Genomic DNA, 55,216 nt, shown 5'->3' with positions numbered 1-55,216 from the left:
TCGCTCTGACGGGCGCGGATGCGGCCGGCTTCCTCCTCGATCTGCGACTTGGCGATCGACAGGCGCTGAAAGGCGGCGGCCGCGGCGGCTTCCGCGTCACGCAGATCCGGCAGGCGGTGAGCGCCGATGCCTTGCTCCCTGGCGGCAGCCATCTGGGCGGCGGCACGGTCGCCGACAAGTGCCGTGGCAACGGCAAGCGCCGAACGCGCCTCGCCTTCCTGCGTCTTGGCCAGCGTCCAGCGCAGATGCAAGAGCGTTGCTTCGGCCTTGCGGATATCGGCGGACAGGTTCTTGAAGCGGGAGGCCTGGCGCGCCTGGCGCTTCAGGCTTTCGATCTGGCTTTCCAGCTCGCCGACGACATCGTCCAGCCGTTCAAGGTTCTGTTCGGCCGCCTTCAGCCGCAGTTCGGCTTCGTGACGGCGGGTGTGCAGGCCGGAAATGCCAGCCGCCTCTTCGAGCAGCGCGCGGCGCGCCTGCGGCTTGGCCTGGATCAGTTCGCCTATACGGCCCTGGCCGACCATCGACGGCGAGCGCGCGCCGGTCGACTGGTCGGCGAACAGAAGCTGCACGTCCTTGGCGCGCGCTTCCTTGCCGTTGATGCGGTAGAGCGAGCCCGCCTCGCGCTCGATGCGGCGCGACACCTGCAGTTCGTCGGCATCGTTGAAGGCAGCGGGCGCCGAGCGGTCACTGTTGTCGAGGAAAAGCGTGACTTCGGCGGTGTTGCGTGCCGGGCGCGTGCCCGAACCGGAAAAGATGACGTCGTCCATGCCGGACGCGCGCATGTTCTTGTAGGAGCTTTCGCCCATCACCCAGCGCAGCGCCTCGACAAGGTTCGACTTGCCGCAGCCATTCGGCCCGACAATGCCGGTCAGTCCGCGTTCGATGACGAACTCGCCGGGCTCGACGAAGGACTTGAAACCGAGGAGGCGAAGGCGCGAAAACTTCATTCGCGCCGCCCATTAAGCGGATGTCGGTGATTTTGCGATGAGAATTCGCGGCACGACAAGAAGCCGCGCACGCCGAAGCGCCGCCGCCTCAGTGCTGACTGGACATCAGAGCAGAGGGTCGATGATGGCCGACATTTCCTCAATCGACATCGCCCCTTTGTAGGTCTTACCGTTGATGAAGAAGGTCGGTGTCGAGTCGACCTTGAATTCATTGGCGCCACGCTTCTGGACCGATCTCACATCGTCCAGAAGTTTCTGGTCCGTCAAGCAGGCCTCGAAGGACTCCTGTGTAAAACCGGCGAGCTTCGAGATTTGCAGCAGCGCATCCTTGGTGTTCTGAACGCCAACCCAGTTCGCCTGCTGCCTGAACAGGACGTCGACCATAGGGTAATAGTTATCCTTGGCGCAGCGCGCCAGCATGAAACCGGCTTCGGCACTCGGATCGAACGGGAATTCGCGCAGGATGTAGCGGGCCTTGCCGGTGTCGATATACTTTGTCTTCAGATCCGGAAAGGTGGTCTCGGCGAAATGCGCGCAGTGCGGGCAGGTCATCGAGGCGTATTCGACGATGGTGACCTTGGCGTCATCCTTGCCCAGCTGCTTGTCGGGCAGTGCACCCGGCTTCAGCAATTCCGCCATATCCACAGTGCCCTGGGCTTCCGGCGCGGTAGCGGCGGCCGGCGTGGCCGCCGTCGCAGGCTTGGCGGGAGCGGCCGGGGCCGCTGGCTTCACATCCGCGGCCTTGGCCTCCTCGCTGGAGTCGCTGCAGGCGGCGAGCAGGGCAACCGCCGGAATGGCCGCCAGCGAAGACAGAACGTTTCTGCGAGACAGACTTTGGCCAAACGGGGGACGGTTCATACGAATCACCTGACAAGGGTTGGATTTTGCAATGCAAAGACACGAAAAGGCGAGAGTTGGCGCGAATTAAGGCATCTCGATCCCCAATCCAATCTCCAAACCTGACAAAGGCGATCACGAAAGCGAGATATTGACGACGAATCCATGGCGTTCTTCAAGGGGCTTATGGCTTCCTCTCCCCGATAATGGTGGCGCCAAGTCTTTCCAGCGAGGCGCGCAGTCCATCATTGTCGACCAAGCCGACAGTGCCGGACAATTTCGTCTTCTCGGCTGCTGTCAGCGGCCTGAGGGCCGGTTTGCGCCGCCCTTTGTCGGCCGTCACCGGCTTCTGCAGGATCCTGATGCGGTTGATGGCGGTGAAGCCGAGGAAGGCGTTGACCCGGTTGATGATCTCGCCGGTCTCGTGCTGCAAGTGCAGCGCCGCCATGCCTTCGCAGGCGATGACCAGCACCGCCGGCTCGAACGGATCGTCCTCATGCATGCGGCGCGGCCACTGGATTTTTTCGGGACGCGAATGGCTGGCCAGCCGTGGCCCAGCGATTTCTTCCCATGACTGGACGAGGCCGATCGAAATGCCGGCACGCTTGCGCAGCACCGGATCGAGGATCTTGGTCGCAAGATCGCTGACCGGGACGGGATTGCCGTAGGGCGTTCTCCCTGCCATGTACGTTCTCCAGCCACGACGTTCATCCGTATCGGCCAAGGCCAATTCCCGATCAATGGCACCAGCAGACCAGACCCGCAAGACCGCATCCCGAGATAGCCCAGTCGCATCTGGAGATAGCGACGATATCGCATCCCGCCTGCTTGGCTGGTACGACGTGCATCACCGTGAGTTGCCGTGGCGCATCACGCCAATTGAGCATGCGCGCGGCGTGAGGCCTGATCCCTACCGCATCTGGCTGTCCGAAGTCATGCTGCAGCAGACCACGGTCGAGGCGGTGAAGGCCTATTTCCGGGTTTTCGTCGAGAAATGGCCTGATGTCGAGGCATTGGCCGCGGCACCGACCGAAGACGTGATGAAGGCCTGGGCCGGGCTCGGCTACTACTCCCGCGCCCGCAATCTCAAGGCCTGCGCCGATCTGGTGGCCCAGCGTGGCGGCCGGTTTCCCGACACGCAGACGGCTTTGAGAGAGCTGCCCGGCATCGGCGCCTATACGTCGGCGGCGATTACGGCGATCGCCTTCGACCGCCCCGCCGCCGTCGTCGACGGCAATGTCGAACGCGTCATCTCCCGGCTGTTTTCGATCACGACGCCGCTGAGCGAGGCCAAGCCCGAGATACGCGCCCATGTCGAGCGCATGGTGCCAGGGACAAGACCAGGTGACTTCGCCCAGGCGATGATGGATCTCGGCGCCACTGTCTGCACGCCGCGCCGGCCGCGCTGCATGCTGTGCCCGCTGCGCGAAGACTGCAGCGCCGTCATTTCAGGCGATCCCGAACATTTTCCGGTGCGCCTGCCCAAGGCCGACAAGCCCCTGCGACGCGGCGCGGCCTTCGTCGCCGTGCGGGGCGACGGTGCCATCCTTCTGCGCAAACGGGCGGAGAAGGGCTTGCTTGGCGGCATGACCGAGGTGCCGACGACGAGCTGGACCGCACGGATCGATGGGGGGACCACGGAAGCGGCTGCGCCTTTCTCTGCCAACTGGCGGCGTGCCGGCCAGATTGCCCATGTCTTCACGCATTTCGCTCTCGAACTCGAAGTCTTTCACGCCCTCATCAAAGGTGATGCGCCGGAAGGGCATTTCTGGTCGCCCGCCCACGAGATTTCCGGCGAGGCGCTGCCCACCGTCATGAAAAAGGCAATCGAGACTGCGATACCCGGCGCGACGAAAAAGCCGTCGCCACACAGTGCAAAGAGGCCCCATGACTGAAATACGCCACATCGTTTTCGACATCGGCAGAGTGCTGATCCACTACGATCCCAACATTCCGTTCAGCCGCCTCATTCCGGATGCCGAGGAGAGAAAGTGGTTTTTCGACAATGTCTGCACGCATGACTGGAACATCGAGCAGGATCGCGGCCGGACCTGGGAAGAGGCCGAGGCGCTGCTGATAGCGGACCATCCCGATCAAGCGGAAAACATCCGCGGTTTCCGCCGCCACTGGCACGAAATGGTGCCGCATGCCTATGACGACAGCGTTGCCATCATGGTCGGCCTGATCGAGAGCGGCCACGACGTCACCATGCTGACCAACTTTGCCAGCGACACGCTGGCCGAGGCCCGCGAGCGCTTCGATTTTCTCGAGCGGCCACGCGGCGTCACCATCTCGGGCGAGATCGGCATGATCAAGCCGGATCGCGGCATTTACGACCATCACGTCGCCGCGTTCGGCCTCGAACCGGCCGCGACGCTGTTCATCGACGACAGCCAGAAGAATGTCGACGGCGCCAAGGCGGCCGGCTGGCAGTCGGTGCTGTTCACCGATGCGAAGACGCTTCAAGCAGACCTTGAACGTCTCGGAATCAAGGCGTGATTTGAATCGCTTCCAGCGATCCGTTGAGCTTTTGAATCAACAAAATTCGAAGCAATTGGCAGGGGCTCAGGCCCCTGCCCGCTCCATGCCAAGCCGTGCAATGCGGCGAAGCTCGTCGATTGGGGTCAGGCCGCCGCTGCGCTCATAATGCCAGAAGGTCCAGCCGTTGCAGGCATCCAGCCCCTGCACTTCGGCGCCGATCTTGTGGATCGAGCCGGCGCTGTCGCCGATCGCCACCGTGCCGTCGGCACGCACCTTGGCCGCCCAGCGCTTCTTGGCGTCGTAGAGCGTCGCACCCGGCATCATCAGGCCGGTGTCGATCAGGCTGACGAAGGCAACGCGCGGCTCGGCACGCTTGCCGGTCAGCACGGTGAGGTCCGCGCCATCCAGCGGCCGCACCGCGTCGATGCGCTCGTTGGCGGCGTCGATATAGGCCATCTCGCGTTCGATACCGACGAAATGGCGGCCGAGGCGTTTTGCGACCGCGCCGGTGGTGCCGGAGCCGAAAAAGGGATCGAGCACGATGTCGCCCGGTTTGGTCGAGGCCATCATGATGCGGGCGAGCAGCGCTTCCGGCTTCTGCGTCGGATGCAGCTTGTCGCCATTGTCGTTCTTCAGCCGCTCGCCGCCGGTGCAGATCGGAAACAGCCAGTCGGAGCGCATCTGTATGTCGTCGTTGGACGCCTTCATCGCTTCATAATTGAAGGTATAGCCCTTGCTTTTCTGGTCGCGCGACGCCCAGATCATCGTCTCATGCGCGTTCTGGAAGCGGCGGCCACGGAAATTCGGCATCGGGTTGGTCTTGCGCCAGACCACATCGTTGAGGATCCAGAAGCCGAGATCCTGCATCTTGGCGCCGACCCGGAAGATGTTGTGATAGGAGCCGATGACCCAGATGGTGCCGTTCGGCTTCAGCACCCGGCGCGCCGCCAGCAGCCAGGCACGGGTGAAGGCGTCATAGGCCTCGAAACTCTCGAACTGGTCCCAGTCGTCGTCGACGGCGTCGACCTTGGACTGATCCGGCCGGTGCAGGTCGCCGTCGAGCTGCAGATTGTAGGGTGGATCGGCGAAGATGACGTCGATCGACTTTTCGGGCAGCCGGTCGAGTGCCGCGACGCAATCGCCCTTGAGGATCGTGTCCAGCCATTCGGATTGCTGGGGAGCGTGGGATAGCTCGTCGAGAAGACGCACGGCAGACATTCTGACACCCAAGGCACGCGTTACTGTTTACTCTCCGTTATGGTTACCGATCAGCGTAAATATTCGGTGAAGACTGCGGAGTTTGCGAACGCGGCCCTGTTGGTGTATGCCGCGCCGCCTGAGCCTCCCGAGGCCATTTCATCCTCCCATTGTCCGGATCACCATGCCCCAGCCAGACCTTGTCATCTTCGATTGCGACGGCGTTCTCGTCGATTCCGAAATCATCGCCGCCCGCGTCGAGGCGGAGCTGCTGACCTTGGCCGGGTACGAAATCTCTGCGGAAGAACTCGCCGAGACCTACGCTGGTCTGACGTTCAAGGACATCATGATGCGGGTCGAGGAGAAATCCAGCATCCCGTTCCAGGTCTCGCTGATCGACCGCGCAGAAGAGCTGGTCGACCGCAAACTGCGCAGCGACGTCCGCGCCATCGATGGCGTACGCGAGGCGGTCGCCGCGGTAACCGCGCCGCGCTGCGTCTGCTCGAATTCGCGCTCCGAGCGCATCGAATTCATGCTGGAGAAAGTGCACCTGCTGCCATTCTTCAAGGACCGCATTTTTTCCGCGATGGAAACACCGACAGGGAAAACCAAGCCGGCGCCCGACGTGTTCCTGTTCGCGGCGGAGAAACTCAACGCCACCCCGGCGAACACTTTCGTCATCGAGGATTCCGTGCATGGTGTCCACGGCGCCAGGGCGGCCGGCATGCGGGTGATCGGCTTCACCGGCGCCGCCCACAGCTATCCCGGCCATGCCGACGCGTTGACCGAGGCCGGCGCCGAGACGGTGATCCGCCGTTGGGCGGAGTTGAAAAGCGTGATCGCGGCGCTGTCGGAGTGGTCGGCGGACGCCTGAGGTATGATTGAATTCCGCCCTCGTGGCGGGACTTTTCTCGCCCGGTCGGCCTACCGTTCTCGTGCTTCAGAGTGGTAGGATGCGATGCTGCAATTTTGGGGGCTGGTTTTTCGTTTCAAAACCCTGATGGCTATGCGATAATTGCATCATGACGATTGAGCTTGAAATCACGCCAGAGCTACAGGCCCGCATCGATGCTATCGCGGCGCGGTCCAACCTGTCCGCGTCGGAAGTCATTGCGGATGCGCTTGAGAACGGCCACTCCCTTGAGTGGCAGGAGCGGTTTTTAGACAAGGTGAACGCAGGGATTGAAGCGGCCGACCGTGGTGAATTTGCCAGCCGTGCCGATATCGAACGGGTGTTGAACAAGTACCGCCCCACCTGATGCAGGTTTCATGGACGGGCGCGGCTCTCGATGACCTCGACCAGATTCAGGATTTTGTCGCGCAGGACAGTCCCATTGCGGCGTATCGGCTAACAGCCGATCTAATTGGCCGCACCGACGAACTCTTGGCGTCAAATCCCATGATCGGACGCAAGGGGCGAGCGGTCGGAACCCGCGAGCTTGTGATAGCGCGGACACCCTACATCGTTGTTTACCGGGTGCGCGGCAGCGACGTTGAAATCATCGCCGTTGTCCATGGGGCCAGAGAATGGCCGGAGGGCCTCACATAGGCCGCCCATGTCTTGTGTTCGCCGCTTAGTTCGTCGCGGCAGCTTTCTTCCTGCGGGTCTTCTTCGGCTTGTCCGTCGTCGCCTTCGGCGCGTTTTCATCATAGCCGGCAAAGGCCTGATAGTCCTGCGCCGTCGGCTCGGGCACGACGACATTGGAATCGGTGAAGACGAACTGGGTGGCGACCGACGGATCGGTGACCTGGACCTGATATTGATGAAGCTGCGAGTAGAGGACTTCGGTGCCGTGCATCACGGCGGTGCGGATCGGCATGGTGATGGTGCCGGGTGAGAACTTCGGTCCCGGCACGATCTTGCCTGCGACCGCGATCTTCATCGTCAGCTGGCCGTTGGCACGGCTGCAATCGCGTGTCACGTCACTGACCGATGCCTGGTAGATGATGTTCGCCGACTCGTCGGGTGGCGTAGCAGCGGCGGCGTCGGCCTCAGCCTGGGCCGCGGCATCCTGCGCTGCATCGCCGGTCTTCTTGAGCTTGGGCTTGGGCTTCTGGACGTCCTTGGAATAGGTGTTGAAGAATGCCGTGCCCTCTCGCACCGTCACCCTGGGACAATAGGCCTGCAACTGGCTGGCCAGTACCTTGGGATCTTGAGGCGGTGGTGGCGCGGTTGGATCCTTCTTGCCAAAGCCGAGGTTCAGGATGCCATTGTCGCCCGATTGGCAGCCGGCGGCGGCAAGCATAAAGCCGGTGAGCGCAAGACCCGCCAAAAAGCGACCACTGAATGTACGAAACGCCATGAAACTGCACTTCCCTCTCGCAAAGCTGGTGACGTATATCAACCGCGCGGCAAAAATGCGACTGAGCCAGCGCAGAAATTAACCACCTTGCGGTGGACGGAAAAGCCAAGCAGTAACGGATTTGTGACATGCAGTATGTGAGCACCCGCGGGGAAGCCCCCGTTCTTGGATTTTCCGACGCCGTGCTGGCTGGGCTGGCGCGCGACGGCGGGCTTTATGTGCCGCGGGAGTGGCCGCGGTTTTCCGCGGCCGAGATCCGCGCCATGCGCGGCCTTGCCTATCCCGATCTTGCCATCCGCGTGCTGTCGCCGTTCCTCGGCAACGAAATCCCGGCACCCGTTTTCGAACGGCTGGTGCGCGAAGCCTATGCCACCTTCCGCCACGAGGCCGTCTGCCCGCTGGTGCAAACCGGCCCCAACACCTTCATCCTGGAACTGTTCCACGGGCCAACGCTCGCCTTCAAGGACGTGGCGATGCAGCTTCTGGCCCGGCTGATGGACCACGTGCTAACTGAACGCGATCAGCACGCCACCATCGTCGGCGCCACTTCGGGCGATACCGGCGGGGCGGCAATCGATGCCTTTGCCGGGCGCAGCCGCACCGACATCTTCATCCTTTTCCCGCATGGCCGCGTCTCGCCGGTGCAGCAGCGGCAGATGACGACATCGACGGCTGAAAACGTCCATGCGCTGGCGATCGAAGGCAATTTCGACGATTGCCAGGGCCTGCTCAAGGACATGTTCAACGATCACGGCTTTCGCGACCGGGTTGCGCTTTCGGGCGTCAATTCGATCAACTGGGCCCGTATCATGGCCCAGATCGTCTATTATTTCTCCTCGGCGCTGTCGCTCGGCGCGCCGGACAAGCCGGTCTCCTTCACCGTGCCGACCGGCAATTTCGGCGATATCTTCGCCGGCTACGCCGCCAAGAAGATGGGCCTGCCCATCGAGCGGCTGGTCATCGCCACCAACGACAACGACATCCTGGCGCGGACCTTTTCGACCGGCGAATATCGAACCAAAGGCGTCTTTGCGACCACGTCGCCGTCGATGGACATCCAGGTGTCGTCCAATTTCGAACGCTTGCTGTTCGAGGCCTCCGGCCGTGACGCCGCGACGGTGCGGCGCTACATGGACGGCCTGAAGCAGTCCGGCGCTTTCACCATCGAAACCCAGCAAATCGCCAGCATGCGGTCCGAATTCGATGCCGGCCGCGCCGATATGGAGGAGGTCTCCGCCACGATCCGCTCGACGCTCGCGGCCAGCAACTATCTGCTCGATCCGCACACCGCGGCAGCCGTGCATGTCGCGGCAGGCAAGGCGTCGGGCGCCGTGCCGATGGTGGTGCTGGGCACCGCCCACCCGGCAAAGTTTCCGGCCGCCGTCGAAGCCGCCAGCGGCGTGTCGCCGGCACTGCCCGCATGGCTAGGTGGGTTGATGACAGCGGAGGAAAAATACACGGTACTTCCATCCGACCTGAAAATGGTGGAAGATTACGTCGGCCGCCGCGCGCGGGCGGCGCGTTAGGGAGTAGTAGCCATATGGGTGTTGAGGTAAGCCGTCTGTCGAACGGCCTGACAGTCGCCACCGAAACCCTTCAAAGCATCGAATCGGTAGCCCTTGGTGCCTGGGTCAAGTCGGGTGCCCGCAATGAACGTGACGAAGAGCATGGCATGGCCCATCTGCTCGAGCATATGGCGTTCAAGGGTACGAAAAGGCGAAGCGCCTTCGAAATCGCCTCGGAGATCGAGGACGTCGGCGGCGAGATCAACGCCGCCACCAGCGTCGAGACCACCTCCTATTATGCCAGGGTGCTCTCCGACGATGTGCCGCTGGCCGTCGACATTCTTGCCGACATCCTGCAGGAATCCGAATTCGACCCGCAGGAACTCGAACGCGAACAGCATGTGATCCTGCAGGAGATCGGCGCCGCGCACGACACGCCCGACGACATCGTCTTCGACCGGTTCACCGAGACGGCGTTTCGCCACCAGACAATCGGCCGCTCGATCCTGGGCACGCCGGAAACCGTCAAATCCTTCACCTCGAAGCAGCTGCACAATTTCATCGAACGGCAATATGGCGCCGAGCGCATGGTGATCGTCGCTGCCGGCGACATCAAGCACGACAATTTCGTGCGCGAGGTCGAAAAGCAGCTCGGCGGCTTCCGCAGCAAGGCCGACAGCACCATCCCGCAATATGCGCAATATGTCGGCGGCGACTTCCGCGAGGACCGCGACCTGATGGACGCGCAGATCGTGCTGGGGTTCGAAGGCCGCGCCTATCATGTGCGCGATTTCTATGCCTCGCAGGTGCTGTCGATGATCCTCGGCGGCGGCATGTCGTCGCGCCTGTTCCAGGAGGTCCGCGAAAAACGCGGCCTGTGTTATTCGGTCTATGCCTTCCATTGGGGGTTTTCCGACACCGGCGTCTTCGGCGTCCATGCCGCGACCGGCCAGAGCGACATCGCCGAACTGGTGCCTGTCATCATCGACGAACTGCAGAAGGCCGGCGAGAAGATCCTGCAGGAAGAACTCGATCGCGCGCGCGCCCAATATCGCGCCGGGCTGATCATGTCCGCCGAAAGCCCGGCCAGCCGGGCTTCGCAGATCGCACGGCAACTGCTTCTGTTCGGCCGGCCGATCGCCAAGGAGGAATTGATGGAACGGCTGTCGGCGCTGACAGTCGAGCGGCTGACCGATCTGTCGTCGCGATTGTTCTCGACCAAGCCGACGCTTACCGCTGTCGGGCCTGTGGGGACACTGGCGCCATACGAGACGATCCTCGAATCGCTCGCAGGCACGCAGACCACGGCCCGCAAGCTCGCCGTCTAAGCCCCTCAAAGCGCCATGTTCGCGCTCCCTTTCTTTCGCCGTGACCTGCCGGCGCTGAAGGGCGACCGCGTCACGCTGCGCGTACCATTCACCAATGACTACCGCGAGTGGGCGGCGGTGCGCGGCGAAAGCCGTGCGTTCCTCGAACCATGGGAGCCGCGCTGGACTCCCGACGAACTCGACCGCAACGCATGGCGGCTGCGCATCAGCCGCTACCGCGAAGACTATGCGCAAGGGACCGCGATCGCCTTCTTCATCTTCGAGAGGAGCAGCGGCAAGCTGGCGGGCGGCATCACGCTCGGCAACATACGCCATGGCGTCTCGCAAAGCGGCCATGTCGGCTACTGGATCGGCGAGCGCTTTGGCGGCCGCGGCCTGATGACCGACGCGGTCAAGGTGGTGACCCGCTTCGCCTTCGATACGCTGAGGTTGCACCGGATCGAAGCGGCCTGTATTCCCGACAACGCCCGGTCGATCCGCGTGCTTGAAAAAGCCGGATTCCGGCGCGAAGGACTTCTGCGATCCTATCTCAGGATCAACGGCATCTGGCAGGACCACTACCTCTACGCCCGGATCGCGGACGATCCGCCGGGCGTTGGAACGAAGGACTGATTTTTGACGAATTTCCTGCGAAACGGGCCGCTGTTCGCCTTTATCCTCGCGACAATCCTGACGCTGTGCGCGGCATCGTCGGCCTTCGCCGTCGAGCCGATCAAGATTGCCCGCGACGACGTCGCGCTCGACCTTTCGGGTGCCGTCGAGATCTACCGGAACCAGGGCGAGAATTTCCAGGTGTCGACCGCTCCGGGACCGGACGGCATCGTGCGGCGCATCGAGGTCGAGGCCAATGATGCGCGGTCGACCGGCGACTGGGCAGTATTCGCGCTCGCCAACACCACCGACCAGCAGCTCGACAGGCTGATCGTCGCACCGCATTTCCGCCTGGTGAATTCCGGCATCTTCTGGCCGGATCTCGGCTCGACCCGCATCGCCGCCATCACGCCCAGCGAAGGCTTCGCGCTCGACCGCCAGACCAGCCCCGACGCCGACGTGTTCCGGGTGACGCTGAACCCCGGCACGGTGATCACCTTCATCGCCGAGTTGGCCTCGCCCAAGCTGCCGCAGGTCTATCTGTGGGATCCGGAATCCTACAAGGACTCGGTCAATTCCTACACGCTGTTTCGCGGCATCGTCATCGGCATTGCAGGCCTGCTGGCGCTGTTTTTGACCATCCTTTTCGTGGTCAAGGGAACCTCGATGTTCCCGGCCACTGCCGCACTTGCCTGGGCTGTTCTGGCCTATATCTGCGTCGATTTCGGCTTCCTCAACAAGATCATCGAAATATCGCCCGGCAATGAGCAGATGTGGCGAGCGGGAACGGAGGTGGCGCTGGCGGGAACCTTCGTGGTGTTCCTGTTCGCCTATCTCAATCTCAACCGGTGGCACGGCCATTTCAGCTATGGCGCGCTGGTCTGGATCCTCGGGCTGGTGCTGATCGCCGGCGTCGCCATCGTCGATCCGGCGGTCGCCGCCGGCATCGCCAGACTGTCGTTCGCCGCCACCGCCCTGACCGGGCTCGGCCTGATCATCTTCCTTGGCATACGCGGCTACGACCGCGCCATCATGCTGGTGCCCAGTTGGGTCATGGTGCTGTTGTGGCTATGCGGATCGTGGATGGCGATCACAGGCATGCTCGACAACGACATCGCCCAGCCGGCGTTGGGCGGCGGGCTGATCCTGATCATCCTTCTGATCGGCTTCACCGTCATGCAGCATGCCTTCGCCGGCGGCGCGCTGCATCAAGGGCTGTTCTCCGACCTCGAGCGGCAGGCGCTGGCTGTCGCCGGATCGGGCGATACGGTGTGGGACTGGGACGTACTGCGCGACCGCGTCGTCACCAAACCCGATGTCAGCATCCAGCTCGGCCTGGCGCCCAACAGCCTCGGCGGTGCCGCGCGCAACTGGCTGCCGGTGCTGCATGCCGACGACCGCGACACGTTCCGCACGACGCTCGACGTCGTGCTCGAACACCGGCGCGGCCGGGTGTCGCAGAACTTCCGCCTGCGCGGTGCCGACGGCCACTATCACTGGTTTTCGCTGCGCGCGCGCCCGGTGATCGGATCGGACGGCGAGGTCATCCGCTGCGTCGGCACCATGGTCGACGTGACCGAGCAGAAGAAGTCCGAAGAGCGGCTGTTGCACGACGCCGTGCACGACAATCTGACCGGCCTGCCGAACCGCGAATTGTTGATGAACCGGCTGGAAGCGATCATCTCGATCGCGCGCACCGAGGAAAAAGTGCGCCCGACCGTCTTCGTTATCGATATCGACCGTTTCAAGCAGGTCAATGACGGGCTCGGCATCTCAGCCGGCGACACTATTTTGCTGACAATCGCGCGCCGGCTGCATCGGCTGCTCAAGCCGAAGGATTCGCTTTCGCGCTTTGCCGGCGACCAGTTCGCGCTGATGCTGCTTTCCGAACAGGATCCGGCCCGCATTGCGGCCGTGGCGGACGCCATCAAGCATGCCATCAACAACCCGATCACCTTCGCCAAGCGCGAAATCGTGCTGACCGCGTCGATCGGACTGATCACCTGGAATTCGCCGCAGATGTCGGCCGAGGACATGGTCAAGGATGCCGAGCTTGCCATGCATCAGGCCAAGCGCTTCGGCGGCGACAGGATCGAGCCGTTCCGCCCCGCCTTCCGCACCGTCGGCACCGACCGGCTGCAGTTCGAATCCGACCTGCGCCGCGCCATCGAACGGCGCGAATTCACGCTCGCCTATCAGCCGATCGTGAGGCTCGAGGATGGCAGCGTCGCCGGCTTCGAGGCCCTGCTGCGCTGGGACCATCCACGCCGCGGCATGATCCCGCCGGCGGATTTCATCCCGGTCGCCGAGAGCTGCGGGCTGATCGTACAGCTTGGCCTGTTCGCCATGCAGCAGGCGGCGGAAGACCTTGCCGGCTGGCAGAAGCAGATCGGCGACGCGCCGCTGTCGGTCTCGGTCAATTTGTCCAGCCGCCAGCTGATCCGCCGCGATCTGGTGAGCGATGTCCGCTCGGTCATCGCGCGGGCCAATCTGAAGCCGCGCTGCTTCCGCCTCGAGCTCACCGAATCGCTTGTCATGGACAATCCCGAGCAGACCGCCCATGTGCTGACCAAGCTGAAGCAGCTCGGCATCGGCCTGTCGCTGGACGATTTCGGCACTGGCTATTCCTCATTGGCCTATCTGACGCGTTTCCCCTTCGACACCATCAAGATCGACAAGAGCTTCGTCGACGACAACACGCCGAAGCGCGCGGTGCTGCTCAAATCGATGGTCAACATGGCACATGAACTCGGCCTGTCCGTCGTCGCCGAGGGCATTTCTGACGAAAGCGATGCGCTGGAACTGCGCCAGATGGGCTGCGAATATGTGCAGAGCTTCATGTTCGGCGCGCCGATGCCGGGCGACCAGGTGCTGAAGACGCTGAAGGAACAGTATCCGCTGACGCAAGCGTAAGAGGCTTAGGCGTGCCCGGCGGCGAGACTGAGATGGGCGAGATCGATGCCGATCGCGGCGAGGATCCGGTCGTATTTGCGCTCGATGTCGGTGTCGAACAGAAGCTCGGCATTGGCCGGGCAGGTCAGCCAACCATTCTCGGCGATCTCGGTCTCCAGCTGGCCGGCGCCCCAGCCGGAATAGCCGAGCGCCATCAGCGCGTGACGAGGCCCGCGCCCGGACGATATGGCGCGCAATATGTCGACGGTCGCGGTCAGGCAGATGTCGTCCGAAACGGTCAGCGACGATTCCACCCGGTAGTCGCCCGAATGCAGGACGAAGCCCCGGCTGCGGTCAACGGGCCCGCCATTGCGCACGACGAAGTCGCGGGCTTGCGCCGGCAAGCGGATCGCCTCCTGTTCGTTCATGATGCCCAGTTGCACCAGCAGGTCCGGAAACAACATCTGCTGCGTCTGGTTGATGATCAGGCCCATGGCGCCTTCATCCGAGTGCGCGCAGACATAGATGACCGAGCGCGTGAAACGGTCGTCCTTCATGCCGGGCATGGCAATCAGGAACTGATCGTCGAGAAAGCCGCGGCTGGCGACCGTCTTCTTGTGGCGCAACAAGTCCATGAAGGGGAGCGTAACGCGTTTCCAAAGCGTCGAAAAGATGCGCTGTGCGGGATTCGACCAAAGCCTGTGGCGTCGGATCGAGCATTTCTCCCCTCAAAGTCACGCAAATATGATACCGGCAAGGCCATGAGATCATTGCGCGGCCACGAACGGACGATCAAATCACCGCCATGCAAAGCTTGAAAATCCTGCTGCTCGGCGCTGCCATCGGATCTGCAACCGCTCTTCCCGCCGCCGCCTCTTCATCCGCATGGTACAACAGCGAAGGCGGCAAGGTCCGGCTGGTGACATCAGGCAAAGCCGATGACGCCGGCCGCATCCAGGGCGTTCTCGACATAGCGCTCAAGCCCGGCTGGAAGACATACTGGCGCGATCCGGGCGACGCGGGAGTGCCGCCGCAGCTCGACATCTCAGGCAGCACCAACATCGCCGACGCCGCTCTGTCGTTTCCTGCCCCCCAGCGCCATGATGACGGCTATGGCAAATGGGCTGGCTACAATTATCCGGTTTCCCTGCCGGTGACATTCACGCTGGCGACGCCGAACCAGCCGGCGGTGATCGATGCCGACATCTTTCTCGGCATCTGCGAAACGATCTGCATTCCGGTGCAGACGCGGCTGACCGTCGACCCTGCTTCCGATCCGGACAATGCCGAGGACGCGGCGCTGGTGAAGGCAAGTTTCACGGCACTGCCGGCGCCCGCGAGGTCCGATTTCGGCATCAATGTGCTGCCGGGCGACCATGAGACGCTGATTGTCGAGGCAAGCTTCCCCGGCGACCCGGAAGCAGCGGATTTCTTCGTTGCCGGCGAGCGGGACTACATGTTCGGCACTCCGGCGCGCAGCGAAAAGGACGGCAAGCTGATCTTCACAGTGCCGATCCTCGATCGCCCGTCGACGACGCCGACGGATGGCGGGCTTCACTATACGCTGACGAGTTCGGCAGGCGCGGTCGAAGGGGTTCTGCCTTTCCCTTGATCCAGCCTGCCCGAACGGTTGCAGGAAGCCGTTGAGTTCGCTACGCAATGACACATCCTTCCCAATTTTCCCAAGCGAGGAATTCATGACCATTTCCGTTGGCGACAAGCTGCCTGATGTGACCTTCAAGACGATGACCGCCGATGGCGCCAAGCCGATCACCGGGGCCGAGATCTTCTCGGGCAAGAAGGTCGTGCTGTTTGGGGTTCCCGGCGCCTTCACGCCGACCTGCAGCAACAACCATTTGCCCGGCTATCTAGAAAACCATGACGCCATCCTGGCGCGCGGTGTCGACACCATCGCTGTCGTTTCGGTCAACGATGTGCACGTCATGGGCGCCTGGGCGCGATTCACCGGCGGTGAGGGCAAGATCCTGTTCCTCGCCGACGGCAGTGGCGATTTCGCCAAGGCGGTGGGCCTCGACAATGACCTTTCCGCAGGCGGCATGGGGCTGCGCTCGAAGCGGTTTTCGATGATCGTCGACGACGGCAAGGTCACAGCACTCAATGTCGAGACCAAGCCCGGTGTCGACGAGTCCGGCGCGGCTCATATTCTGGGGCAGCTCTGAACTTCAGCGCGGCGTCGGGCGTGGGACCGCAACTACGATCGCGCCTGTAGTCCGGAGCTTGCCTTTGGGGGGACTTAGCGATGTTTGACATCTTCTGGCGCGCTATCGCGATCGGCATCGGCGCCACCGTGGCGATGGACCTGTGGGCCATCTTCCTGCACAAGGCGTTCGGCCAACCACGACCGAACTGGGGGCCGGTCGGTCGCTGGGTCTGGCATCTGCGCGACAAGATCTTTCACGACGATATCGGCGGTGCAGCGCCCTACGCGCATGAAAAAGCGCTGGGCTGGGCCTTTCATTATTTTGTCGGCATCGTCTACGGCGTCATCCTGGTGGTGCTGGCCGGCGCAGGCTGGCTTGCCGCGCCGACCTTCCTGCCGGCCTTCATCCTCGGCATCGTCACCGTCGGCGCCGGCTGGTTCCTGCTGGCGCCCGGCATGGGCGCCGGCTGGGCCGCATCGAAGCGACCCAATCCGATGCTGATCCGAGCGCTCAATTTGGTGTCGCACACGGTGTTCGCGCTCGGGCTTTGGGGCACAGCACTGCTGATACGTTAGACAGCTAGAACAAACGGTTCAGATCCCGCCGGGCCGTCCACCACACGGACGATTTCAACCCACTCAACAGGGCCGTCGTCGGTGTCCGGAATCGTTTCGTAGAGCAGTACAAACGGCGCCTCCACCAGCATTCGTGCGGAAGACCTGATGTCCGGTCGCCTAATACCCATGCGCGGCTGGTCTACCAGCTGCATGGCGCGCGCTTCTATCTGATCATAATAGCGATCGGCGGCCCGTATGTTTTCGCTGCCTATCATCACGTAGATGTCGATGAGGTCCGCCCTGGCCGCAGGTGACCAGACTAGCCTAACGGCCATTCGGCGGGGCTTCCGTCAGCTTTCGCCGAGCTTCCCTTCGCAACGCATCGAAATCCGCAGGTTCCGGTCTCCCGCTTGCCTTGCCTTCATCCCACAGCTGCCTCAGCCGGCGGATATCGTCATGCCGCAGTTCGCGCTTGGCCAACCAATCTCGCACCGCTTCACGCACAATCTCGCTTGCAGTGGCATACTCGCCCGCTTCCACAGCTTCTCGCATGACGGCGGCCTGTTGCGGGGTCACAGCCACGCTCATTTTTTCCACGTTTGCCACGCTGCGTCCTCATTACATTGCTCTATAGTAGGAAATATTACTCCCATCCATATCCTTGAGCAACTGCACAGCCACCAGAAAAGTCCGTCCTAGCCCTATGCGTACGCCTACTGATCAAGGCATCCTGTCGATCGGCCGCCATCCATGGATAATGTCGCGAACGCCGATATCGTAAGCAAAACAGTTGCCGCCACCGGCTGGCTGATCCGCTTCGCGGCTGATCTCGCGACCACTGAGGGATAGCAACAGCAGCGTTCCCACGCCTCCATGACCCACGAAAACAATGTCGTCGGCGTCGTTGGTGCGGAGCACCGTGTCAACCTCGCTCACGATACGCTGCTGGGCTTCGTTGGCTCTTTCCCATCCGCGAATGCTTTTGTGTGGATTGGCAAAGAACTGGTCCGCGACCGCTTCGAACTCCGGCGGCGGCAGAAAGCCCGTTGCCGGGCGATCGTTCTCGTGCATCCGTTCTCTCACCTCGATGGCAAGACGCAGATGCGCTGCGAGTATCCCGGCGGTTTCCATTGCCTTGCGTTCGGCCGACGACACGATACGGCGGATCGACCCGACCCAGGGCTGATCGAGCATGGCAAACGCTCTCGCCCGTCCGATGTCGGATAGCCCCCATTCCGGCACTGGAACATTGGCATCAAGCTGAACCTGGGGATGCGTGACGTAGTAGAGGATCGGCACGACAGAGGTACTCGGGCGAGAGCCGCCCCGCTCTCGGGATCAATAGCTCTGGGTTGAGCGCCGCACCTTTGCGACTGCCGGCTGTTTTGTCTGCACAGCTGGCTTTGAGGCCACAGCAGGCTTGAATGGACCCTTCTTGAACGGCGCCATGCCTTCGCGCGCGAGTTCGTCGGCACGCTCGTTCTCGGTATGGCCCGCATGACCCCTGACCCAGTTCCAGGTGACTTTGTGGCGCCGGTTGGCCTCATCCAAAGCCTGCCAGAGCTCACCGTTCTTCACAGGCTTCTTGTCGGCGGTCTTCCAGCCGTTCTTCTTCCAGCCGTGGATCCACTTGGAGATGCCGTCCATGACATATTTGCTGTCGGTGTGAAGCTCGACCGCGCAAGGTTCCTTCAGCGCGTTCAGCGCCGAGATGGCGGCGAGAAGTTCCATGCGGTTGTTGGTCGTCTCGGCCTCACCTCCGGAAAGCTCCTTGGTGGTGCCATTGAAGCGCAGGATCGCGCCCCAGCCGCCGGGACCGGGGTTGCCCGAACAGGCACCGTCGGTGAAGATCTCAACCTGCTTGCTCATGATACCCCATATTAGGCCAATCCATATTCCGAAGGAGATCTGATCGCCCGATGGAACCGCATCCTGCGGATATACTCGGTCGGGTCGCGTTTCATCACCAGCCCGCCATCGGGCACGGTTAGCCAATCGTACAGCCGGGTCAGCATGAAGCGCAGCGCCGAACCGCGCGCCAGCATCGGCAGCGCCGCCTTCTCCTGGTCGCTTAGGGGACGCACGCTCTGATAGCCGGCAAGCAACGCCTTGCCCTTGGTGAGGTTGAAGGAAAAATCCTTCTCGAAGCACCAGGCATTGAGGCAGGTAGCGACATCGTAGGCGTAGAGGTCGTCGCAAGCGAAATAGAAATCGATCAGACCGGAAAGCTTTTCTCCGAGGAAGAAGACGTTGTCCGGGAAAAGATCGGCATGGATGATGCCTTGCGGCAGGTCTTTCGGCCAGTTGCGCTCGAAATCGGCGAAGTCGGCATCGACCTCGGCCGCAAGACCTGGCTCGACTTCATCGGCGCGGTCGCGGGATGCATTCCAAAGCTTGCGCCAGCCGTCGATGGCCAGCGCATTCGGACGCGTCATCGAAAAATCGGCGCCGGCCAGATGCAACTGCGCCAACGCCTTGCCGACCTCGCCGCAATGCGTCGCTGTCGGCCGCCGCAGCGAAAGCCCTTCGAGGAAGGTGATGATGACAGCCGGCCGGCCGGCGAGCGTGCCGATGACGCTGCCGTCATCCGCGGTCACCGGCAGCGGGCAGGACACGCCCTTTTTTGCGAGATGGCCCATCAGCCCGAGGAAAAACGGCAGATCCGCCTTGTCGACCCGCTTTTCGTAGAGCGTCAGGATGTAGGAGCCGCTGGAGGTGTGCAGCAGGAAGTTCGAGTTCTCGGTGCCTTCGGCGATGCCCTTGTAAGACAGGAGTTCGCCGACCGGATAGTGCTTCAGGAACGCGCTGAGTTCGCCTTCCGCAACGTCGGTGTAGACCGCCATGTGCCTTACGCGGCTCCATTGACGAAGGCCATGTCGGCCCGCGTCAGTTCGACATCGCGCAGTACCCGCATGACCGGAAAATCCTCCGTTTCCGTGGCCGTGATGGCCAGATCGATCGTCACGTCGAAGCGTTGCCGGAACGCGTCGATGATCTCGTCGACGATGATTTCGGGCGCCGATGCGCCAGCCGACAGGCCAAGCGTCGAGATGTTGCCGATGTCATTCCACGGAATCTCGGCGGCGCGCTGCACGAGAAGCGACATCGAGGCGCCGGCACGTTCCGCCACTTCGACAAGGCGTCGGGAGTTGGAGGAATTGGGTGCGCCGACGATCAGATAGAGATCGGCGCCGGCCGCCGTTTCCTTGACCGCCTCCTGGCGGTTGGTGGTGGCGTAGCAGATCGATTCCGCCGCCGGCGCCTGCAAGGCAGGAAAGCGATCCTGCAAGGCGCGGATAATGCCGGCGGTGTCCTCGACCGACAGCGTGGTCTGGGTAACGAAGCCGAGCGCCTGCGGATCGGCGGGCGCGAGCTTTGCCGCATCGGCTTCTGTCTCGATCAGCGTCACCGCGCCGTCCGGCAGTTGGCCCATGGTGCCGATCACCTCGGGATGTCCGGCATGGCCGATCAAGAGCACATGCCTGCCAAGCCGCTGATGGCGCATTGCCTGTTTGTGAACCTTCGACACCAGCGGGCAGGTGGCATCGAGATAGAAGAGGTTGCGTGCCTGGGCATCCGCCGGCACCGACTTCGGTACGCCATGCGCCGAGAACACGACTGGCGACTGCCGGTGTTCGGCCGGGATCTCGGAGAGTTCCTCGATGAAGACGGCGCCAAGGCTTTGCAGCCCCTCGACGACGTAACGGTTGTGCACGATCTCGTGGCGGACATAGACCGGCGCGCCATATTTCTTCAGCGCCAGCACGACGATCTGGATGGCACGGTCGACACCGGCGCAAAAGCCGCGCGGCTGGCAGAGCCGGATCGTCAAAGGTGGTTTGGTCGTTGTCTGAAGCATGAATCCGGGCCGGTTGATCAAAGCCGAAATGAGGTGCCTACCCCTGCCCTGTCAAGGGCATCGGTAGAGAGGCGGGCGTCGGTCGCGTTCATTCCTCTTTCGCGGGACGGCGAAGCCGCAGGATAAGCACGGCGGCGAGCGCCGCGGCGAGCCCGTACCAGGTCATCGCATATTGCAGATGGCTGTTCGGCAGGTCGATGATGGTGACGCCGCCCACCGGCAAGCCGCCTGGATTTGGCGTCTTGTCGGCGTCGATGAAGATCGGCACCAGCGCAGCGCCCGCCGGCAACCCGGCGCTCGCCGCCATCACGTCGCGATCCTTCCAGTAGAAGATGTTCTTCGCCACATCATTGTCGGGAAGCATCATCGACGGCTTTGCCGGCAGCGGATTGCGGGCGAGCCCGGTGACCGTCACCTTGCCCGTCACCTGTCCCTTGGCGCGCTTGGCGGCGTCCTTCAGATCGTAAGGCACGAAGCCGCGATTGATCAGGACGAAGCGGCCATCGTCCAGGGCAAGCGGCGTGTAGACATTGAAACCCGCGTCGCCTTCCCAGGTCGCGTAGAAATGCCGTTCGCCTTGATGCAGGAATGTGCCGGTGACGGTGACGGGTGTGTAGTCGACGTCGCCGGCGGCCGCGAATTCTTTCTCAACCTCGGCCAGCGGCCGTGGCGCTGAGTGGGTGCGCTGGTCGATGGTCTCAAGAAGACCTTCCTTCCAGTACAGGCGCTGGACCTGCCAGGTGCCGAGCGCCAGCAGGATCAGGAACAGTGCCGTGCCAAGGCCGAACAGCAAGGCCGTCCGTGGCCGCGAATGGCCACCGGCTTTGACGGATGCCTCGCTCATTCGCCGCGATCCAGCCGCCCCTCGGCCGCCTTGTTGCGGTATTGCAGGGTGAGCAGGACGCCCTTGATCAGCCGGAGCGCCGTCAGGCACAGCACGACAGCCAGCGGGATCCAGACCAGCAGATGCAGCCAGAGCGGCGGGCTCAGCGTGACTTCAACCCAAAGCGCCAGGCCGACAATGATGAAGCCGATGATCAGGATGACGAAGACCGCCGGCCCATCGCCGGCATCGGCGTAGGAATAGTCGAGGCCGCAATTGACGCAGCGCTTGCCGACGGTGAGGAACCCGGCAAACAGCCGCCCCTCGCCGCAGCGTGGACAGCGGCCATGGAGGCCGGCCGAAATCGGGTCGATCGGAGGCCAGATCGCCTTGTCGTCGCTCATGGAAGCGTCGTCGCTCATTGCTTACCGCTCGATCTCAATCGGTGTCCCATCGGCCACCATTGCCCAGATTTCGTCCATGTCGGAGTCCGTAACCGCAATGCAGCCGTCGGTCCAGTCGACCAATTGAAGCAGCTCGGCAACGTCATGATCATGAATGCGCGAATGGCACAGGGAATTGTCGGCCACGTCGGCTACGGATCGGCGATTATCGCGCCGAAAAGAAGAAGGCGGCCACGTCGCCGTGGCCGCCTCTCCCCAAATCGAAATCCTAAAAGCCGGGTCAGTGGCCTTCGATCACCGCGCCGACCGATCCCCAGACGTAGATCGATGCGAAAAGGAACAGCCAGACCACGTCGACGAAGTGCCAGTACCAGGCGGCCGCCTCGAAGCCGAAATGCTGCTTGGGGGTGAAATCACCCTTCATCGCCCGGATCAGGCAGACGAGCAGGAAGATGGTGCCGATGATGACATGGAAGCCGTGGAAGCCGGTCGCCATGAAGAAGGTGGCGCCGTAGATGGAATCCTTGAAGCCGAACGGAGCGTGCATGTACTCATAGGCCTGCACCATGGTGAACAGCATGCCGAGGCCGACGGTCAGCACCAGACCGTTGATCAATCCCTTGCGATCGCCATGGATGAGCGAATGGTGCGCCCAAGTGACCGTGGTGCCCGACAGAAGCAGGATGACGGTGTTGTAGAGCGGCAAATGGAAGGGATCGAGAACCTCCATGCCCTTCGGCGGCCAGACGCCACCGGTAAATGTATTTCGTGCGTAGTTCTGCACCTCGCCGGCGAAAAGGCTGGCGTCGAAATAGGCCCAGAACCAGGCAACGAAGAACATCACCTCCGAGGCGATGAACATGATCATGCCGTAGCGCAGATGAAGCGACACGACCCGCGTGTGATGGCCCTCATGCGCTTCCTTGATCGTGTCCGACCACCAGGCGAACATGGTGTAGAGCACGATCACCAGACCGATGAAGAACAGCCACGGATTGGCGATGTTGAAGCCGAAGATCGGAAAAGAACCGCCCTTCAGGTACTCCATCAGGCAGACACCGCCAAAGGCCATGACGAGCGCCCCTACCGAGCCCAGGAAAGGCCATGGGCTCGGATCGACGAGATGATAGTCATGCTGTGGTTTTGCGTGCGCGTCTGCCATATCAACCCCCGAGATTTTCTTCGGTATTGGAAATTGTCTTGCTGTTGCCCTGGGCCGGCTCCGAGGAGGCGACCGGCTTGGTCTTCTCGACCGGGAACATCGTATAGGACAGAGTGATCGTCTTGACGTCCTTCAGTTCGGGCACGTTGACGATATCAGGGTCCACATAGAACAGGACCGGCATGTCCAGCGTCTCGCCGGGCTTCAGCGTCGTGTCGGTGAAGCAGAAGCACTCGACCTTGTTGAAGTAGGGTCCCGCCAGTTCCGGCTGCACATTGAAGGTGGCGCGGCCGGTCACGGGGCGATCGAACTTGTTGGTGGCCTTGTAGTGCGCCTGCACCGTCTCGCCGATCTTCATGGTCACCGAGCGCTGGACCGGCTGGAAGTCCCACGGCACGCCGGCGATGTTGGCATCGAAGCGGACGGTGATCTCACGGTCGAGCACGCGGCCGGCATACTGCTTCTCGGCACGTTGCGTCGTGCCGCCATAGCCCGTCGCCTGGCAGAACATCTTGTAGAGCGGCACCGCGGCATAGGCCATGCCGATCATGCCGGTGAAGAAGGCAAGGCAGACGGCTGCGACGACGAGGTTGCCGCTCTTCCCGGACGGTCTTTTGGGCGTCTCGACGCTCATCACATCGTGCCTGACAGATTGTGGCCGAACTTCACGATCGTCGCGATGTAGAAAATGACGACCAGTACAGCCAGCGCTACACCGATCGCGACCGAACGGTTGCGTCTGGCTTTCCTCTGCCGCTCGGTCAGCGTGACCAGTTCGAGCTTTTCTTCGATCATGGTCATGCTCCGCCCATGGCAAGCGCGCGCTCGACAACGCTGTCGGCCAGATAGGCAGCGAAGATGGCGAAGAGATAAAGCAGCGAATAGGCGAACAAGGCCTTGGCCGGTTTCATGACGCGGTCGTCGTCGGCCATGGCAAGCACTTTCCATGCGTACCAGACAAACCCCAGCCCAAGCAGCGCGGCAGCGACGCCGTAGACCGGCGTGGTGTAGCCAAGCATCCACGGCAACACACCGACGGGGGCCAGCACCAGCGCGTAAGCGAAGATCTGGCGGCGGGTCGAAGCGTGCCCGGCGACGTTCGGCATCATTGGGATACCTGCCTTGGCGTAGTCCTCGGACTTGAACAGTGCCAGCGCCCAGAAATGCGGCGGCGTCCACAGAAAGATGATCAGGAACAGGACGATGCTTTCAAGGCTGACCGTGCCGGTCACCGCGGCCCAGCCGATCACGGGCGGAATGGCGCCGGCAGCACCGCCGATAACGATGTTCTGCGGCGTCCAGCGCTTCAGCCACATCGTGTAGACGACGGCATAGAAGAAGATGGTGAAGGCCAGCAGCGTCGCCGCCAGCCAGTTGACCAGAACGCCGAGCGTCATCACCGACAGCACCGAAAGCACCAGACCGAAGCTCAGCGCCTCGTGCGGCTGGATGCGGCCGGACGGGACCGGACGGCTGGCGGTCCTGGTCATCACCGCGTCGATGTCGGCGTCGTACCACATATTGAGCGCGCCCGAGGCGCCAGCGCCAATGGCAATAGCCAGGATGGCGATCACCGCCAGCAGCGGATTGATGGTCACGGGTGCCGCGACCATGCCGACAAAGGCTGTGAACACCACCAGCGACATGACGCGCGGCTTCAGCAGGGCGAAGAAATCGCCCGCTGTTGCTTCCGACATGCGAAAGCCCGCTTCGTCAATCAATGGGTCGTCGACAAGGGCCATGCGTACTTAAGTCCATTATTCCGTTGGCCAAAACCGCCAGCGAACCGGCGGTTTCGTATTCGAGCGGGAAGCCGCCTTACTTGATCTTCGGCAGCTGTTCCCACTGGTGGAAAGGCGGCGGCGAAGGCAGCTGCCATTCGAGAGTCGTTGCACCCTCCCCCCACGGGTTGGCGCCAGCGATCCGCTTCTTCTGGAAAGCTTCGAACACGCAATAGAGGAAGATCAGGACGCCGACGGCCGAGATATAGGAGCCGATGGACGACACATAATTCCAGCCGGCAAACGCGTCCGGATAGTCGATGGTGCGACGCGGCATGCCGGCGAGGCCGAGGAAGTGCTGCGGGAAGAAGATCAGGTTGACGCCGACGAAAGTGACCCAGAAGTGGGTGTTGGCGATGACCGGCGAGTACATGTAGCCCGTCATCTTCGGGAACCAGTAGTACCAGCCGGCGAAGATGGCGAACACTGCGCCGAGCGACAGCACATAGTGGAAGTGGGCGATGACGAAATAGGTGTCATGCAGCGAGCGGTCGAGACCGGCATTGGCCAGCTGGACGCCGGTAACGCCACCGATGGTGAACAGGAAGATGAAGCCCAGCGCCCACAGCATCGGCGTCTTGAACGAGATCGACCCGCCCCACATCGTCGCGATCCAGGAGAAGATCTTCACGCCCGTCGGCACCGCGATGACCATGGTGGCGAAGACGAAATAACGCTGCGTGTCGAGCGACAGGCCGGTCGTGTACATGTGGTGCGCCCAGACGATGAAGCCGACGGCGCCGATCGCCACCATGGCGTAGGCCATGCCGAGATAACCGAACACCGGCTTCTTCGAAAAGGTCGAGATGACGTGGCTGATGATGCCGAAGCCCGGCAGGATCAGAATGTAGACTTCCGGGTGACCGAAGAACCAGAACAGGTGCTGGAACAGGATAGGATCGCCGCCGCCATCGGGAGCAAAGAAGGTCGTGCCGAAATTGCGGTCGGTGAGCAGCATGGTGATGCCGCCGGCCAGAACCGGCAACGACAGCAGCAGCAGGAAGGCGGTGATCAGCACCGACCAGGCAAACAGCGGCATCTTGTGCAGCGTCATGCCGGGCGCGCGCATGTTGAAGATGGTGGTGATGAAGTTGATGGCGCCAAGGATCGACGACGCACCGGCAATGTGGATCGACAGGATCGCCAGATCCATCGCCGGTCCGGGCTGGCCCGAGGTCGAAAGCGGCGGATAAAGCGTCCAGCCCCCGCCGACGCCGAAGGCGCCCGGCGCGCTCGGCATGAACATCGAGGTGAGCAATAGGATGAAGGCCGGCGGCAGCAGCCAGAAGGAGATGTTGTTCATGCGCGGGAACGCCATGTCGGGTGCGCCGATCATGATCGGAACCATCCAGTTGGCAAAACCGCCGATCAGCGCCGGCATGACCATGAAGAAGATCATGATCAGCGCATGCGCGGTGGCGAAGGCATTGTACATGCTCTTGCCGCCGTCGATCGCGGCGTCACCGTTCATGCCGTAGACCATCTGCGCCAGGCCGCTGAAGATCTGGATGCCCGGCTCCTGCAGTTCCATGCGGATGGCGACCGACAGGGCACCGCCGATGATGCCGGCCATGATCGCGAAGATCAGGTAGAGTGTACCGATGTCCTTGTGGTTGGTCGAATAAACCCAGCGCACCCAGCCGTGATAAGGCTTGTGGTCGTGCCCGTCGTGAGCTGCAGCGTCTGCCATGTTCCGCTCCGTTCCCTGATCTTTTCTGGCCGCGGCATCAGTTGCCGGCGACTGCTACCTTGTTTCGGCCGTCGACCTCGGCCATCAGCGTCTTGTTGGCGCCGGGCAGATCGGTCTTGGCTGCCGCCAGCCAGGTCTTGAACTGCGCATCCGAGACGACGCGGATTGCAATCGGCATGAACGCATGGTCCTTGCCGCAGAGCTGCGAGCACTGACCGTAGTAGAGGCCTTCCTTCTCCGCCTTGAACCAGGTCTCGTTGGTGCGGCCCGGAATGGCGTCGATCTTGATGCCGAACGACGGCATGGCAAAGGAATGGATGACGTCGGTCGCGGTGACAAGCACGCGGGTCATGGTGTTGACCGGCACCACCAATTCATTGTCGACGGCCAGCAGGCGCGGATATTCCTCGCGGTCCTCCTTGCCGGCGCCGGCCCGATCACCGTCCTGGAGGATCGCGGAGTTGAAGGAGAGCGTGTTCTCGGTCTGGTACTCGTAATCCCAGTTCCACTGGTTGCCGGTCGCCTTGACGGTCAGCTTTGCTTCTTCCGGCGGCGTATATTGCGCGGTCAGCAGCTGGAACGAGGGAATGGCGAGGCAAAGCAGGATGACGACCGGGCCGACGGTCCAGATCACCTCGATCAGCGTGTTGTGGCTGGTCTTGGACGGTACCGGGTTCGCGCTCGCGCGGAATCTCACGATGCAATAGGCGAGGAGAAGAAGCACCAGGATGGTGATCGGGACGATGAACCACATCGTGTAGTTTCCGAACCACTCGATCTGCCGCATCATGTCGGTCGCCGGCGCCTGGAAGGTTGTCTCCCAGTTCTTTGGCTGGTCGGCATGGGCGGATGTACCTGCGAAAAACGTGACAGCGGCGCAAGCACTTAGAAGCTTGGCACTTGCTGGAAACTTGGCGTTTGCCAGGAAATTTCTCATCGCCCTCATCGTCTCCCAGTTCCTCGCGGCGGTATCCACGAGAATAACGAATAATGCCGGGACGGGAATCCCGACAGTCTCAAACTGGTTCAAACCATACTCTTTTTCCCTCCGCAAGAAAGGAGCGGGCGAAACCGTGCGGCATTTTTGCGCGCAAGCCCGGATGTGCCTTTGAAGGCAGCGACGGCAGCCCCGAATCGCCTATGTTGGGCCAACGGTCGCATTCTCGCGGGCCGCTCGTGCCGGACGTCGCAATTCGGGCGAAATTGACAGGGAAAAGCGCCGCATTGGCTTTTTCGGGGCAGACCGGTTGCGGTCTCGTCCTTTACTTGGCTTTGGCGCGGCTTAAAGTGCCGTGATTCGCAATGGAGCCGTCATGACCCCTTGGCTTTCGAGAAACTCTCGGTTTTCGAGAAACTGGGCGAAGGTCATCTTTATCGCCGCCCTGTCCGGTATCGGCTTGTCCAGCACGGCCAGTGCCGCGCAACCGAGCGGCACGGTGCGCTCGACGCATGGCGCGTGGTCGATCATCTGCGACACGCCGGCCGGCGCCACGTCGGAACAATGCGTAATGATGCAGAACGTCGTCGCCGAGGACCGTCCGGAGATGGGACTGTCGGTTGTCGTGCTGCGCACCGCCGACAACAAGGCGGAGATCCTGCGCGTGCTGGCACCGCTCGGCGTGCTTTTGCCCAACGGGCTCGGCCTCAATGTCGACGGCAAGGACATCGGCCGCGCCTATTTCGTGCGCTGCTTCCAGGACGGCTGCTATGCCGAGGTCATTCTCGAAAAGCCGCTGCTCGACACGCTGAAGACCGGCACGTCGGCCACCTTCATCGTCTTCCAGACCCCGGAAGAAGGCATCGGCATCCCTGTCGATCTCAAGGGCTTCGCCGACGGTTTTGCCGCCCTGCCCTGACAAAAGCGACGCCGAGAACCTGACGTCGGAGTGCATTTGCCTTTACAATGCGGCAGGACGATTGTCTCGGCGCGCCTTCGCGCCTACATCGTGGCAAAGACCCATTCCTCCTGTGAACGGACGCGCCATGAACAGCCTGATCGGCCAATTCGACATTTCAGACGATCGCATCAAGCAGATCGTCGCCGAGACCATCAACGGCGCCGACGACGGCGAGCTATTTCTCGAATATAGCGAGAGCGAAGCGCTGATGTTCGACAATGGCCGGCTGAAGACCGCCAACTTCAACACCGACCAGGGCTTTGGCCTGCGCGCCGTCGCCGGCGAAGCCAGCGGCTACGCGCATTCCAGCGATCTTTCCGAGGCCTCGCTGCTGCGCGCGGCCGACGCCGTTTCAACCGTCAAGGGTGGTTATTCCAGCACGCTTGCCGCCGCACCCGCCCGCACCAACCGCCATCTCTACGGCGACGAGAACCCGATCCCCTCGCCTTCCTTCGAGGCCAAGGCAAAGCTTTTGCAGGAAATCGACGCATGGCTGCGCGCCGAGGATCCACGCGTGCGCCAGGTTTCGGCCTCGCTTGCCGCCTCATGGCAGCATGTCGAGATCGTGCGCGCCGACGGCCAGGTGGTGCGCGACATCCGCCCGCTGGTCCGCATCAACGTCTCTGTCGTGGTCGGCGATGGCGACCGCCAGGAGAGCGGCTCCTACGGCATGGGCGGCCGCAAGGCCTTTGGCGAATTCCTGGTCGAAGACAGCTGGAAGCACGCCGCCAAGGAGGCGCTCAGGCAAGCCCTGGTCAACCTCGAGGCGATACCGGCGCCGGCCGGCACTTTCGACATCGTGCTGTCGAGCGGATGGCCGGGCGTCATGCTGCACGAGGCCGTCGGCCATGGGCTGGAAGGCGATTTCAACCGCAAGAAGACCTCGGCCTTCGCCGGCCTGCTGGGCCAGCAGGTCGCCGCCAAGGGGGTGACCGTCGTCGATGACGGCACCATGCCCGAGCGGCGCGGCTCACTCACCGTCGACGACGAAGGCACGCCTTCGGCCCGCAATGTGCTGATCGAAGACGGCAAACTGGTCGGCTACATGCAGGATCGCCAGAATGCCAGGCTGATGGGCATGACGGCGACCGGCAATGGCCGGCGCGAAGGCTATGCCCACCAGCCGATGCCGCGCATGACCAACACCTATATGACGGCGGGCGACATGGAGCCGGACGAAATCATCGCCTCGATCAAGAACGGCATCTATGCCGTGTCCTTCGGCGGTGGCCAGGTCGACATCACCTCGGGAAAATTCGTGTTCGGTTGCACCGAGGCCTACATGATCGAGAACGGCAAGGTGACGCAGCCGATCAAGGGCGCGATGCTGATCGGCAACGGGCCGGACGCCATGCACCGCGTTTCGATGATCGGCAACGATATGAAGCTCGACACCGGCATCGGCATGTGCGGCAAGGCCGGACAGGGCGTGCCTGTCGGCGTCGGCCAGCCGCATTTGCGCATGAACCAGATGACGGTGGGCGGCACGCGGGTTTGAGAGAGATTGTTGCAGGGTTAGAGATTATCGTTTTAGCATAAAACTTTAATCCCCTTGAAATCGATCATAGGTGACTTGAATCGGGTCGGAGACGATTATAGTTTTGACGTTAAAACTATAATCTGACTCTGGCCCTAGCCACGATTATGAATCCTTCAGAATTCGTTCATTCTCGAACGGGACGCTTGGTACCCACCATCGCGGGACAGATGGCATTCGTCCCCAATCCACTGCCGCCCGAGATAGATTATTCGGCATTGGCCTTGCCATTGGCTGAAGCGATGAAAGCGATCGGGGAACTAAATGGAGCCGGACGAGGTCTGGCAAACCCAGCTCTTGTCATTCGTCCGCTCCAGCGTAAGGAGGCACTCCTGTCTTCAAGCATGGAGGGGACCTACACGACAGCAAACGCGCTCGCGATAGCTGAACTGGAGGGTGACTCCAAAGTCGACGACTCGACAATCGAAGTTCGCAACTATGTTCGAGCGTTCGAGGCCGCAAACGAGATGCGCCATGAACTCCCGATCTCCAATCGGATGATAAAACAAACCCATATGGTTCTACTATCGGGAGCTAGAAGCGATAGGGGAGCAAACAAGCGACCTGGGCAATACAAGGATCAGCAGAATTTCATCGGCGGCAGAAACCGGCAGATCGAAAACGCCCGATTTATCCCCCCTCCGCCCGCTGAAGCGGAGACAGCCATGGCTGCGCTTGAGCAGTACCTCAATCGAGAGAACCGCGGCGCGACACCTCCTATTATCGATGCCGCGTTATTTCACTACCAGTTTGAGACGATCCATCCCTTCGCCGACGGAAATGGCCGCGTAGGTCGTATTCTTGTGCCAATTTTCTTGATGCAGGAACGCGTGTTGGAGCGGCCACTTCTCTATCTGAGCCCCGCCGTCGAGGGACGGAAGGATGACTATGTCGATCTCATGTTGGCCGTCTCGCGCGACGGCGAGTGGACGGCTTGGATAGGGTTCTTCCTTGAGATGATCATCAATTCCTGCCGCGCCGCTGGGGCGACACTCGCAGCGCTTGAAATCATGCGCCAAGATTTTCGCCAGCGGATATCTGAGGTACGAAGTTCGGCCCGGCTGATGACGATAGTGGACGAGCTATTCATCTCTCCCGCAACGTCTATTCCACGTATCGCCGAGAAACTGGCGATTACCTATCCTGCCGCGCGAAATGCCGTCGATCGCCTTATTGAATTCGGCATTCTCGACGAAGTGGATAACACGTCCAATCCGAAACTCTTCATATGCTGGCCGATTTTAGATCTCAGCGAAGGAAGGCAAGAAATGCCGCTGCGCTAGCGACGCCTCTTCGGCTTCTCGAGCAGCGCCACCGCCTCGACATGTGGCGACCACAGGAACTGGTCGATCGGGGTGACGCTTTTCAAGGTGTAGCCACCGTCGAGCAGGATGCGCAAATCCCGCGCGAGCGTCACCGGATTGCAGGACACCGCGGCAACGTAGGGAACATCCGAACGAGCGATCTGCTTCGACTGGTCTTCGGCGCCCGCCCGCGGCGGGTCGAACACGACGCCGTCGAAGGCATTCAACTCCTTGAGCGTCAGCGGCCGGCGGAACAGGTCGCGGCGTTCGCCCGTCACCCGCTTCAGCCCGGTGGCGAAGCGCGATCCCCGGTCGAGCGCCGAAAGGGCTGCCGCATCACCCTCCACCGCATGGACTTCCGATTTCATTGCCAGCCGCAAGGCAAAGCTGCCGCAACCGGCGAAAAGATCCGCCACTTTCTTGGCACGCTTCAGATGTCCGCCGACGATATCGGCCATCGCCTGTTCGGCGGCCTCGGTTGCCTGCAGGAAGGCGCCCGGCGGAATGGCAACGGCAACGCCGCCGAACATGACCACCGGCTTCTTGGGTTCGATGACGATCTCGTCATCGATCGAGAGCCGGGCAAATCCCTGGGCCATGACGAAGTTGGCAGCGATACGGCGCTGGTGTTCGCCGAGCTTGCCGGATTCGTGTACCGCGATATCAAGGCCCGAACCGGTCACGGTGACAGCCAGCCGAAACGATTTTGTTGTGGCGCATATCAACTCGGCGAGCGCCTTCAGTGGGCCGAGCGCGCTGACGATCTCGGGCAGCGAGATCGGACATTCCGATATGGAGATGATCTCCGGCGACAGATGACGGTTGAAGCCAAGCAGCATGCCTGTATCGGTGCGCCGGGCGGCAAGCACGACACGGCGGCGCGTGTGCGGCGCGCAGGCGACCAGTTCACCGATCTCGCAATCGATGCCTTTGCCCTTCAGGGCGTGCGCCACCTTTTCGCGTTTCCACTGGCGATAGGCTTCGGCTTCGAAATGCTGGAGGGCGCAGCCGCCGCATTCGGTGAAATGGCGGCAGGCGGGATCGATGCGCAGCGGCGAGGCTTCCAGCACCGCCATCAGCATGGCGCGATCCCTTTCGCGCGCGGCGGTGACTGTTTCGCCGGGCAGTGTGAAGGGAATGAACAGATCGCCTGTCTCGGTCTCGGCGATGCCGTCGCCCTGGGCGCCAAGTTTCCTGATGCTGAAGCGCGCGCTCATCGATCCTTGATCCCACCGAGCAGGAATTCGCGATTGCCGTCGCCGCCCTCGATCGGCGACAAATGCAGCCCGAGCGAGCGCCAGCCGGGAACGGCGTCGAGCCAATCCTGCAGCAGGCCGGCGACACGGGAAGCGTCGTAGGGGTCTTTCAACAGACCACCCTTGCCGATCGCTTCGCGACCGGCCTCGAATTGCGGCTTGACCAGAAACATGGCCTTGGCGCCAGCCTTCGCAAGGCCAAGCGCCGGTGGCATCGCCAGTTTCAACGAAATGAAGCTGACATCGGACACGATGAAATCCGGAATACGACCGCCAAGATCGGCGACGGTCAGATCGCGCGCGTTCAGGCCCTCGATCACCGTCACACGCGGGTCTTGGCCGACATCAGGGTGCACCTGACCATGCCCGACATCGATCGCGGTGACATGAGCCACGCCACGCTCCAGCAGAACCTGGGTAAAGCCGCCGGTCGAGGCGCCGATGTCGAGCGCCTCGCAGCCGGCTGGATCGAGGCCGAAATGGTCGAGCCCACCGATCAGCTTGAGTGCCGCGCGCGACACATAGCCTTGCGCCGGATCATCGATGGTAACAAGGCATTGCGGCAAAACACTCTGGCCAGGCTTGCGGGCGAGGACACCGTCGACCGTCACCGTGCCGCGTTCGACCGCGTCGCGGGCACGCGAGCGGCTGGCAAACAGCCCGCGCTGGACGAGCAGGTCGTCGAGCCGCTGGCGTGCGCTGGCTGGCAGAGGCGAATTCATCGGCCTTCATGGCGAAAGCCGACGACGATGGCAAGGGCGCCAGCCGGACATTGAGGGAGGCATTCGTAACCCACTCCAACCATCATCCCAGCAATATTGGGCTTTGAGACGATTGCGGTTAGTTCTGTCACGCCCACTATCCTTTGAAAACTACACTCGTTGAGGCGCGTGACTGCCGAAGCATGAGGCGTCGCCGTTTGCAGATCACTGCCCCGAATTCCAGAAATCTCATAAATTGTTAACCTATTTTCGTCGCATTTGCTTGAGGACTAAGTGTTATGACTGCGACAGCCCGCAAAACGGGATGAAAGAGGCGTCAATCTTGGAAATGGCCAGCGACATCGTCTACAAGGTGCTCGACCGGATTTCCGGCGCCGGCCTGCTGGCGACCGGACTTCTGTTGTTGACCGCTTTGGCCAGCGCCCTCGTCGCCTATTGGCGCACGGTCGAGAAAAAGAGCTGGAAAGAATTCTTCGAGTTCGCGGTTCCGCACGAGGTGATCACTCATCCCTCGGCGAGAGCCGATCTTTTGTTTTGGGTAACGAGGAAGGCCCTCATGCCATTCCTCATGCTGCCTGCCGGCATCGTCTTCGTCAGCGCCGTCGGCTATGCGACGAACTGGCTGCTCTCGACGCTGCTATCTATCCAGCCGCCCCTGATCGAGGGGCCGGCGGGGCCGGTGACGGTGACGATCTTCACCATCACGATGCTGCTGGCCTACGACATCTCGTATTATCTCTATCACGTCGCCCAGCACCGCTATCCGGTGCTCTGGGAACTGCACAAGGTGCACCATTCGGCCGAGGTGATGGTCGGCATCACCAAGGACCGCGTCCACCCGCTCGACGAATTGATGAACCGGGCCTGGGACGGCGTCATTCCCGGCATCTGCTTCGGCATCTGGTCGCTGGTGTCGCTGAACCTCGTCGAGCTGACGGTCTTCGGCGTCAACGTCTACATCATACGCAACATCCTGATGATGGATTTCGTCAGGCACACGCATTTCAAGATCTCGTTTGGGCCGCTGAACAACCTGGTCTTGTGCCCGCACTGGCATCAGTTGCACCACAGCACCGACCCACGCCACTACGACAAGAACTTCGGGCTGCTCTTCTCGTTCTGGGACCGGCTGTTCGGAACCCTATGCGTTCCCAGACCCGACGAGGACTTCAAATTCGGGTTGATCGAACGCAACGTGCGCGACTATCAGTCGCTCGCGGGCCTCTATGTCCTGCCGCTGAAGCGGATGTGGGGGCAGATCGCCAGACACTTCCGAACCGACAAGCCCGAGCCACGGCAATCCTCGCAAAGGGCCAAGCCTTGAACGGGCCTGTCGTGTGCCGGCTGCCGCGAACGCACCGGATTGAAGTCGCGACGTCGGATGCGCGCCTGGCAGAAATCGCGCCCGCCTGGGCGACGCTCTGGCAACGTGCCGGCGGCCTCGTTTTCCAGCATCCGGACTGGATCTCGGCATGGTGGCGCACGACGTCGCATCAGGAGCGGCGCGGCCTCAGGATCGGCTTGGTCTGGAGCGACGAGCGGCTCGTGGCCGTCATTGCGCTCGCGACCTTCAGGCGCTCCGGCATCCGCGTCCTGGAATGGGCGGCGAAGGACCACTGCGACTATGGCGATGTCCTGCTTGCCCCCGATTGCGACCCGCAGATCCTGCGGCAGCTCTGGCAACGCATTCTCGACGATGGCGGCTTCGACCTTGTCTATCTGAATCGTCTTTTGCCCGATGCCCGATTGCCGGCCCTGCTCGGCTCCGCCGCCCCAGGCCGCGGCGCGATCTTGCAGCCAAACCACCGCAGCGAGGTCAGCTATCGTGTCGCTGGCGCCTGGCAAGGCGGCGCGCAATGGTTCGAAAGCCAATCGAAAAAAGCCCGGCAAAACTATCGCCGTGGCCGCAAATTCATGGAGGAAGGCGGCGCGCTGCGCTTCCGCCTGATGGAGGCGCACGAAGCCCGCGAGCCGGTGCTGGAGCGCGTCGCGGCGCTGAAGCGGCTATGGCTGGCAAAGCACGGCCGCGTTTCGGACCTCTTCGACGAGGGCTCCGCCGCTCTGGCGGCGCTGGTCTCCGTCCTGGCCGGGCTCGGATTGCTGCGTATCTTCGTGCTCGAACGCGAAAACGAGATCATCGCCATCTCGATCAATTTCGAGCAGCATGGAACGATGATGGCTTTCGTCACAACCTATGACCCGGCCTTCGAGCGTGCCTCGCCGGGCATGGTCCTGATGATGGATTACATCCAGTGGTCACTCGACCGGGGCTTGACCACGATCGACTTTCTCTGCGGCGGCGAGGATTTCAAGCGCCGCTTTGCGACGCATTCGGTGACCTTGTCGTCGGTGCTGGGTGGGCGAAGCCTGCGCGGACGCCTCGCCGTGGTGGCCGACCGCGCTCGCCACGCCGCGAAATCCTGGCGCTCCGGGAAACCGGCGAAAGAAGCGGAGCTGGCGGAGGAGTAGCCTCTTCAGATCGCCGATGGGCGGCATGGTAGACCGCTTCCGATCATACCCTCTCAAGCAGCTCTAGGCTTGCTGAGTTCCAATTTAGAAAATGGTTCGCGAAACCTGCCGTTCCACGGCGGGCGCCAGACCGTCGCCCGGCTTGCCCGTGGCTTCCTCGCGTGAGCGTTCGGTCACGGCCGCCGGCGCTGCTACCGGCACGACCACAAGCTGCGGCACCTGCTTGTAGGAAAAGCCGCCGCGAATGTCGCCCATCTTGCCGGCGACGATGCCCATGGCCGCCTTTTCGAGGCTGCGATCATAGCGCGTTTCGGCGGCGGCCGGCGCAGCGATAGCCGCGCAAAGCGCTACGCCGCACAGAAGCGTTTTCATTGTTGTTGTCTCCCTGCCTGATCAACGATCTAGCAGGGCGCCGTTGAAAAACGGCCAAGAGACACGGTAAGCGAAAAGCCAAATGTCAGCGTAAACAGTGCCTTAACATTGTTGACCGGCAAATTGAATCAAGTCATTGAGACTTTGATTCAGGCACGCTGGGCGTGGGTGCTGTGCCCAAGCGCGACGAAGACCGTGCGCACGATGCCGGCTGCGTCCAACCCGGCATCGGCATACATTTTCTCCGGCTTGGCGTGGTCGGTGAACGCGTCGGGCAGAACCAGCGGACGCACCTTCAGCCCGCTTTCCAGCAGACCTTCGTGAGCGAGGAATTGCAGCACGTGGCTGGCGAAGCCACCGACGGCGCCCTCCTCCACCGTCACCAGAACCTCATGCGAGCGGGCCAGCCGCCGGATCAGATCTTCGTCGAGCGGCTTGGCGAAACGGGCATCGGCGACCGTGGTGGAAAGCCCGGCGGCACCTAGCTCCTCGGCGGCAATCAGACAATCCTGCAGCCGCGTGCCGAAGGACAGCAGTGCTACCTTGGTGCCCTCCTTGACGATGCGGCCCTTGCCGATTTCGAGAACCGAGCCGCGCTCCGGCATGTCGACGCCGACGCCGTTGCCGCGCGGATAGCGGAAGGCGATCGGACCCTCATCATAGCTCGCCGCGGTGTGCACCATGTGGCGCAGTTCCGCCTCGTCGGCAGCGGCCATGACGACAAACCCCGGCAATGTCGCCAGGAAGGTGGTGTCGAAAGCGCCGCAATGCGTCGCGCCATCGGCGCCGACGAAGCCGGCGCGGTCAACGGGAAAGCGCACCGGCAATTTCTGGATCGCGACATCGTGGACGACCTGATCGTAAGCACGCTGCAGGAAGGTCGAATAGATCGCCGCGAACGGCTTGTAGCCTTCGGTGGCAAGGCCAGCCGCGAAGGTCACCGCGTGCTGTTCGGCGATGCCGACATCGAAGGTCCGCGACGGGAATGCCTCGCCGAACAGGTCGAGGCCGGTGCCGCTCGGCATGGCGGCGGTGACGGCGACGATGCGGTCGTCCTCGCGGCCTTCTTGAACCAGGCTTTCGGCGAACACCTTGGTGTAGGCCGGTGCGTTGGCCGGCGCCTTGGCCTGCGCGCCGGTGATGACATCGAACTTGTTGACGCCGTGATACTTGTCGGCGGCGGCTTCCGCCGGCGCATAGCCCTTGCCCTTCTGGGTGACGACATGGATCAGCACCGGGCCTTCGCCGTTGTCGCGGACATTTTTCAGGACCGGGATCAGATGCTCGAGATTGTGACCGTCGATCGGGCCGATGTGATAGAAACCGAGTTCCTCGAACAGCGTGCCGCCGGTGACGTAGCCGCGCGCATGCTCGACCGCCCTTGTGATCGCACGATCCGCACGCTTGCCAAGATAGGAGGTCAGTTTCTTGCCGAAATCGCGCAGGCCGACATAGGCCTTGCCCGAGGCCAGACGCGCCAGATAGGCGCTCATCGCACCGGTCGGCGGCGCGATCGACATGTCGTTATCGTTGAGGATGACGATCAGCCGCGCATCGAGCGCGCCGGCATTGTTCATGGCTTCGTAGGCCATGCCGGCCGACATGGCACCGTCGCCGATGACGGCGATGACATTGTTGCGGCCGCCGGAGAGATCGCGAGCGGCGGCCATGCCGAGGCCGGCCGATATCGATGTCGAGGAGTGGGCGGCGCCGAAGGGATCGTACTCACTCTCGGCGCGGCGGGTGAAGCCGGACAGGCCACCTTCCTGGCGCAGTGTGCGGATGCGGTCGCGTCGGCCGGTCAGGATCTTGTGCGGATAGGCCTGGTGGCCGACATCCCAGATCAGCCGATCATCGGGGGTGTTGAAGACATAGTGCAGCGCCACCGTCAGTTCGACCACGCCGAGGCCGGCGCCAAGGTGGCCGCCGGTGTGGGAGACGGCGTCGATCAGTTCGGCGCGAAGCTCGGCTGCCAATTGCGGCAGCTCGCTTTCGGCAAGCGTGCGCAGGTCGGCCGGGATGCGGACCTTGTCGAGAAGCGGCGTATGCGGCGTTGCGTTCACGGGTGGCCTGCTCAGGCTTTCTGTTGATGGGCGAAATAGGCCGCAGGCCGGAGAATGTAAATGCGTGTCAGTGACGCGGCCGTGAGCTTGTCTGTTTGTTTGGGCATGATCTCTCCGAAAACCGGTTCCCACTTTTCGGGATCATGCCTAGCTTTCGGGCAGCGGTATGAATTCTTCCTCGTCGCCGGGAACGATATCGAAACGGCCCGTCTTCCACTCTTCCTTGGCCTGTTCGATGCGCTCCTTTGATGACGAGACGAAATTCCACCAGATGTAACGCTTCGAGCCGAGCGAGGCGCCGCCGAACAGCATGAAATGCGCGCCGGTCTGCGACGACACGACGATCTCATCACCCGGCCGAAACACCAGCAGCCGTTCCGCCGGGAAAATGTCGCCCGAAATCGAGACCTCGCCTTCCAGTGTGTAGATCGCTCGTTCTTCCGCATAGGCCGGGATCTTCACGCTGGCGCCTGGCGCCAAGCGCAGGTCGGCATAAAGCGTCTCGGAGTCGGCCCTGACCGGGGACCGCAATCCCTGGAAATCACCAATGACGATGCGCCCGCTGACGCCTTCGGCGTTGATCTCCGGCAGCCGAAGCGCTTCGGTGTTCTCGAACACCGGAGCCACTTCTTCCTTGCCGTCCGGCAATGCCAGCCATGTCTGCAGGCCGGAGATCGACATCGGCGCGCCGCGCAGTTCCTCCGGCGTACGCTCGGAATGAACGATGCCGCGGCCGGCGGTCATCAGGTTCACGTCACCAGGCTGGATGACCATTTCGGTGCCGAGCGAATCGCGATGCCTGATCCTGCCGTCGAACAGATAGGTGACCGTCGACAGACCGATATGCGGATGGGGACGGACATCGAGCGCCTGGCCGGCGCGCAGAATCGCCGGGCCCATGCGGTCGAAGAAGATGAAGGGTCCGACCAGCCGCCTCTTGGCGGTCGGCAGGGCGCGGCGCACCTGAAAGCCGCCAATGTCCTTGGCGTTCGGGATGACCATCAGTTCGATCTGGTCGCTGGCGAAGGCGTCGCCGACTTCAGGGTCTTTCCCCGGGAAGAAGCTCATGAACTCTCCTTGTCAACGGGCAATGCCTGCCCGGGCCGCGTCAGGCAAAGCGGATCGCCGCCTTTGCCCGCAGCTTGGCCGCCACCTCTTCGCGATTGCGCGGATGCTGGTGGGTTTCGAGAGAATCGAGCAGTTCGCGCGCCGATGCCGCGATGGCTTCGACCGCGTGGTCGAAGGCATGCTGGTTCTGCTTCGAAGGCCGCGTCGTTCCGCTCAGCTTGCGGACGAACTGAAGGGCCGCATCGCGGACTTCGTCATTGGTTGCAGGCGGATCAAAATTGAAGAGGGTCTTGATGTTTCTGCACATCGTTTCCGTATCTCCTCTTGTCCTGGAGCGTTTTCAATCGGGACGCGTTCTATCCTCGATCATGATCATGTCCAAAAACCGGTGAGGCAAGACCATCGTTCGGACTGCCTCAATCCGCGTCAAGCGGCTCTGTTCCAACCGGCTTGCCGTCGCGCGACAGCCTGATCTTCTCGACCTTGTCCTCGGCGGCCTTCAGCAGCCGGTCGCAATGCGCCTTCAGTGCCTCGCCGCGCTCGTAGATCCGGATCGACTGGTCTAGCGGCACATCGCCACGCTCCAGATCATCGACGATCTTCTCCAGCGCGTCGAGTGCCTGTTCGAAGCTCATCGCCTTGACGTCTTCGTTGGTCTCACCAGCCATCATTCATCCTTTCATCAGTCGCCCGACATGGGCGGCGACCGAAAATGCCAATCCCTGCAGATCGTAGCCACCCTCGAGCAGGCTGACGAGCCGGTTGCCGCTGTGGCGCGCCGCGCGCTGCATCAACTGGCCCGTCGCCCAGTCGAAATCATCCTCGGTCAGGTTGATCTCGGCCAGCGGATCGCGGTGGTGCGCGTCGAACCCGGCCGAAATGACGATCAGGTCGGGCGCGAAATTGTCGAGCGCCGGCAGCACGCGTGATAGGAAGGCATCGCGAAAAACCTCGCTGCCGGTCTGCGGCGCCAATGGTGCGTTGACGATATTGCCGGCGCCGATTTCGTTCTTCGCGCCGGTGCCGGGGTAGAGCGGCATCTGGTGCGTCGAGCAATAGAGCACCGACGGATCGTCCCAGAAAATATCCTGCGTGCCGTTGCCGTGATGCACGTCCCAGTCGACGACGGCAACGCGCTCGACGCCGTGTTTCTTCTGCGCATAGCGCGCCGCGATCGCCGCGGTGTTGAACAGGCAAAAGCCCATCGCCGTGGTCTTTTCGGCGTGGTGGCCAGGCGGCCGGGCGGCGACGAAGACATTGTCGGCGCGGCCTTCAAAGACGTCGTCGACGGCGGCGTTGGCGGCACCGATCGCGGTGATCGCCGCCTGCCAGCTTTTCGGGCTGGCGGTGGTGTCGGCGTCGATGCGGGCAATACCCTCGTCAGGAATGGCGGCCCGCACGCGGGCGACGAAATCGGCGGGATGCGCGTAGAGGATGGTGGCCTCGTCGCCTTCCGGCGCCTGGATACGATCGAGCGCGGCAAAGGCTTCGTCGTCAAGCACGCGCTCGATGGCGCGCAAGCGGTCCGGCCGCTCCGGATGGCCCGGCGGCGTGATGTGCTCGAGGAAGATCGGATGGGTGTAGAGACGAGTGGCCATCGTCCTAATCTAGTGACCCGGATCGACAAAGGCCATGCACAGGCGGCCGATGACTGGGGAAAATCGCGCCTGCGTCCATTCGTGTCGCCGCAGGCATTGGCGTGGGCAGCGCTTCGGCGTAAGGTTCTTGGCACTGCCTGGTGCCCGTGCAAACGGGAGAATCGGGAACACGGTTGAACTCCGTGGCGTGCCCAACGCTGTAAGGGGGACCGCGCCGGTATACGCCACTGTCGATGACGGGAAGGCACCGGACGCGGGTTGATCCCAAGCCAGAAGACCGGCCTGGCAGGCATCGTCATCCGCATGGTCAGGCGGACGACATCAGAGCGACGTGCGTCCACTTGGACGCACAAAGTACGCTCTGACAGTTTGAAACTGCTGCAATCGCAAGGGGACAAGCGATGCCGGAAACCATGACCGTTCCTGTTGGCGACGGGTTTGATCAGAATGCGCGCGACGCGGTCTATCGCGCCATGTTCACGCGGCGCGATGTCCGCAGTCATTTCCTGCCAACCGGGCTCGACGACGAGGTGCTGGCGCGGCTGCTGCTTGCCGCCCATCACGCGCCGTCGGTCGGCTTCATGCAGCCTTGGAACTTCATCGTCATTCGCGATGCCGAACGACGGGAAAAGGTGCGCGACCTGTTCCTGGCTGCGCGCGAGCAGGAATTGCCAGCAATTGAGGAAGAGCGGCAGGCGCTTTACCGTAAGCTCAAGCTGGAAGGCATCTGCGAAAGCGCGCTCAACATCTGCATCACCTGCGACCGCCAGCGCTCGAAGGGTTCGCCGTTGGGACGCTGGCACAATCCGGAGATGGACCTCTACAGCACGGTCTGCGCGGTGCAGAATTTCTGGCTGGCGGCACGCGCCGAAGGCGTCGGCGTCGGCTGGGTCAGCATCATCGAGGCGCAGGCGCTGAAAAGCCTGCTGTCAATTCCCGATCATGTGACGCCGGTCGCCTATCTCTGCGTCGGCCGCGTCTCGGAGTTCGCGCCAAAGCCCGACCTCGAAACGCATGGCTGGGGACGGCGGCTGCCGCTGCCGGAGCTGATCATGAGCGAGACTTTTTCCGGGCAAGGTGAAGCGCTGCTCAAATCGACCGTGGCGCGCCTCAACACCGTTGCTGCCGCGCCGTCAAGCCTCGCTGATCAGGGTGTCGCGCCGGCCGGTCCCCAGCGCGAGCCGCCGAAGGAGGCCAGCGCCTTGTCCCTGAGCTCCCTGAACTTCGACGATGCCTCGGCCAGCCGGGCGTCCCAGGCCGGATCTGGCACCTGGCCCGCGATGGTCTTGAAATAGACCTGCATCAGGCAAGCGATGGCGAAGGGCTCGATGAACGCCGCCTTGAAGGCCCAGGCGAAGACGATGGCGAGCACGAAGGCCCAGCCCGCCAATTGCCCTGGCATCAGGAAAAGAATGGCGGCGGCCGGCGCCAGCATCAGCAGGAAGATGACAAAGGATACGCCCCACATGATAACCGCCAGCCAGACGGCGTTCTTGACCATGACCTTGCCGTTCTGGGCATAGAGCACGACACCCTGGCGCGCCGTCTCGAACGGCGAGGACGAATTGATGCGTATGTTGTAGCCGAGGATGATCTCGTCGACATAGGTCAGCGACAGGCGGATCACCGTGTTGATGAAGGAGACCAAGCCGCTCAGGCCCGGGATCGGCAGGAAGGCGGCGATGCCGCCGAGCAGGCCGGTGATGGCGCGGATAGCGCCCTTGACCAGCTGGTCGACGACGAAAAGGATATTGGCCTCGGCAAAACGCTGGGTCACGATATCCTTGGCGTAGGCGATCTGGTCCTGGCCGCCGGGAATGTCGCGGCCGTCGATCAGATGGACCATCACGGCGATATGGCCGGCCTTGACGACATAGAGGATGTATTCGCGGATCCAGTAAACGGCGATCGAGACGACGCCGAAACCGACCACGCCGCCCCACAAGGCAAAGGACAGCGGCCCGTCGGGATCGGTGGAGATATGGCCGACGCCATAGCCGACGCTAGCGCCCGTGCCGGTCGCCATGATGTAGGCCAGCGTGATGCCGAAATAGACGATCATGCGAAAGACAATGAACGGCCAGGTTCGCATCATGATGGACACCGACCTGCCGATATCGAAATCCCACATGCCCCCGAATCTCCGCTCAGAGATGGTGGGAGAGGATGAACCCAACCCGGCGATTGTCAATTGCCGGCCGTGGCGCCGCAGGGCTACGAACTCGGGTTAACAGGTTCCTTGGGAGCCCTCGCCGGCGCGTTGGCTGACGGGAACGAAAAATCCGCCTGTGCGGCGGGTCACTGGCGCAAATCAGCACCATGGATTGAATGTGTACCATAGCTGAGGGCACGGAGTCAAGAAAAAATTCCTATCGTGAAAGCTGTCGGCACAAAGCCGACACCGCCGAACTGGCGGTCGTCAGGTCTTTTGAGTTCGGAGCCCTATGGCGCAGGGCGGCCAACGGGGCTTCAATTCGAGCTCGGATCCGGCTTTTTGAGCAGGCCCTCAAGCAGCTGCTTGAACGCCGCCACCACCTTCTTCGATGTCGCTTCGGGGTCGTTCGAACTGGCGATCCGTTGCGCCGCCTGGCTGCTGGCGCCGTTGATCAGACGCGCGGCGGTGTCGGGGTCGACGCTCGGGACGACCACCCCCTCCCCCTGCAGCGCGGTCAAATGATCGGTCATTGAACCGACGCAGGCATTGGCATTCGACCATTGTGCGGGATCACCCAGCACGGCCGGACCGTCGCGGAACATGATGCGCTGGATTTCCGGCTCCAGCGCCATTTCGATATAGGTCGTGCATTCGTCGACGAAGTGTTGCCAGCGGGTTGGCGCTCTCGACGCGACCTCATTCACCCGGGCCGCCATTTCCGCATCGATTTCGGCGATAACCGCCTCCAGAAGCCCCTTCTTGTCGCCGAAATGGTGATAGAGCGCGCCGCGTGTCAGCCCGGCCGATGCCGTGAAATCATCCATCGACGCTTCGGCATAGCCGATCGTGCCAAAGGCATGGCGGGCGGCCGCGATCAGCTTGGCGCGCGTCTCGGCAATCATCTCCTTGCGGGGTTTGTGCATGGCTTCTGGACCTATCCACATACGCTTCGTATGCCAATTGACATACGCGGCGTATGCTCCTATTTAATATTCATACGCTTCGTATGTAATTGTCGAATCGTCCTTTGTCGAGGAACCAACCCATGCAAAATCCCTACTCGGAGATCTTTCGTGCCCCCGGAACCAAGGGCTTCGCCGCCGCGGGCTTCATGGCGCGCTTGCCGATTGCCATGGCGCCGATCGGCATCGTGGCAATGCTGTCGCAGACGCGTGGCGAGTACTGGCTCGCCGGTGCCGTCGCCGCGACGTTCGCGCTGGCCAACGCTTTTCTCGCGCCGCAGATATCAAGACTGGTGGATCGCCTTGGCCAGACGCGGATCGTGGTGCCCACCACCATCATTTCGGCACTGGCTTTCGCCGTCCTGATAGCGGCAGCCAACCGGGACTGGCCGGTATGGACGCTGTTCGTGTCGGCACTGCTGGCCGCGGCGATGCCCAGCATCCCGGCAATGGTGCGCGCACGCTGGACCGAGATTTTCCGCGGGCGGCCTCAGATGAACACCGCGTTCGCCTTCGAGTCGGCGGCGGACGAGTTGGTCTATATCGCCGGGGCATCGCTGTCGGTGGGCCTGAGTGCCGCCCTGTTCCCGGAAGCGGGAATGCTGGCAAGCACACTGTTCCTTGCCTTCGGCTCGACGGCGTTCATCCTGCAGCGCTCGACCGAGCCGCAAGTGCGGCCGGTGGAACAGGGTTCGAGCGGCTCGGCAATCCGCCTGCGGCCGGTGCAGATCATCACCTTCGCCCTGATCTTCATCGGCGCGACCTTCGCGACGACGGAAGTGAGCACCGTGGCGATCACCAAGGAGCTTGGTCAACCGGGGGCCGCCAGCCTGGTCATCGGCGTCTATGCGCTGGGATCGTTCGTGCTGGGTATCATCGTTGGCGCGCTCAACCTGCAAGCACCGCTGCAACGCCAGTTGGCCATCGCTGTCGCCCTCGTCGCGCTCGGCACGCTGCTGCCGCTCACCGCCGACAGCGTGCCACTGCTGGCGCTGACCGTGTTCATCAGCGGTGTGGCGATCTCGCCGACCTTCATTACCGCCTTCGGCCTGATCGAGCGGCACGTGCCGGAGGCAATGCTGACCGAAGGCATCACCTGGGTCATGACTGGCATCGGCATCGGCATGGCGCTGGGCTCGTTTGCCGCCGGCGCGGTGGTGGATGCGTTCGGCGCCCAGAACGGGTTCTGGGTCTCGGTGGCTTCAGGCACCATCGCCCTGGCCACGGTGCTGCTTGGCCAGCGCAGCCTTGCTACTCACGAATGCGAACTGGATGGGTGCGAAGTAGCAATCCCGGCCGAGTGATAGCCAGGGTATGTTGAGATTCAGGTCAGGCCGAGCCGAAAATGATGGGTTTCGAGAACCGGAGCGCAGCGGACTTTCAGGCCCGTGAGCACCGGAAGCGCAGAAAGCCATCGTTTGCAGGCCGGCCTCACCTGAATATCGACATACCCTAGAGAATCTCGGTCTTGGCGATGTGGATGCCAAAACCTTCGAGGCCGACATAGTGTCGTTCGCGCGAGGCAATCAGGTTGATCGAGGAAATGCCGAGATCCTTGAGGATCTGCGCGCCGAGCCCTATCTCGCGCCACTCGTTTTCGCGGCGGCGGGCCTCTTCGTGGTCTTCGCGGTCGCCGCTCGCCGGCCGCTTGCGCTCCTGATGGGCGACGCCGACGGAGCCTTCGCGCAGATAGACGATGACGCCGCGTCTGCGCTCGCCCATCGCCTTCATGATGCCGTCAAGCCGGTGGCTGGTGCCGAACACGTCGGTCACCACATCCTCGGAATGCAGACGCACCGGCACGTCCTCGCCGTCCCGGATGTCGCCGAAGACGATGGCAACGTGATGCATAGAGTCCCACGGCAGCGTGTAGGTGAAGACCTGCGCCTTGCCGCCAAGCGTGTCGATTTCAGAGCAGGCGACGCGTTCGACCAGCGTTTCCTTGCGCTGCCGGTAGGCGATGAGATCGGCCACCGAAACCTGCTTCAGGCCATGCTCCTCGGCGAAAGCCTGCACCTGCGGGCCGCGCTTGACCGTGCCGTCATCATTGACCAGCTCGGAAATGACGCCAACCGGCGGCAGGCCGGCAAGCTTGCAAAGATCGACCGCCGCTTCGGTATGGCCAGAGCGCATCAGCACGCCGCCCTCGCGCGCGATCAGCGGGAAGATGTGACCAGGGCGGACGAAATCCGAGCCGCCGACATTGCCGTTGGCGAGATTGCGCACGGTGAGCGTGCGGTCCTCGGCCGAAATGCCGGTGGTGGTGCCATGCTTGAAATCGACGCTGACGGTGAAAGCAGTGGTATGGGCGGAGTCGTTGTCTGCGACCATCGGCGCGAGGTTCAGCCTCTTGGCTTCCTCGCGCGGCATCGGCGTGCAGACGATGCCGGAGGTGTGGCGAACGATGAACGCCATCTTTTCAGGCGTGCAGTGGACGGCGGCGACGATCAGGTCGCCCTCGTTCTCGCGCCCGTCATCATCCATGACGACAACGATCTCGCCGCGTTCGAAAGCGCGCAGGGCTTCAACGATTTTCTTCTGGTCGTAAGGCATGGACGCTCGCTTCGCTCGAAGGGAAGAGGCAGTAGGCAGTAGGGAAAAAAAGGGCTGTATCGTGCGGCCTACTGCCTATTCCCTACTGCCTATTCCCTTCCCTGTCTGTCCTCGATGACGCAGATAGTGATCGGCAATCGCGCAGGCAACCATTGCCTCGCCGATCGGCACGGCGCGAATACCCACACACGGGTCGTGGCGGCCCTTGGTCATGATCTCGACGTCCTTGCCATCCTTGTCGATCGACTTTCGCGGCGTCAGGATCGACGAGGTCGGCTTGACGGCGAAACGGGCGATGATCGCCTGGCCGGTCGAGATGCCGCCCAGGATGCCACCGGCATTGTTGGACAGGAACACCGGCTTGCCGTCATTGCCCATGCGCATCTCGTCGGCATTCTGCTCGCCGGTGATGTGGGCGGCCTCGAAGCCGTTGCCGATCTCGACGCCCTTGACGGCGTTGATCGACATCAGGCCGGACGCGATGTCCTGGTCGAGCTTGGCGTAGATCGGCGCGCCGAGGCCCGCCGGAACGCCGTCGGCGATGATCTCGATCACCGCACCGACCGAGGAGCCAGCCTTGCGGATGCCGTCGAGATATCTGGTGAAGACGGGAACGGAAGCCGGATCGGGGGTGAAGAACGGATTTTCCGCGTCGCCGATGAAATTCCAGTTCCAGTTGGCGCGATCGATCGATTTTTCGCCCATCGACACCAGCGCGCCGCGCACCACCACGCCGGGCACAATCTTGCGAGCCAAGGCACCAGCAGCCACCCGCGCGGCCGTCTCGCGGGCCGAGGAGCGGCCGCCGCCACGATGATCGCGCACGCCATATTTGACGTCATAGGTGTAATCGGCATGACCGGGCCGGTATTGGCGGGCGATCTCGCCATAATCCTTCGAGCGCTGGTCGACATTCTCGATCAGCATCGAGACCGGCGTGCCGGTGGTGATCATCGTCTCGCCGTCCTCATCGAGAATAAAGCCGGACAGGATCTTGACCTCGTCAGGTTCGCGACGCTGCGTCACGAAACGTGACTGGCCCGGCCGGCGCTTGTCGAGTTCGGCCTGGATGTCGGCTTGAGTAAAGCGGATGCCGGGTGGACAGCCGTCGACCACGCAGCCGAGCGAGGGGCCATGGCTTTCGCCCCAGGTGGTGACGCGGAAAAGGTGGCCGAACGTGTTGTGAGACATGAAATGACCCTGCCCGGCATTGGAGCCGGCTCAAGCTTGCCTTCTATTGGCGTTTTTCACAGGGGTCAAACTGTGATCTGGCGGATTTAGTTTTGACACATTCGGTTGGTTTCTGCTCTGTTCCATCCGCCGTTGAACGTCCGCCGCCATGCCGGTGCAATGACAAAGAGGAACGATAATGCGTACCCTGATTGGCGCTATTGCCGCCACACTGCTGCTTTCCACCGCTGCTCTCGCCGGCCAGACCGAAGGCTTGATCAAGAACGTCGACAAGGACGCGCTGACGCTGACGCTGGATGACGGCAAGTCCTACAAGCTGAACGCCGAGACCGATCACGACGCGCTGAAGCCGGGCATGGATATCGTCATCGCTTATGACGTGAACAATGGCGAGAATGTCGTCACCGATATGCAGTTGCCGGACAGCGACACGAACTAGGGAATTGGTGCCCTAAAGCCACTCCAGGCTCTTGCCTTCGAGCTTTAGCAAGCGATCGTGCGGTATTTCCAGATTCGCCGCCTCGTCCTCTGCCAGTCCCAGAACGAAGCGAAACAAGGCGCGCATGACGCCGCCATGGGTCACGCAGATCGTCCGGCGTTGGATCGCATCGAAGCATGGCCTCACCCGTTCGAGCAGCATCTGGTAACTCTCCGCGCCTTCGCCGGGCGGCTGAAAGTTCCATTTGTCCAAAGCGCGTGTCCTGCTCGCTCCAGGATACCATGTCTCAAGCTCGGGAAAGGTAAATCCCTGCCAATCGCCGAAATTGACTTCGACGAGGCGCGGATCGGTTCGATAGGCATCCGGATCGAGCTTCATCGCGACGCGGACGCGCTGCATCGTTTCGCGCGTCCGTTTCATCGGGCTGGCGACGAAATCGAATTCCTCGGGATTTTGGACCAGCTCGGCGAGCCGACCACCGTTTCCAGTCGCCTGCTTGCGGCCAAGAGCATTGAGATCGGTGTCGGCCTGCCCCTGAAGCCGGAATTCGGCGTTCCACGCGGTTTGGCCGTGGCGCACGATATAAACCAACGGATACATCATGTCTTCCGGTATGGGATCGGGACGGACGACGGTTGGTGGGTTAGTCCTTGACCGTCGAAATATCAGGCGCGTCGACGGCCTTCATGCCGACGACGTGGTAGCCCGAATCGACGTGATGCACTTCACCGGTGACGCCGCGCGACAGATCGGACAGGAAATAGACGCCGGAATCGCCGACCTCTTCCTGCGTCACCGTCTGCTTCAGTGGCGAATTGTACTCGTTCCACTTCAGGATGTAGCGGAAATCGCCGATGCCGGAAGCGGCCAGCGTCTTGATCGGGCCAGCCGAGATGGCATTGACGCGGATCTTCTTGGCGCCGAGGTCGACCGCCAGGTAGCGCACGCTGGCTTCGAGCGCCGCCTTGGCGACACCCATGACGTTGTAGTGCGGCATCACCTTTTCGGCCCCGTAGTAGGTGAGGGTCAGCAGCGAGCCGCCGTCGGTCATCAGCGCCTCGGCCCGCTTGGCAATGGTGGTGAAGGAGTAGACCGAAATGTCCATGGTGCGCAGGAAATTGTCGCGCGTCGTCTCGACATAGCGGCCGGTCAACTCGTCCTTGTCGGAGAAGGCAATGGCGTGGACGAGGAAATCAAGCTTGCCCCAGTGTTTGGCGACATTGGCGAAAACGTCGTCCAAGCTCGCCGGATCGGTGACGTCGCAATGGCCGGCGACAAATGCGCCCAGTTCCGCCGCCAGCGGCTCGACACGCTTCTTGAACGCCTCGCCCTGATAGGTCAGCGCGATCTCGGCGCCATGATCGACGCAGGCCTTGGCGATGCCATAGGCGATCGATCTGTTGTTGGCGACGCCAAGAATAAGGCCGCGCTTGCCGGCCATAAGGCCCTGTCCACCCGCCATGTGAGCGCTCTCCGCAAGATTTCTGCTTTGTGGAGTGCCCTATCGCACAGGCACAGAGCCCCTTCAAGCGCTCAAACTGGACAGTTCGGGGGACAAGAGCCGCCGATCAGCCTTTTTGACTGCGCAACAGCGCTTCGAGTGCGCTATCGCCGCCCTCCGGCAGCATGATCCGGACATGGGCGTAGAGATCGCCGTGGCCGCCGGCCTTTTCCGGCAGGCCCCTGCCCTTCAGCCGCAGGACCTTGTCGGAGCTCGACCAGGCGGGGATGTTGACCGCGAGGCGGCCGGTCGGCGTATCGACCGGCACCTTGGCGCCGAGCACCGCATCCGCCAGCGTCACCGGCAGATCGGCGTGCAGGTCGCGGCCCTCGATGCGGTAGCGCGGATGCCGGCGAAGATGGATCTTGACCAGCGCGTCGCCCGGCAGGCCCGGCCCTTGCTCGCCCTGCCCCTTCAGCCGGATGGTCTGGCCGTCCTCGACATAGGCCGGCAATTTGACGGCCACCTTGCGGCCGTCGGGGAACATCGCCGTCACTTTTTCGGCGGTCGCCGCCTCCTCGATGGTCACGTCGAGCGTCACGTTCAGATCGGCAGCGGTCGCGGGCTGGCGGCGATCTCCCATCCCCGCGCCACGCACGCCAGAAAAAGCATCGCCGAAAATCTGGCTGAAGATGTCGCTATTGCCGTCGAACGGATCGCCGCCCGGGCGGCCGGAGCGGAATTCGAATCGCGAGCCGCCCGGACCTTGCTGCCGGCGAAATCCGCCGAAGGGATCGCCGCCACCGGCATTGCCCTCGAAGCCCTGGAACCGCGGCTTGCCGTCGGCGTCGATTTCGCCGCGATCGAAAGCGGCGCGATTCTTTTCGTCGCCGACGATCTCATAGGCCTGGTTGGCCGCGGCAAAACGATCCTTCGCCTTGGGATCATTCGGGTTCTGATCCGGATGATACTTCTTGGCGAGTTTCCGGTACGCCGATTTTATGTCCTTGGCCGATGCGTTTTTGGCAACGCCCAGCACCTCATAGGGGTCGCGCATGCTTACTGCCCTGGAGAAGAGTTGAGTCTCTGGTTGCCCCCTATATGCGCTTGCATAGGAAGAAATTCCAGTGCTGGAGCAGCATATCAAAAGCGGAAACTCAGAGCTTAATCCAAAAGTCGGCGGTTGAGGATCGGCGAGGGATTTTTGTCGATCCGGAAGGAGCCGATCGCAGCCGATATCGGGATATCGGCAAGATTGGCGACGCACCGGGCGGCGAAAAGACCCGCCGACCCGATCGACTTTCGGATCAAGCTCAGAGCGCCTTGAAGTCCTGCATGCGCCAGCCGCCGGCGGTGGCCAGGCACAGTTCGCCCTCGAACATGGCGACGCCATCAAAGCTTTCGCGTGAGACCTTGAAACGGCGGCATGTCTGGCCGTTGTCCTTCAATTCCGCCAGCTCGGTGATGGAGCCGCGGGAACCGGTGCCGGCATTGGCCCACGGAACGGACTGCCCGCCGAGCTGCTCGATGTCGGCCGAGGACGCCGCATTGCCGATCGTGGTCTGGTCGGAGTCGCGATCCAAATTGGCCGGCACAGCCGAGGCGGATATGCTGCTGGTCAGGATCGAGCGGTCGACTTCGGCCTTTTCCAGGCTGAAGCCACCGGCACCACAGGCGACAAGCGGCAAGGCGACTGCCACGATCGCCACTTTCGTGCTGGCCGAAGCGATAACGCCCCATTGCCTGCTGTCAAAAGCTTGCGCGATACGCGACAATCGGCAACCTCCCCCTGTTTCGTAAAAATCTGGGCTTCGTAAAAATTCTGGGCTTCGTGACAAATTGAGAAAAACTATGAGTGACACTGAGTTAACAAGCGGTGACTTTACCGAGGCTGCGGAGCCATTTCGCCTCTTTGCCGCATGGCTGGAAGACGCCACCAAGAGCGAAATAAATGACCCCAATGGCGTGGCGCTGGCGACCGTCGATGCCGATGGCATGCCGGATGTGCGTATGGTGTTGCTCAAGGGGTTCGATGAGGGCGGGTTTGTGTTCTACACGAATTTCGAGAGCGCAAAGGGCCAGGAAATTCTTGGCAGCATGAAGGCGGCGATGTGCTTCCATTGGAAATCACTGCGCCGGCAGGTGCGCATTCGCGGCCCGGTGGAGGTCGTCAGCGACGCCGAAGCCGACGCCTACTATGCGACGAGGCCGCGCGGCAGCCGCATCGGCGCCTGGGCCTCGAAACAGTCTAGGCCGCTGGAAAGCCGCTTCGCCCTGGAGAAAGCCGTGGCCGAATACACGGCCCGCTATGCGATCGGCGAGATCCCGCGGCCAAAGTATTGGTCGGGCTTCCGCATCGTGCCGCGGACGATCGAGTTCTGGCACGACCGTCCGTTCCGGCTACACGATCGTGTCGTCTTTTCCCGAAATGCGAAAGGCGGGTGGGACAAGACGCGGCTTTATCCCTGAAAGAGAGGCTTATCCCTTCTTCCTGGTCATGAATGCCGTCAGCGCGGCGCGCGCCTCGTCGGATTTCAGCCGCTCGCGAAAATATTCGCTTTCCTCGCCGATGCGGGCGACGAGATCGTCGCGCGAGCCACGCATCAGGTCGCGTGCGATCTTCAACGCCTGCGGCGGCGTGGCTGCGATCTGGCCAGCCGCCGCCAGCACCGAGGCTTCAAGTGCTGCCTCCTCGACCACGTCGTAGATCAAGCCGGCGGCCTTCGCTCGTTCAGCCGAAAAGCCCTCGCCAAGGCCAAGCAGGGCGAAAGCAGCTTGTTGCCCCAGTATCCGCGGCGCCAAAAGGCTCGATCCCGCCTCGGGCACAAGGCCGAGGTCGACGAAAGGCGTCCTGAACACTGTGCGCGGTGTGGCGAAGGTCAGGTCGCAATGCAGATTGAGCGTTGTGCCGATGCCGACCGCGATGCCGTCGACGCCTGAGACGATGGGCTTCTCGACCCTGGCCAGCGCCATCAGGAAATCCCAGACCTCGGTGCCGCCATCGCCGCCGGTGGCGACGACCATGAAATCGGCAAGGTCGTTGCCGGAAGAGAAAGCGCCGGGCACGCCCAGGAAGACATGGACGCGGATCGCAGGATCGGCATCGCCCTCGGCCAGGGTGTTTGACATTTTCGCATACATGGCGCGCGTCAGCGCATTCTTCTTGTCCGGCCGATTCATGCGGATGATCTGAATGGCGCCCTGGCGCTCGACGAGGATGTGGTCTGTCACGGTCTTTTCCTTGTGAACGTCAGGCGTAAATCAGAGTTTTGCCGGCAACGGCAAGACTCTCGGCGCCATCGATAACGCGCTCCTTCAAGGCGCGCGCCTCGCCGAGCAGGTTTTCGGCGAAGAAACGGCAAAGCGCGATGCGGCCCTGGTCGGCAAGAGCGCCCTGCGCCAGATAGGCGCCGCCGGCGGCAAGCGAGATCAGCCTGAGATAGGGCGTAGCACCTGCCAGCGCTTCGTCCGAGCGGCCGTCGACCGCCAGTTTCTGCAGGAAGAGGGTCGCCTGCGTCAGATCGGCAAGAGCTGCGTCGAGAGCATCGGCGGTGCGGCCAAAACCCTGCAGGTTCGAGGTTCGCACTGCTCCGGCCACCGCAGCCAGTTCGTCAGTGAAGCCATGCACATGGTCGCCGCCGCCGAGCGGCAGTTTGCGCATAACCAGATCGATCGCCTGGATGCCGTTGGTGCCCTCATAGATCGGTGCGATGCGGGCATCGCGGTAGAGGGCGGCCGCTCCCGTCTCCTCGATGAAGCCCATGCCGCCGTGCACCTGAAGGCCGAGCGAAGCAACTTCGACGCCGACATCGGTCGAAAAAGCTTTGGCCAGCGGCGTCAGCAGGTTGGCGCGGTCGCGCCAATGTGCCGCCTCGTCGCCGACCGAGACGCGTGCCAGATCGATGGCATAGGCACAGGAATAGCTGATCGCCCGTGCGATCTGCGTCAGCGCCTTCATGGTCAGGAGATTGCGCTGCACGTCGGGGTGATGGACGATCGGCGCCATGCCGGTGCCAGTATAGCTTGCCGCCTTGCCTTGCCGGCGCTCATTGGCATAGCCGATCGCCTTCTGGGTCGCGGCTTCGGCGACCGCGACACCCTGCATGCCGACACAAAGCCGCGCATTGTTCATCATCGTGAACATGCAGGCGAGGCCTTTGTTCTCCTCGCCGATCAGCCAGCCGATGGCGCCCGGCTTGGCGCCCTGGAAGCCGTCGCCATAGATCATGGTGCAGGTCGGCGAGGCATGGATGCCGAGCTTGTGCTCGAGGCCGGAACAGAACACATCGTTGCGTGCGCCCAGCGAGCCATCGTCGCCGACCAGGAATTTCGGCACCAGGAACAGCGAAATGCCGCGCGTGCCGGACGGCGCATCGGGCAGCCGCGCCAACACCAGGTGGATGATGTTGTCGGTGAAATCGTGCTCGCCATAGGTGATGAAGATTTTTTGGCCGAAGATACGGTAGCTGCCGTCGCCGGCCGGCTCGGCGCGAGCGCGCAAGGCGGCGAGGTCCGAGCCGGCCTGCGGCTCGGTCAGATTCATCGTGCCCATCCATTCGCCCGACACGAGCTTTTCGAGATATTTCGCCTTGAGGTTTTCGGAGGCGTGTTTGTCGAGCGCTTCGACCGCACCCATGGTCAGCGTAGGGCCGATGCCGAAGGCCATGGCGGCGGAGTTCCACATTTCGAGCGCCGCAACGCCAAGCATGGTCGGCAGAGCCTGGCCGCCATAGGCTTCAGGCCCGGAGAGCGCGTTCCAGCCGCCATCGATCCAGCGGCGATAGAGCTCCTTCCAGCCGGGCGGCGTGGTGACGGCGGCGTCCTTCAGCACGGCACCTTGTTCGTCGCCGATCTTGTAGAGCGGTGCCACCTCCTCGGTGGCGAAGCGGCCAGCCTCACCCAGAACGGCATCGACCAGATCCTCGCCGAGATCGCCGAACCTGCCGGCATCAAGCGCCGACTTCATGCCGGCTACGTGCTTGAGCGTGAACGCTATATCCTCGACCGGTGCCCGATACATGCCGCTCACTCCTCCTGATGCGTCGGCCCCACCGACTCTAGGGCCAGTGCCACTGCAAAACCATCCGCTCTTTGAGCGGTTCTCCCATCTTCTTTTTACGTAAACGTCAAATTTTGTCACGCGGATTTTGCAATCGCTGCGGCACGTATTAAATTCAATCAACGCCGGATCAAATCGACCGGCGATAGATCAAAACCACGCACCGGAATTATCCCATGCTTGCCAGACCCGACGCCTATCGCTGCATCGAATGCGGCCTGCCCTACCGCGCGGCAGGGTTCCGGTATTATCAAGGCAGGCTGGAAAACGGCGCCGCTTATTGGTCGGATCGCGGCATGTTGTGCTCGCCGCAATGCTCGCTGGCCCACCACCGCAAACGCGCGGCCGAAGGCACGCCACGCCACGAGCCGGCACCCGATCCGTTTGAGGTTCAGCCGCTTGTCCGGCGATGACGACCGGATCAAGGTGATCACGATGCCAAACAAACAGACCGTACCCGCCTCGAAGCAGACCCAGGAGGCAACTCAGCCCTTCAATGAAGAGGCCGCCATCATCCTAATGCAGTTCACTTAAGTTGGGCTGGATGAGGATCTGGTAAGACCTATCGAGCAGGATGGAGATTCGTTTCCATCCTGTTCGTGTTTTGAGA

At 62.4% G+C, this 55,216-nt stretch carries 59 protein-coding genes, 2 pseudogenes and 1 riboswitch (1 of these 62 cut by a window edge); of the genes and pseudogenes, 22 read left to right on the top strand and 39 right to left on the bottom strand.

The features are described 5' to 3' along the window. The 3 genes from smc to NKI38_RS23950 all read right to left on the bottom strand — a co-directional run. Window positions 1-947 carry the 5' end (the start) of a chromosome segregation protein SMC gene (gene smc, locus NKI38_RS23960; protein ID WP_352661509.1) on the bottom strand. Its footprint begins 2,512 nt before the window's first position, so only the first 947 of its 3,459 coding nucleotides appear in the window; the start codon lies at window positions 945-947; its stop codon lies beyond the left edge, outside the window. A gap of 105 nt (window positions 948-1,052) precedes the next feature. Next, window positions 1,053-1,805: a DsbA family protein gene (locus NKI38_RS23955; RefSeq protein WP_352626619.1), complete on the bottom strand. Its 753-nt coding sequence runs from the start codon at window positions 1,803-1,805 to the stop codon at window positions 1,053-1,055. Window positions 1,806-1,968: 163 nt separating this feature from the next. Then, a complete protein-coding gene (locus tag NKI38_RS23950) occupies window positions 1,969-2,469 on the bottom strand; it encodes a DUF721 domain-containing protein (protein WP_352661506.1) in 501 nt (166 codons plus the stop codon). 55 nt (window positions 2,470-2,524) lie between these two features. Between NKI38_RS23950 and mutY the strand changes: the two genes are divergently transcribed. Further along, window positions 2,525-3,679 carry an A/G-specific adenine glycosylase gene (gene mutY, locus NKI38_RS23945; RefSeq protein ID WP_352661503.1) on the top strand — a complete coding sequence of 385 codons (1,155 nt, stop codon included), beginning with the start codon at window positions 2,525-2,527 and terminating at the stop codon, window positions 3,677-3,679. Continuing rightward, complete coding sequence (locus NKI38_RS23940; protein ID WP_352661500.1) at window positions 3,672-4,283, top strand: HAD family hydrolase; 612 nt, start codon at window positions 3,672-3,674, stop codon at window positions 4,281-4,283. The genes mutY and NKI38_RS23940 overlap by 8 nt, the downstream gene beginning before the upstream one ends. Before the next feature lie 66 nt (window positions 4,284-4,349). Here NKI38_RS23940 and NKI38_RS23935 read toward each other — a convergent pair whose 3' ends face one another. Continuing rightward, entirely contained in the window at window positions 4,350-5,483 is a 1,134-nt protein-coding gene (locus NKI38_RS23935) for a site-specific DNA-methyltransferase (RefSeq protein ID WP_352661498.1), read from the bottom strand. Between the two features lie 163 nt (window positions 5,484-5,646). On the opposite strand from NKI38_RS23935, the gene NKI38_RS23930 reads away from it, so the two are divergent. From NKI38_RS23930 to NKI38_RS23920, 3 genes are all read left to right on the top strand, one after another. Beyond that, a complete protein-coding gene (locus tag NKI38_RS23930; RefSeq protein WP_352661495.1) occupies window positions 5,647-6,336 on the top strand; it encodes an HAD family hydrolase in 690 nt (229 codons plus the stop codon). A gap of 148 nt (window positions 6,337-6,484) precedes the next feature. Further along, window positions 6,485-6,721: a transcriptional regulator gene (locus NKI38_RS23925; protein ID WP_352661492.1), complete on the top strand. Its 237-nt coding sequence runs from the start codon at window positions 6,485-6,487 to the stop codon at window positions 6,719-6,721. Then, window positions 6,721-7,011 carry a type II toxin-antitoxin system RelE/ParE family toxin gene (locus NKI38_RS23920; RefSeq protein ID WP_352661490.1) on the top strand — a complete coding sequence of 97 codons (291 nt, stop codon included), beginning with the start codon at window positions 6,721-6,723 and terminating at the stop codon, window positions 7,009-7,011. Before NKI38_RS23925 ends, NKI38_RS23920 begins: the two co-directional genes overlap by 1 nt. A 25-nt stretch (window positions 7,012-7,036) precedes the next feature. On the opposite strand, the gene NKI38_RS23915 is transcribed toward NKI38_RS23920, so the two are convergent. Continuing rightward, window positions 7,037-7,765, bottom strand: coding sequence for a hypothetical protein (locus NKI38_RS23915; RefSeq protein WP_352661488.1), 729 nt, complete (start codon window positions 7,763-7,765; stop codon window positions 7,037-7,039). Between the two features lie 128 nt (window positions 7,766-7,893). On the opposite strand from NKI38_RS23915, the gene thrC reads away from it, so the two are divergent. Genes thrC through NKI38_RS23895 form a run of 4 tightly spaced genes read left to right on the top strand, consistent with a single transcriptional unit; the run spans window position 7,894 to window position 14,102 of the window. Continuing rightward, window positions 7,894-9,291, top strand: coding sequence for a threonine synthase (thrC, locus tag NKI38_RS23910; protein ID WP_352661485.1), 1,398 nt, complete (start codon window positions 7,894-7,896; stop codon window positions 9,289-9,291). Between the two features lie 14 nt (window positions 9,292-9,305). Then, the gene (locus NKI38_RS23905) at window positions 9,306-10,598 is read left to right on the top strand and encodes a M16 family metallopeptidase (RefSeq protein ID WP_352626600.1); all 1,293 of its coding nucleotides are present in this window, start codon (window positions 9,306-9,308) and stop codon (window positions 10,596-10,598) included. A 15-nt stretch (window positions 10,599-10,613) separates the two neighbouring features. Next, window positions 10,614-11,210 (top strand): GNAT family N-acetyltransferase, encoded by a 597-nt coding sequence (locus tag NKI38_RS23900; RefSeq protein ID WP_352626599.1) that lies wholly within the window; start codon window positions 10,614-10,616, stop codon window positions 11,208-11,210. A gap of 3 nt (window positions 11,211-11,213) precedes the next feature. Further along, the gene (locus NKI38_RS23895; protein WP_352626597.1) at window positions 11,214-14,102 is read left to right on the top strand and encodes an EAL domain-containing protein; all 2,889 of its coding nucleotides are present in this window, start codon (window positions 11,214-11,216) and stop codon (window positions 14,100-14,102) included. 5 nt (window positions 14,103-14,107) lie between these two features. Here NKI38_RS23895 and NKI38_RS23890 read toward each other — a convergent pair whose 3' ends face one another. Then, window positions 14,108-14,716: a YqgE/AlgH family protein gene (locus NKI38_RS23890; protein ID WP_292185166.1), complete on the bottom strand. Its 609-nt coding sequence runs from the start codon at window positions 14,714-14,716 to the stop codon at window positions 14,108-14,110. Between the two features lie 170 nt (window positions 14,717-14,886). Between NKI38_RS23890 and NKI38_RS23885 the strand changes: the two genes are divergently transcribed. From NKI38_RS23885 to NKI38_RS23875, 3 genes are all read left to right on the top strand, one after another. Continuing rightward, the gene (locus NKI38_RS23885; protein ID WP_352661482.1) at window positions 14,887-15,693 is read left to right on the top strand and encodes a protein-disulfide reductase DsbD domain-containing protein; all 807 of its coding nucleotides are present in this window, start codon (window positions 14,887-14,889) and stop codon (window positions 15,691-15,693) included. A gap of 85 nt (window positions 15,694-15,778) precedes the next feature. Beyond that, entirely contained in the window at window positions 15,779-16,261 is a 483-nt protein-coding gene (locus tag NKI38_RS23880; RefSeq protein ID WP_352626592.1) for a peroxiredoxin, read from the top strand. An 80-nt stretch (window positions 16,262-16,341) separates the two neighbouring features. Next, complete coding sequence (locus tag NKI38_RS23875) at window positions 16,342-16,818, top strand: DUF2938 domain-containing protein (protein WP_352661479.1); 477 nt, start codon at window positions 16,342-16,344, stop codon at window positions 16,816-16,818. A 4-nt stretch (window positions 16,819-16,822) separates the two neighbouring features. On the opposite strand, the pseudogene NKI38_RS23870 reads toward NKI38_RS23875, so the two are convergent. The 15 genes and pseudogenes from NKI38_RS23870 to coxB form a co-directional block, all read right to left on the bottom strand. Then, window positions 16,823-17,135: pseudogene (locus tag NKI38_RS23870) on the bottom strand (type II toxin-antitoxin system RelE/ParE family toxin). After that, window positions 17,125-17,406, bottom strand: coding sequence for a ribbon-helix-helix domain-containing protein (locus tag NKI38_RS23865; protein WP_352661476.1), 282 nt, complete (start codon window positions 17,404-17,406; stop codon window positions 17,125-17,127). The pseudogene NKI38_RS23870 and the gene NKI38_RS23865 overlap by 11 nt, the downstream one beginning before the upstream one ends. 114 nt (window positions 17,407-17,520) lie before the next feature. Beyond that, the gene (locus tag NKI38_RS23860) at window positions 17,521-18,099 is read right to left on the bottom strand and encodes a histidine phosphatase family protein (protein ID WP_352661473.1); all 579 of its coding nucleotides are present in this window, start codon (window positions 18,097-18,099) and stop codon (window positions 17,521-17,523) included. Between the two features lie 39 nt (window positions 18,100-18,138). Beyond that, the gene (rnhA, locus tag NKI38_RS23855; RefSeq protein ID WP_352626585.1) at window positions 18,139-18,669 is read right to left on the bottom strand and encodes a ribonuclease HI; all 531 of its coding nucleotides are present in this window, start codon (window positions 18,667-18,669) and stop codon (window positions 18,139-18,141) included. Window positions 18,670-18,680: 11 nt separating this feature from the next. Continuing rightward, complete coding sequence (locus NKI38_RS23850) at window positions 18,681-19,643, bottom strand: homoserine kinase (RefSeq protein WP_352661470.1); 963 nt, start codon at window positions 19,641-19,643, stop codon at window positions 18,681-18,683. Window positions 19,644-19,648: 5 nt separating this feature from the next. Further along, window positions 19,649-20,659: a 4-hydroxy-3-methylbut-2-enyl diphosphate reductase gene (ispH, locus tag NKI38_RS23845; RefSeq protein WP_109662268.1), complete on the bottom strand. Its 1,011-nt coding sequence runs from the start codon at window positions 20,657-20,659 to the stop codon at window positions 19,649-19,651. Between the two features lie 88 nt (window positions 20,660-20,747). Beyond that, window positions 20,748-21,503, bottom strand: coding sequence for an SURF1 family protein (locus NKI38_RS23840; RefSeq protein WP_352661467.1), 756 nt, complete (start codon window positions 21,501-21,503; stop codon window positions 20,748-20,750). Then, entirely contained in the window at window positions 21,500-21,886 is a 387-nt protein-coding gene (locus NKI38_RS23835; protein WP_352627295.1) for a DUF983 domain-containing protein, read from the bottom strand. The genes NKI38_RS23840 and NKI38_RS23835 overlap by 4 nt, the downstream gene beginning before the upstream one ends. Before the next feature lie 21 nt (window positions 21,887-21,907). Further along, window positions 21,908-22,147: a L,D-transpeptidase family protein gene (locus NKI38_RS23830; RefSeq protein WP_352661521.1), complete on the bottom strand. Its 240-nt coding sequence runs from the start codon at window positions 22,145-22,147 to the stop codon at window positions 21,908-21,910. 19 nt (window positions 22,148-22,166) lie between these two features. After that, entirely contained in the window at window positions 22,167-23,048 is an 882-nt protein-coding gene (locus tag NKI38_RS23825) for a cytochrome c oxidase subunit 3 (protein WP_352661464.1), read from the bottom strand. 1 nt (window position 23,049) lies between these two features. Continuing rightward, window positions 23,050-23,682: a cytochrome c oxidase assembly protein gene (locus tag NKI38_RS23820; protein WP_352661461.1), complete on the bottom strand. Its 633-nt coding sequence runs from the start codon at window positions 23,680-23,682 to the stop codon at window positions 23,050-23,052. Beyond that, window positions 23,682-23,849, bottom strand: a complete 168-nt coding sequence (locus NKI38_RS23815; RefSeq protein ID WP_023759130.1) for a cytochrome c oxidase system small membrane protein — start codon at window positions 23,847-23,849, stop codon at window positions 23,682-23,684. Before NKI38_RS23815 ends, NKI38_RS23820 begins: the two co-directional genes overlap by 1 nt. Continuing rightward, window positions 23,846-24,790, bottom strand: a complete 945-nt coding sequence (locus NKI38_RS23810; protein WP_352661458.1) for a heme o synthase — start codon at window positions 24,788-24,790, stop codon at window positions 23,846-23,848. The genes NKI38_RS23815 and NKI38_RS23810 overlap by 4 nt, the downstream gene beginning before the upstream one ends. A gap of 76 nt (window positions 24,791-24,866) precedes the next feature. Beyond that, window positions 24,867-26,519 (bottom strand): cytochrome c oxidase subunit I, encoded by a 1,653-nt coding sequence (gene ctaD / locus NKI38_RS23805; protein WP_352626576.1) that lies wholly within the window; start codon window positions 26,517-26,519, stop codon window positions 24,867-24,869. A gap of 37 nt (window positions 26,520-26,556) precedes the next feature. Further along, entirely contained in the window at window positions 26,557-27,456 is a 900-nt protein-coding gene (gene coxB, locus NKI38_RS23800) for a cytochrome c oxidase subunit II (protein WP_502899369.1), read from the bottom strand. Between the two features lie 376 nt (window positions 27,457-27,832). Here coxB and NKI38_RS23795 point away from each other — a divergent pair, with 376 nt between their 5' ends. The 3 genes from NKI38_RS23795 to NKI38_RS23785 all read left to right on the top strand — a co-directional run bounded on the left by NKI38_RS23795 (window position 27,833) and on the right by NKI38_RS23785 (window position 31,237). Next, complete coding sequence (locus NKI38_RS23795; RefSeq protein ID WP_352661452.1) at window positions 27,833-28,375, top strand: invasion associated locus B family protein; 543 nt, start codon at window positions 27,833-27,835, stop codon at window positions 28,373-28,375. Between the two features lie 127 nt (window positions 28,376-28,502). Further along, complete coding sequence (tldD, locus tag NKI38_RS23790; protein ID WP_352661449.1) at window positions 28,503-29,915, top strand: metalloprotease TldD; 1,413 nt, start codon at window positions 28,503-28,505, stop codon at window positions 29,913-29,915. A gap of 185 nt (window positions 29,916-30,100) precedes the next feature. Beyond that, window positions 30,101-31,237: a Fic family protein gene (locus NKI38_RS23785; protein ID WP_352661446.1), complete on the top strand. Its 1,137-nt coding sequence runs from the start codon at window positions 30,101-30,103 to the stop codon at window positions 31,235-31,237. On the opposite strand, the gene NKI38_RS23780 is transcribed toward NKI38_RS23785, so the two are convergent. After that, complete coding sequence (locus NKI38_RS23780) at window positions 31,234-32,475, bottom strand: class I SAM-dependent RNA methyltransferase (protein WP_352661443.1); 1,242 nt, start codon at window positions 32,473-32,475, stop codon at window positions 31,234-31,236. The two genes, NKI38_RS23785 and NKI38_RS23780, sit on opposite strands and share 4 nt — an antisense overlap. Then, entirely contained in the window at window positions 32,472-33,236 is a 765-nt protein-coding gene (locus NKI38_RS23775; RefSeq protein ID WP_352661440.1) for a TlyA family RNA methyltransferase, read from the bottom strand. Before NKI38_RS23775 ends, NKI38_RS23780 begins: the two co-directional genes overlap by 4 nt. 328 nt (window positions 33,237-33,564) lie before the next feature. On the opposite strand from NKI38_RS23775, the gene NKI38_RS23770 reads away from it, so the two are divergent. Continuing rightward, window positions 33,565-34,560, top strand: a complete 996-nt coding sequence (locus NKI38_RS23770; RefSeq protein ID WP_352661437.1) for a sterol desaturase family protein — start codon at window positions 33,565-33,567, stop codon at window positions 34,558-34,560. Further along, entirely contained in the window at window positions 34,557-35,705 is a 1,149-nt protein-coding gene (locus NKI38_RS23765) for a GNAT family N-acetyltransferase (RefSeq protein ID WP_352661434.1), read from the top strand. Before NKI38_RS23770 ends, NKI38_RS23765 begins: the two co-directional genes overlap by 4 nt. A gap of 84 nt (window positions 35,706-35,789) precedes the next feature. On the opposite strand, the gene NKI38_RS23760 is transcribed toward NKI38_RS23765, so the two are convergent. The 6 genes from NKI38_RS23760 to NKI38_RS23735 all read right to left on the bottom strand — a co-directional run bounded on the left by NKI38_RS23760 (window position 35,790) and on the right by NKI38_RS23735 (window position 40,806). Beyond that, window positions 35,790-36,077 carry a hypothetical protein gene (locus tag NKI38_RS23760; protein ID WP_352661432.1) on the bottom strand — a complete coding sequence of 96 codons (288 nt, stop codon included), beginning with the start codon at window positions 36,075-36,077 and terminating at the stop codon, window positions 35,790-35,792. A gap of 149 nt (window positions 36,078-36,226) precedes the next feature. After that, complete coding sequence (gene dxs / locus NKI38_RS23755) at window positions 36,227-38,140, bottom strand: 1-deoxy-D-xylulose-5-phosphate synthase (protein ID WP_352661429.1); 1,914 nt, start codon at window positions 38,138-38,140, stop codon at window positions 36,227-36,229. Between the two features lie 147 nt (window positions 38,141-38,287). Then, window positions 38,288-39,208 (bottom strand): pirin family protein, encoded by a 921-nt coding sequence (locus NKI38_RS23750; RefSeq protein WP_352661427.1) that lies wholly within the window; start codon window positions 39,206-39,208, stop codon window positions 38,288-38,290. 40 nt (window positions 39,209-39,248) lie between these two features. Further along, window positions 39,249-39,515 carry a DUF2277 domain-containing protein gene (locus NKI38_RS23745; RefSeq protein ID WP_027035955.1) on the bottom strand — a complete coding sequence of 89 codons (267 nt, stop codon included), beginning with the start codon at window positions 39,513-39,515 and terminating at the stop codon, window positions 39,249-39,251. Window positions 39,516-39,624: 109 nt separating this feature from the next. Further along, on the bottom strand, window positions 39,625-39,876 hold the full coding sequence (locus NKI38_RS23740) for an exodeoxyribonuclease VII small subunit (protein WP_013532792.1): 252 nt from the start codon (window positions 39,874-39,876) through the stop codon (window positions 39,625-39,627). 3 nt (window positions 39,877-39,879) lie between these two features. Next, complete coding sequence (locus NKI38_RS23735; RefSeq protein ID WP_352661424.1) at window positions 39,880-40,806, bottom strand: histone deacetylase family protein; 927 nt, start codon at window positions 40,804-40,806, stop codon at window positions 39,880-39,882. Window positions 40,807-40,927: 121 nt separating this feature from the next. Continuing rightward, window positions 40,928-41,106: riboswitch (cobalamin riboswitch) on the top strand. A 101-nt stretch (window positions 41,107-41,207) separates the two neighbouring features. Here NKI38_RS23735 and bluB point away from each other — a divergent pair. Then, window positions 41,208-41,789, top strand: a pseudogene (bluB, locus tag NKI38_RS23730) (5,6-dimethylbenzimidazole synthase); the annotation flags it as partial. Window positions 41,790-41,953: 164 nt separating this feature from the next. Here bluB and NKI38_RS23725 read toward each other — a convergent pair. Together NKI38_RS23725 and NKI38_RS23720 are read right to left on the bottom strand one after the other, a co-directional pair. Continuing rightward, entirely contained in the window at window positions 41,954-42,937 is a 984-nt protein-coding gene (locus tag NKI38_RS23725; RefSeq protein ID WP_352661421.1) for a hypothetical protein, read from the bottom strand. 338 nt (window positions 42,938-43,275) lie between these two features. After that, a complete protein-coding gene (locus tag NKI38_RS23720) occupies window positions 43,276-43,884 on the bottom strand; it encodes a TetR/AcrR family transcriptional regulator (RefSeq protein WP_352661419.1) in 609 nt (202 codons plus the stop codon). 122 nt (window positions 43,885-44,006) lie between these two features. On the opposite strand from NKI38_RS23720, the gene NKI38_RS23715 reads away from it, so the two are divergent. Beyond that, the gene (locus tag NKI38_RS23715) at window positions 44,007-45,227 is read left to right on the top strand and encodes an MFS transporter (protein ID WP_352661416.1); all 1,221 of its coding nucleotides are present in this window, start codon (window positions 44,007-44,009) and stop codon (window positions 45,225-45,227) included. 148 nt (window positions 45,228-45,375) lie between these two features. Here NKI38_RS23715 and ribB read toward each other — a convergent pair whose 3' ends face one another. Both ribB and aroC read right to left on the bottom strand, forming a co-directional pair. Beyond that, window positions 45,376-46,476 carry a 3,4-dihydroxy-2-butanone-4-phosphate synthase gene (gene ribB / locus NKI38_RS23710; protein ID WP_352661413.1) on the bottom strand — a complete coding sequence of 367 codons (1,101 nt, stop codon included), beginning with the start codon at window positions 46,474-46,476 and terminating at the stop codon, window positions 45,376-45,378. Window positions 46,477-46,551: 75 nt separating this feature from the next. Next, window positions 46,552-47,667: a chorismate synthase gene (aroC, locus tag NKI38_RS23705; RefSeq protein ID WP_352661410.1), complete on the bottom strand. Its 1,116-nt coding sequence runs from the start codon at window positions 47,665-47,667 to the stop codon at window positions 46,552-46,554. Between the two features lie 178 nt (window positions 47,668-47,845). Between aroC and NKI38_RS23700 the strand changes: the two genes are divergently transcribed. Next, window positions 47,846-48,106: a DUF1344 domain-containing protein gene (locus NKI38_RS23700; protein WP_352661407.1), complete on the top strand. Its 261-nt coding sequence runs from the start codon at window positions 47,846-47,848 to the stop codon at window positions 48,104-48,106. Window positions 48,107-48,118: 12 nt separating this feature from the next. Here NKI38_RS23700 and NKI38_RS23695 read toward each other — a convergent pair whose 3' ends face one another. The 4 genes from NKI38_RS23695 to NKI38_RS23680 all read right to left on the bottom strand — a co-directional run bounded on the left by NKI38_RS23695 (window position 48,119) and on the right by NKI38_RS23680 (window position 51,322). Continuing rightward, window positions 48,119-48,706 carry a histidine phosphatase family protein gene (locus NKI38_RS23695; RefSeq protein WP_352661519.1) on the bottom strand — a complete coding sequence of 196 codons (588 nt, stop codon included), beginning with the start codon at window positions 48,704-48,706 and terminating at the stop codon, window positions 48,119-48,121. A 43-nt stretch (window positions 48,707-48,749) separates the two neighbouring features. After that, on the bottom strand, window positions 48,750-49,568 hold the full coding sequence (gene fabI / locus NKI38_RS23690; RefSeq protein ID WP_352661404.1) for an enoyl-ACP reductase FabI: 819 nt from the start codon (window positions 49,566-49,568) through the stop codon (window positions 48,750-48,752). A 106-nt stretch (window positions 49,569-49,674) separates the two neighbouring features. After that, window positions 49,675-50,604 carry a DnaJ C-terminal domain-containing protein gene (locus tag NKI38_RS23685; protein ID WP_352661401.1) on the bottom strand — a complete coding sequence of 310 codons (930 nt, stop codon included), beginning with the start codon at window positions 50,602-50,604 and terminating at the stop codon, window positions 49,675-49,677. A gap of 256 nt (window positions 50,605-50,860) precedes the next feature. Beyond that, window positions 50,861-51,322, bottom strand: a complete 462-nt coding sequence (locus NKI38_RS23680) for an RT0821/Lpp0805 family surface protein (protein WP_352661399.1) — start codon at window positions 51,320-51,322, stop codon at window positions 50,861-50,863. A 76-nt stretch (window positions 51,323-51,398) separates the two neighbouring features. Between NKI38_RS23680 and pdxH the strand changes: the two genes are divergently transcribed. Then, window positions 51,399-52,016, top strand: coding sequence for a pyridoxamine 5'-phosphate oxidase (gene pdxH / locus NKI38_RS23675; protein WP_352661397.1), 618 nt, complete (start codon window positions 51,399-51,401; stop codon window positions 52,014-52,016). A 9-nt stretch (window positions 52,017-52,025) separates the two neighbouring features. Here the strand turns inward: pdxH and NKI38_RS23670 are convergent, their stop codons facing one another. Next, on the bottom strand, window positions 52,026-52,778 hold the full coding sequence (locus NKI38_RS23670; protein ID WP_352661394.1) for a crotonase/enoyl-CoA hydratase family protein: 753 nt from the start codon (window positions 52,776-52,778) through the stop codon (window positions 52,026-52,028). A gap of 19 nt (window positions 52,779-52,797) precedes the next feature. Further along, window positions 52,798-54,567 carry an acyl-CoA dehydrogenase family protein gene (locus tag NKI38_RS23665; protein WP_352661391.1) on the bottom strand — a complete coding sequence of 590 codons (1,770 nt, stop codon included), beginning with the start codon at window positions 54,565-54,567 and terminating at the stop codon, window positions 52,798-52,800. Window positions 54,568-54,782: 215 nt separating this feature from the next. Here NKI38_RS23665 and NKI38_RS23660 point away from each other — a divergent pair, with 215 nt between their 5' ends. After that, window positions 54,783-55,019, top strand: a complete 237-nt coding sequence (locus NKI38_RS23660; protein WP_352661388.1) for a hypothetical protein — start codon at window positions 54,783-54,785, stop codon at window positions 55,017-55,019. Window positions 55,020-55,216: the final 197 nt, after the last annotated feature.

The sequence above is a fragment of the Mesorhizobium sp. M0621 genome (assembly GCF_040320745.1).
In the GTDB taxonomy this organism is placed as follows: domain Bacteria; phylum Pseudomonadota; class Alphaproteobacteria; order Rhizobiales; family Rhizobiaceae; genus Mesorhizobium.
Note: the sequence above shows the minus strand (reverse complement) of the source record. Positions and strands in the feature narration are given on the sequence as shown.

Coding starts and splice junctions, on each gene's coding strand:
- NKI38_RS23875 (WP_352661479.1), top strand. CDS start 16,342: ATGTTTGACATCTTCTGGCGCGCTATCGCGATCGGCATCGGCGCCACC.
- NKI38_RS23695 (WP_352661519.1), bottom strand. CDS start 48,706: ATGTATCCGTTGGTTTATATCGTGCGCCACGGCCAAACCGCGTGGAAC.
- NKI38_RS23745 (WP_027035955.1), bottom strand. CDS start 39,515: ATGTGCAGAAACATCAAGACCCTCTTCAATTTTGATCCGCCTGCAACC.
- NKI38_RS23740 (WP_013532792.1), bottom strand. CDS start 39,876: ATGGCTGGTGAGACCAACGAAGACGTCAAGGCGATGAGCTTCGAACAG.
- NKI38_RS23780 (WP_352661443.1), bottom strand. CDS start 32,475: ATGAGCGCGCGCTTCAGCATCAGGAAACTTGGCGCCCAGGGCGACGGC.
- fabI (WP_352661404.1), bottom strand. CDS start 49,568: ATGGCGGGTGGACAGGGCCTTATGGCCGGCAAGCGCGGCCTTATTCTT.
- NKI38_RS23920 (WP_352661490.1), top strand. CDS start 6,721: ATGCAGGTTTCATGGACGGGCGCGGCTCTCGATGACCTCGACCAGATT.
- coxB (WP_502899369.1), bottom strand. CDS start 27,456: ATGAGAAATTTCCTGGCAAACGCCAAGTTTCCAGCAAGTGCCAAGCTT.
- NKI38_RS23905 (WP_352626600.1), top strand. CDS start 9,306: ATGGGTGTTGAGGTAAGCCGTCTGTCGAACGGCCTGACAGTCGCCACC.
- NKI38_RS23890 (WP_292185166.1), bottom strand. CDS start 14,716: ATGGACTTGTTGCGCCACAAGAAGACGGTCGCCAGCCGCGGCTTTCTC.
- NKI38_RS23770 (WP_352661437.1), top strand. CDS start 33,565: ATGGCCAGCGACATCGTCTACAAGGTGCTCGACCGGATTTCCGGCGCC.
- NKI38_RS23725 (WP_352661421.1), bottom strand. CDS start 42,937: ATGTGGGATTTCGATATCGGCAGGTCGGTGTCCATCATGATGCGAACC.
- NKI38_RS23795 (WP_352661452.1), top strand. CDS start 27,833: ATGACCCCTTGGCTTTCGAGAAACTCTCGGTTTTCGAGAAACTGGGCG.
- rnhA (WP_352626585.1), bottom strand. CDS start 18,669: ATGAGCAAGCAGGTTGAGATCTTCACCGACGGTGCCTGTTCGGGCAAC.
- NKI38_RS23750 (WP_352661427.1), bottom strand. CDS start 39,208: ATGAGCTTCTTCCCGGGGAAAGACCCTGAAGTCGGCGACGCCTTCGCC.
- NKI38_RS23815 (WP_023759130.1), bottom strand. CDS start 23,849: ATGACCATGATCGAAGAAAAGCTCGAACTGGTCACGCTGACCGAGCGG.
- pdxH (WP_352661397.1), top strand. CDS start 51,399: ATGAGTGACACTGAGTTAACAAGCGGTGACTTTACCGAGGCTGCGGAG.
- ctaD (WP_352626576.1), bottom strand. CDS start 26,519: ATGGCAGACGCTGCAGCTCACGACGGGCACGACCACAAGCCTTATCAC.
- thrC (WP_352661485.1), top strand. CDS start 7,894: ATGCAGTATGTGAGCACCCGCGGGGAAGCCCCCGTTCTTGGATTTTCC.
- aroC (WP_352661410.1), bottom strand. CDS start 47,667: ATGTCTCACAACACGTTCGGCCACCTTTTCCGCGTCACCACCTGGGGC.
- NKI38_RS23880 (WP_352626592.1), top strand. CDS start 15,779: ATGACCATTTCCGTTGGCGACAAGCTGCCTGATGTGACCTTCAAGACG.
- NKI38_RS23810 (WP_352661458.1), bottom strand. CDS start 24,790: ATGGCCCTTGTCGACGACCCATTGATTGACGAAGCGGGCTTTCGCATG.
- NKI38_RS23835 (WP_352627295.1), bottom strand. CDS start 21,886: ATGAGCGACGACAAGGCGATCTGGCCTCCGATCGACCCGATTTCGGCC.
- NKI38_RS23900 (WP_352626599.1), top strand. CDS start 10,614: ATGTTCGCGCTCCCTTTCTTTCGCCGTGACCTGCCGGCGCTGAAGGGC.
- mutY (WP_352661503.1), top strand. CDS start 2,525: ATGGCACCAGCAGACCAGACCCGCAAGACCGCATCCCGAGATAGCCCA.
- NKI38_RS23735 (WP_352661424.1), bottom strand. CDS start 40,806: ATGGCCACTCGTCTCTACACCCATCCGATCTTCCTCGAGCACATCACG.
- NKI38_RS23850 (WP_352661470.1), bottom strand. CDS start 19,643: ATGGCGGTCTACACCGACGTTGCGGAAGGCGAACTCAGCGCGTTCCTG.
- NKI38_RS23925 (WP_352661492.1), top strand. CDS start 6,485: ATGACGATTGAGCTTGAAATCACGCCAGAGCTACAGGCCCGCATCGAT.
- NKI38_RS23955 (WP_352626619.1), bottom strand. CDS start 1,805: ATGAACCGTCCCCCGTTTGGCCAAAGTCTGTCTCGCAGAAACGTTCTG.
- NKI38_RS23825 (WP_352661464.1), bottom strand. CDS start 23,048: ATGGCAGACGCGCACGCAAAACCACAGCATGACTATCATCTCGTCGAT.
- NKI38_RS23885 (WP_352661482.1), top strand. CDS start 14,887: ATGCAAAGCTTGAAAATCCTGCTGCTCGGCGCTGCCATCGGATCTGCA.
- NKI38_RS23700 (WP_352661407.1), top strand. CDS start 47,846: ATGCGTACCCTGATTGGCGCTATTGCCGCCACACTGCTGCTTTCCACC.
- tldD (WP_352661449.1), top strand. CDS start 28,503: ATGAACAGCCTGATCGGCCAATTCGACATTTCAGACGATCGCATCAAG.
- NKI38_RS23915 (WP_352661488.1), bottom strand. CDS start 7,765: ATGGCGTTTCGTACATTCAGTGGTCGCTTTTTGGCGGGTCTTGCGCTC.
- NKI38_RS23685 (WP_352661401.1), bottom strand. CDS start 50,604: ATGCGCGACCCCTATGAGGTGCTGGGCGTTGCCAAAAACGCATCGGCC.
- ribB (WP_352661413.1), bottom strand. CDS start 46,476: ATGCCTTACGACCAGAAGAAAATCGTTGAAGCCCTGCGCGCTTTCGAA.
- NKI38_RS23760 (WP_352661432.1), bottom strand. CDS start 36,077: ATGAAAACGCTTCTGTGCGGCGTAGCGCTTTGCGCGGCTATCGCTGCG.
- NKI38_RS23940 (WP_352661500.1), top strand. CDS start 3,672: ATGACTGAAATACGCCACATCGTTTTCGACATCGGCAGAGTGCTGATC.
- NKI38_RS23820 (WP_352661461.1), bottom strand. CDS start 23,682: ATGAGCGTCGAGACGCCCAAAAGACCGTCCGGGAAGAGCGGCAACCTC.
- NKI38_RS23950 (WP_352661506.1), bottom strand. CDS start 2,469: ATGGCAGGGAGAACGCCCTACGGCAATCCCGTCCCGGTCAGCGATCTT.
- ispH (WP_109662268.1), bottom strand. CDS start 20,659: ATGCTTCAGACAACGACCAAACCACCTTTGACGATCCGGCTCTGCCAG.
- NKI38_RS23665 (WP_352661391.1), bottom strand. CDS start 54,567: ATGTATCGGGCACCGGTCGAGGATATAGCGTTCACGCTCAAGCACGTA.
- NKI38_RS23660 (WP_352661388.1), top strand. CDS start 54,783: ATGCTTGCCAGACCCGACGCCTATCGCTGCATCGAATGCGGCCTGCCC.
- NKI38_RS23930 (WP_352661495.1), top strand. CDS start 5,647: ATGCCCCAGCCAGACCTTGTCATCTTCGATTGCGACGGCGTTCTCGTC.
- NKI38_RS23715 (WP_352661416.1), top strand. CDS start 44,007: ATGCAAAATCCCTACTCGGAGATCTTTCGTGCCCCCGGAACCAAGGGC.
- NKI38_RS23935 (WP_352661498.1), bottom strand. CDS start 5,483: ATGTCTGCCGTGCGTCTTCTCGACGAGCTATCCCACGCTCCCCAGCAA.
- NKI38_RS23840 (WP_352661467.1), bottom strand. CDS start 21,503: ATGAGCGAGGCATCCGTCAAAGCCGGTGGCCATTCGCGGCCACGGACG.
- NKI38_RS23720 (WP_352661419.1), bottom strand. CDS start 43,884: ATGCACAAACCCCGCAAGGAGATGATTGCCGAGACGCGCGCCAAGCTG.
- NKI38_RS23775 (WP_352661440.1), bottom strand. CDS start 33,236: ATGAATTCGCCTCTGCCAGCCAGCGCACGCCAGCGGCTCGACGACCTG.